This window comes from Mycobacterium sp. 94-17, from assembly GCF_035617725.1.
In the GTDB taxonomy this organism is placed as follows: domain Bacteria; phylum Actinomycetota; class Actinomycetes; order Mycobacteriales; family Mycobacteriaceae; genus Mycobacterium.
This window is the reverse complement of sequence record NZ_JAPIYN010000007.1, coordinates 115,344-171,605: the sequence shown is the minus strand read 5'-3', so window position 1 is coordinate 171,605 and position 56,262 is coordinate 115,344. Positions and strand designations below refer to the sequence as shown.

At 64.5% G+C, this 56,262-nt stretch carries 56 protein-coding genes and 4 pseudogenes (2 of these 60 running past the window's edge); 31 read left to right on the top strand and 29 right to left on the bottom strand.

The genetic code is table 11. The features are described 5' to 3' along the window. A protein-coding gene (locus tag OQ789_RS11010) for a nitrite/sulfite reductase (protein WP_324685678.1) crosses the window boundary here: on the bottom strand, positions 1–436 show its beginning. Its footprint begins 1,232 nt before the window's first position; 436 of the gene's 1,668 nt are visible here — the first part of the coding sequence; its start codon is at positions 434–436; the stop codon falls past the left edge of the window. 110 nt (positions 437–546) lie between these two features. After that, positions 547–603, bottom strand: coding sequence for an Ms4527A family Cys-rich leader peptide (locus OQ789_RS25980; protein WP_350494663.1), 57 nt, complete (start codon positions 601–603; stop codon positions 547–549). Between the two features lie 239 nt (positions 604–842). On the opposite strand from OQ789_RS25980, the gene hemW reads away from it, so the two are divergent. Further along, on the top strand, positions 843–2,015 hold the full coding sequence (hemW, locus tag OQ789_RS11005) for a radical SAM family heme chaperone HemW (protein ID WP_324685677.1): 1,173 nt from the start codon (positions 843–845) through the stop codon (positions 2,013–2,015). Positions 2,016–2,030: 15 nt separating this feature from the next. Here hemW and OQ789_RS11000 read toward each other — a convergent pair whose 3' ends face one another. Next, complete coding sequence (locus OQ789_RS11000; RefSeq protein WP_324685674.1) at positions 2,031–3,266, bottom strand: sodium-dependent bicarbonate transport family permease; 1,236 nt, start codon at positions 3,264–3,266, stop codon at positions 2,031–2,033. Between the two features lie 640 nt (positions 3,267–3,906). Here OQ789_RS11000 and OQ789_RS10995 point away from each other — a divergent pair. Further along, entirely contained in the window at positions 3,907–5,259 is a 1,353-nt protein-coding gene (locus tag OQ789_RS10995; RefSeq protein WP_324685673.1) for a salicylate synthase, read from the top strand. 184 nt (positions 5,260–5,443) lie between these two features. Next, the gene (locus tag OQ789_RS10990) at positions 5,444–6,460 is read left to right on the top strand and encodes an acyl-ACP desaturase (RefSeq protein WP_324685672.1); all 1,017 of its coding nucleotides are present in this window, start codon (positions 5,444–5,446) and stop codon (positions 6,458–6,460) included. 23 nt (positions 6,461–6,483) lie between these two features. On the opposite strand, the gene OQ789_RS10985 is transcribed toward OQ789_RS10990, so the two are convergent. The 7 genes from OQ789_RS10985 to OQ789_RS10955 form a co-directional block, all read right to left on the bottom strand. Further along, on the bottom strand, positions 6,484–7,398 hold the full coding sequence (locus OQ789_RS10985; RefSeq protein ID WP_324685670.1) for a MerR family transcriptional regulator: 915 nt from the start codon (positions 7,396–7,398) through the stop codon (positions 6,484–6,486). Between the two features lie 14 nt (positions 7,399–7,412). Next, positions 7,413–8,909: a flavin-containing monooxygenase gene (locus tag OQ789_RS10980; RefSeq protein ID WP_420716090.1), complete on the bottom strand. Its 1,497-nt coding sequence runs from the start codon at positions 8,907–8,909 to the stop codon at positions 7,413–7,415. 2 nt (positions 8,910–8,911) lie between these two features. Beyond that, positions 8,912–9,832, bottom strand: coding sequence for a ferritin-like domain-containing protein (locus OQ789_RS10975; RefSeq protein WP_324685785.1), 921 nt, complete (start codon positions 9,830–9,832; stop codon positions 8,912–8,914). A gap of 24 nt (positions 9,833–9,856) precedes the next feature. After that, positions 9,857–10,705 carry an SDR family NAD(P)-dependent oxidoreductase gene (locus OQ789_RS10970; protein WP_324685666.1) on the bottom strand — a complete coding sequence of 283 codons (849 nt, stop codon included), beginning with the start codon at positions 10,703–10,705 and terminating at the stop codon, positions 9,857–9,859. A 1-nt stretch (position 10,706) separates the two neighbouring features. After that, the gene (locus tag OQ789_RS10965) at positions 10,707–11,717 is read right to left on the bottom strand and encodes an alpha/beta hydrolase (protein ID WP_324685664.1); all 1,011 of its coding nucleotides are present in this window, start codon (positions 11,715–11,717) and stop codon (positions 10,707–10,709) included. Positions 11,718–11,877: 160 nt separating this feature from the next. Further along, entirely contained in the window at positions 11,878–12,765 is an 888-nt protein-coding gene (locus OQ789_RS10960) for a helix-turn-helix domain-containing protein (protein ID WP_324685663.1), read from the bottom strand. 86 nt (positions 12,766–12,851) lie between these two features. Beyond that, a complete protein-coding gene (locus tag OQ789_RS10955; protein ID WP_324685784.1) occupies positions 12,852–13,172 on the bottom strand; it encodes a hypothetical protein in 321 nt (106 codons plus the stop codon). A 220-nt stretch (positions 13,173–13,392) separates the two neighbouring features. On the opposite strand from OQ789_RS10955, the gene OQ789_RS10950 reads away from it, so the two are divergent. The 11 genes from OQ789_RS10950 to OQ789_RS10900 all read left to right on the top strand — a co-directional run bounded on the left by OQ789_RS10950 (position 13,393) and on the right by OQ789_RS10900 (position 25,070). Further along, positions 13,393–14,862 carry an aldehyde dehydrogenase family protein gene (locus OQ789_RS10950; RefSeq protein ID WP_324685661.1) on the top strand — a complete coding sequence of 490 codons (1,470 nt, stop codon included), beginning with the start codon at positions 13,393–13,395 and terminating at the stop codon, positions 14,860–14,862. 33 nt (positions 14,863–14,895) lie between these two features. Beyond that, positions 14,896–15,321 carry a nitroreductase family deazaflavin-dependent oxidoreductase gene (locus OQ789_RS10945; protein ID WP_420716089.1) on the top strand — a complete coding sequence of 142 codons (426 nt, stop codon included), beginning with the start codon at positions 14,896–14,898 and terminating at the stop codon, positions 15,319–15,321. 14 nt (positions 15,322–15,335) lie between these two features. Then, positions 15,336–16,589: a cytochrome P450 gene (locus tag OQ789_RS10940; protein ID WP_324685656.1), complete on the top strand. Its 1,254-nt coding sequence runs from the start codon at positions 15,336–15,338 to the stop codon at positions 16,587–16,589. Positions 16,590–16,603: 14 nt separating this feature from the next. Then, a complete protein-coding gene (locus OQ789_RS10935) occupies positions 16,604–17,020 on the top strand; it encodes a carboxymuconolactone decarboxylase family protein (RefSeq protein ID WP_324685655.1) in 417 nt (138 codons plus the stop codon). Positions 17,021–17,083: 63 nt separating this feature from the next. Beyond that, positions 17,084–18,526 carry an MmgE/PrpD family protein gene (locus OQ789_RS10930; protein WP_324685654.1) on the top strand — a complete coding sequence of 481 codons (1,443 nt, stop codon included), beginning with the start codon at positions 17,084–17,086 and terminating at the stop codon, positions 18,524–18,526. A 6-nt stretch (positions 18,527–18,532) separates the two neighbouring features. Continuing rightward, a complete protein-coding gene (locus OQ789_RS10925) occupies positions 18,533–19,309 on the top strand; it encodes an SDR family oxidoreductase (RefSeq protein WP_324685652.1) in 777 nt (258 codons plus the stop codon). Positions 19,310–19,340: 31 nt separating this feature from the next. After that, positions 19,341–20,006 (top strand): MlaD family protein, encoded by a 666-nt coding sequence (locus OQ789_RS10920; RefSeq protein ID WP_324685650.1) that lies wholly within the window; start codon positions 19,341–19,343, stop codon positions 20,004–20,006. Beyond that, positions 20,003–21,301: an MCE family protein gene (locus OQ789_RS10915; RefSeq protein ID WP_324685648.1), complete on the top strand. Its 1,299-nt coding sequence runs from the start codon at positions 20,003–20,005 to the stop codon at positions 21,299–21,301. Before OQ789_RS10920 ends, OQ789_RS10915 begins: the two co-directional genes overlap by 4 nt. Beyond that, the gene (locus OQ789_RS10910) at positions 21,298–22,461 is read left to right on the top strand and encodes an MCE family protein (protein WP_324685646.1); all 1,164 of its coding nucleotides are present in this window, start codon (positions 21,298–21,300) and stop codon (positions 22,459–22,461) included. The genes OQ789_RS10915 and OQ789_RS10910 overlap by 4 nt, the downstream gene beginning before the upstream one ends. Further along, on the top strand, positions 22,458–24,101 hold the full coding sequence (locus OQ789_RS10905) for an MCE family protein (protein ID WP_324685644.1): 1,644 nt from the start codon (positions 22,458–22,460) through the stop codon (positions 24,099–24,101). The genes OQ789_RS10910 and OQ789_RS10905 overlap by 4 nt, the downstream gene beginning before the upstream one ends. 18 nt (positions 24,102–24,119) lie before the next feature. Next, a complete protein-coding gene (locus tag OQ789_RS10900; RefSeq protein WP_324685642.1) occupies positions 24,120–25,070 on the top strand; it encodes an alpha/beta hydrolase in 951 nt (316 codons plus the stop codon). Here OQ789_RS10900 and OQ789_RS10895 read toward each other — a convergent pair. Next, positions 25,050–26,225: an aromatic ring-hydroxylating oxygenase subunit alpha gene (locus OQ789_RS10895; protein WP_324685641.1), complete on the bottom strand. Its 1,176-nt coding sequence runs from the start codon at positions 26,223–26,225 to the stop codon at positions 25,050–25,052. The two genes, OQ789_RS10900 and OQ789_RS10895, sit on opposite strands and share 21 nt — an antisense overlap. An 82-nt stretch (positions 26,226–26,307) precedes the next feature. After that, the gene (locus tag OQ789_RS10890; RefSeq protein ID WP_324685638.1) at positions 26,308–26,913 is read right to left on the bottom strand and encodes a TetR/AcrR family transcriptional regulator; all 606 of its coding nucleotides are present in this window, start codon (positions 26,911–26,913) and stop codon (positions 26,308–26,310) included. Positions 26,914–27,046: 133 nt separating this feature from the next. On the opposite strand from OQ789_RS10890, the gene OQ789_RS10885 reads away from it, so the two are divergent. After that, entirely contained in the window at positions 27,047–28,183 is a 1,137-nt protein-coding gene (locus OQ789_RS10885) for a hypothetical protein (protein WP_324685636.1), read from the top strand. Between the two features lie 24 nt (positions 28,184–28,207). Here the strand turns inward: OQ789_RS10885 and OQ789_RS10880 are convergent, their stop codons facing one another. Both OQ789_RS10880 and OQ789_RS10875 read right to left on the bottom strand, forming a co-directional pair. Further along, positions 28,208–29,884 carry an acyl-CoA synthetase gene (locus OQ789_RS10880; RefSeq protein ID WP_324685634.1) on the bottom strand — a complete coding sequence of 559 codons (1,677 nt, stop codon included), beginning with the start codon at positions 29,882–29,884 and terminating at the stop codon, positions 28,208–28,210. Positions 29,885–29,947: 63 nt separating this feature from the next. Next, the gene (locus OQ789_RS10875) at positions 29,948–31,150 is read right to left on the bottom strand and encodes a cytochrome P450 (protein ID WP_324685632.1); all 1,203 of its coding nucleotides are present in this window, start codon (positions 31,148–31,150) and stop codon (positions 29,948–29,950) included. 258 nt (positions 31,151–31,408) lie between these two features. Here OQ789_RS10875 and OQ789_RS10870 point away from each other — a divergent pair, with 258 nt between their 5' ends. The 4 genes from OQ789_RS10870 (at position 31,409) to OQ789_RS10855 (ending at position 35,088) form a co-directional block, all read left to right on the top strand. Further along, the gene (locus OQ789_RS10870; RefSeq protein WP_324685630.1) at positions 31,409–31,699 is read left to right on the top strand and encodes a hypothetical protein; all 291 of its coding nucleotides are present in this window, start codon (positions 31,409–31,411) and stop codon (positions 31,697–31,699) included. A gap of 32 nt (positions 31,700–31,731) precedes the next feature. Next, complete coding sequence (locus tag OQ789_RS10865) at positions 31,732–32,646, top strand: alpha/beta hydrolase fold domain-containing protein (protein ID WP_420716097.1); 915 nt, start codon at positions 31,732–31,734, stop codon at positions 32,644–32,646. Between the two features lie 38 nt (positions 32,647–32,684). Next, complete coding sequence (locus OQ789_RS10860) at positions 32,685–33,542, top strand: mycofactocin-coupled SDR family oxidoreductase (protein ID WP_324685626.1); 858 nt, start codon at positions 32,685–32,687, stop codon at positions 33,540–33,542. Positions 33,543–33,603: 61 nt separating this feature from the next. Then, a complete protein-coding gene (locus tag OQ789_RS10855; RefSeq protein WP_324685623.1) occupies positions 33,604–35,088 on the top strand; it encodes an NAD(P)/FAD-dependent oxidoreductase in 1,485 nt (494 codons plus the stop codon). 3 nt (positions 35,089–35,091) lie between these two features. On the opposite strand, the gene OQ789_RS10850 is transcribed toward OQ789_RS10855, so the two are convergent. After that, complete coding sequence (locus tag OQ789_RS10850; protein WP_324685620.1) at positions 35,092–35,334, bottom strand: alpha/beta hydrolase; 243 nt, start codon at positions 35,332–35,334, stop codon at positions 35,092–35,094. A 223-nt stretch (positions 35,335–35,557) separates the two neighbouring features. On the opposite strand from OQ789_RS10850, the gene OQ789_RS10845 reads away from it, so the two are divergent. From OQ789_RS10845 to OQ789_RS25975, 3 genes and pseudogenes are all read left to right on the top strand, one after another. Next, positions 35,558–36,487, top strand: coding sequence for a class I SAM-dependent methyltransferase (locus tag OQ789_RS10845; protein ID WP_324685617.1), 930 nt, complete (start codon positions 35,558–35,560; stop codon positions 36,485–36,487). Then, positions 36,487–36,651 (top strand): annotated as a pseudogene (locus OQ789_RS10840) (NAD(P)-binding protein); the annotation flags it as partial. The gene OQ789_RS10845 and the pseudogene OQ789_RS10840, both read left to right, overlap by 1 nt. A gap of 11 nt (positions 36,652–36,662) precedes the next feature. Continuing rightward, positions 36,663–37,003 (top strand): annotated as a pseudogene (locus tag OQ789_RS25975) (SDR family oxidoreductase); the annotation flags it as partial. On the opposite strand, the gene OQ789_RS10830 reads toward OQ789_RS25975, so the two are convergent. Together OQ789_RS10830 and OQ789_RS10825 are read right to left on the bottom strand one after the other, a co-directional pair. Continuing rightward, on the bottom strand, positions 37,000–37,653 hold the full coding sequence (locus tag OQ789_RS10830; protein WP_324685611.1) for a TetR/AcrR family transcriptional regulator: 654 nt from the start codon (positions 37,651–37,653) through the stop codon (positions 37,000–37,002). The pseudogene OQ789_RS25975 and the gene OQ789_RS10830 overlap by 4 nt on opposite strands. A gap of 58 nt (positions 37,654–37,711) precedes the next feature. Next, complete coding sequence (locus OQ789_RS10825; RefSeq protein ID WP_324685608.1) at positions 37,712–38,407, bottom strand: TetR/AcrR family transcriptional regulator; 696 nt, start codon at positions 38,405–38,407, stop codon at positions 37,712–37,714. 95 nt (positions 38,408–38,502) lie between these two features. On the opposite strand from OQ789_RS10825, the gene OQ789_RS10820 reads away from it, so the two are divergent. The 3 genes from OQ789_RS10820 to OQ789_RS10810 all read left to right on the top strand — a co-directional run bounded on the left by OQ789_RS10820 (position 38,503) and on the right by OQ789_RS10810 (position 41,217). After that, positions 38,503–40,038 (top strand): hypothetical protein, encoded by a 1,536-nt coding sequence (locus OQ789_RS10820; RefSeq protein ID WP_324685607.1) that lies wholly within the window; start codon positions 38,503–38,505, stop codon positions 40,036–40,038. A 1-nt stretch (position 40,039) separates the two neighbouring features. Beyond that, complete coding sequence (locus OQ789_RS10815) at positions 40,040–40,345, top strand: hypothetical protein (protein WP_324685606.1); 306 nt, start codon at positions 40,040–40,042, stop codon at positions 40,343–40,345. Positions 40,346–40,446: 101 nt separating this feature from the next. Beyond that, a complete protein-coding gene (locus OQ789_RS10810; protein WP_324685605.1) occupies positions 40,447–41,217 on the top strand; it encodes a hypothetical protein in 771 nt (256 codons plus the stop codon). Here the strand turns inward: OQ789_RS10810 and OQ789_RS10805 are convergent. From OQ789_RS10805 to OQ789_RS10785, 5 genes are all read right to left on the bottom strand, one after another. After that, a complete protein-coding gene (locus OQ789_RS10805; protein WP_324685604.1) occupies positions 41,143–41,802 on the bottom strand; it encodes a TetR/AcrR family transcriptional regulator in 660 nt (219 codons plus the stop codon). The two genes, OQ789_RS10810 and OQ789_RS10805, sit on opposite strands and share 75 nt — an antisense overlap. A 9-nt stretch (positions 41,803–41,811) precedes the next feature. Further along, positions 41,812–43,296: an FAD-dependent oxidoreductase gene (locus OQ789_RS10800; RefSeq protein WP_324685603.1), complete on the bottom strand. Its 1,485-nt coding sequence runs from the start codon at positions 43,294–43,296 to the stop codon at positions 41,812–41,814. Further along, positions 43,293–44,351, bottom strand: a complete 1,059-nt coding sequence (locus OQ789_RS10795; protein ID WP_324685601.1) for a hypothetical protein — start codon at positions 44,349–44,351, stop codon at positions 43,293–43,295. The genes OQ789_RS10800 and OQ789_RS10795 overlap by 4 nt, the downstream gene beginning before the upstream one ends. A 144-nt stretch (positions 44,352–44,495) precedes the next feature. Continuing rightward, positions 44,496–45,350 (bottom strand): SDR family NAD(P)-dependent oxidoreductase, encoded by an 855-nt coding sequence (locus tag OQ789_RS10790; RefSeq protein WP_324685599.1) that lies wholly within the window; start codon positions 45,348–45,350, stop codon positions 44,496–44,498. Between the two features lie 143 nt (positions 45,351–45,493). Beyond that, positions 45,494–45,943 (bottom strand): alpha/beta hydrolase fold domain-containing protein, encoded by a 450-nt coding sequence (locus OQ789_RS10785; RefSeq protein WP_324685597.1) that lies wholly within the window; start codon positions 45,941–45,943, stop codon positions 45,494–45,496. Between the two features lie 264 nt (positions 45,944–46,207). On the opposite strand from OQ789_RS10785, the gene OQ789_RS10780 reads away from it, so the two are divergent. Genes OQ789_RS10780 through OQ789_RS10770 form a run of 3 tightly spaced genes read left to right on the top strand, consistent with a single transcriptional unit; the run spans position 46,208 to position 47,126 of the window. Beyond that, complete coding sequence (locus OQ789_RS10780) at positions 46,208–46,381, top strand: hypothetical protein (protein WP_324685596.1); 174 nt, start codon at positions 46,208–46,210, stop codon at positions 46,379–46,381. Positions 46,382–46,405: 24 nt separating this feature from the next. Then, on the top strand, positions 46,406–46,681 hold the full coding sequence (locus OQ789_RS10775; protein WP_324685595.1) for a hypothetical protein: 276 nt from the start codon (positions 46,406–46,408) through the stop codon (positions 46,679–46,681). After that, positions 46,608–47,126 (top strand): hypothetical protein, encoded by a 519-nt coding sequence (locus tag OQ789_RS10770; protein ID WP_324685594.1) that lies wholly within the window; start codon positions 46,608–46,610, stop codon positions 47,124–47,126. The genes OQ789_RS10775 and OQ789_RS10770 overlap by 74 nt, the downstream gene beginning before the upstream one ends. Positions 47,127–47,262: 136 nt before the next feature. Here the strand turns inward: OQ789_RS10770 and OQ789_RS10765 are convergent, their stop codons facing one another. From OQ789_RS10765 to OQ789_RS10755, 3 genes are read right to left on the bottom strand one after another with little or no spacing between them, the layout of a single operon-like run. Further along, the gene (locus tag OQ789_RS10765; RefSeq protein ID WP_324685592.1) at positions 47,263–47,757 is read right to left on the bottom strand and encodes a hypothetical protein; all 495 of its coding nucleotides are present in this window, start codon (positions 47,755–47,757) and stop codon (positions 47,263–47,265) included. Beyond that, entirely contained in the window at positions 47,754–48,803 is a 1,050-nt protein-coding gene (locus OQ789_RS10760) for an alcohol dehydrogenase catalytic domain-containing protein (protein WP_324685590.1), read from the bottom strand. The genes OQ789_RS10765 and OQ789_RS10760 overlap by 4 nt, the downstream gene beginning before the upstream one ends. 12 nt (positions 48,804–48,815) lie before the next feature. Continuing rightward, complete coding sequence (locus OQ789_RS10755; protein ID WP_324685589.1) at positions 48,816–49,964, bottom strand: hypothetical protein; 1,149 nt, start codon at positions 49,962–49,964, stop codon at positions 48,816–48,818. A gap of 129 nt (positions 49,965–50,093) precedes the next feature. Between OQ789_RS10755 and OQ789_RS10750 the strand changes: the two genes are divergently transcribed. Then, on the top strand, positions 50,094–50,897 hold the full coding sequence (locus OQ789_RS10750; RefSeq protein ID WP_324685588.1) for a crotonase/enoyl-CoA hydratase family protein: 804 nt from the start codon (positions 50,094–50,096) through the stop codon (positions 50,895–50,897). 21 nt (positions 50,898–50,918) lie between these two features. Here the strand turns inward: OQ789_RS10750 and OQ789_RS10745 are convergent, their stop codons facing one another. The 4 genes and pseudogenes from OQ789_RS10745 to OQ789_RS10730 form a co-directional block, all read right to left on the bottom strand. Then, a complete protein-coding gene (locus OQ789_RS10745) occupies positions 50,919–51,830 on the bottom strand; it encodes a hypothetical protein (RefSeq protein WP_324685586.1) in 912 nt (303 codons plus the stop codon). Between the two features lie 15 nt (positions 51,831–51,845). Beyond that, complete coding sequence (locus OQ789_RS10740; protein ID WP_324685585.1) at positions 51,846–52,814, bottom strand: hypothetical protein; 969 nt, start codon at positions 52,812–52,814, stop codon at positions 51,846–51,848. Between the two features lie 68 nt (positions 52,815–52,882). Next, a complete protein-coding gene (locus OQ789_RS10735; RefSeq protein ID WP_324685584.1) occupies positions 52,883–54,109 on the bottom strand; it encodes a cytochrome P450 in 1,227 nt (408 codons plus the stop codon). Positions 54,110–54,291: 182 nt separating this feature from the next. Then, a pseudogene (locus tag OQ789_RS10730) lies at positions 54,292–54,959 on the bottom strand (TetR/AcrR family transcriptional regulator). Between the two features lie 339 nt (positions 54,960–55,298). Here OQ789_RS10730 and OQ789_RS10725 point away from each other — a divergent pair. Continuing rightward, positions 55,299–55,562 (top strand): annotated as a pseudogene (locus OQ789_RS10725) (metal-dependent hydrolase); the annotation flags it as partial. A 128-nt stretch (positions 55,563–55,690) separates the two neighbouring features. Continuing rightward, a protein-coding gene (locus OQ789_RS10720; protein ID WP_420716088.1) for a metal-dependent hydrolase crosses the window boundary here: on the top strand, positions 55,691–56,262 show its 5' portion. It continues 16 nt past the right edge of the window; the window shows 572 of its 588 coding nt (coding positions 1–572); the start codon lies at positions 55,691–55,693; its stop codon lies beyond the right edge, outside the window.

Below are 56,262 nucleotides of genomic sequence, written 5' to 3'. Positions count from 1 at the left end.
TCTCGGGGACCTGCTCCACCTCGATCCAGTGGTACTGCACATTCTCGCGGTCGGTGATGTCGGCGGTGTCGCGGGCGAATTCGGTGGAAATCTGACCCACCGTGCGCAGCGCGGCCGCCGACAGCCCACCGCCGTCGCACCGCACCCGCATCATGAAGTACTTGGCTTCCAGCAGCTCCGCGTTGTCGTCGCCGGTGAACGTGCCGTCGTAGCCCTGTTCGCGCTGGGTGTAGAGCCCCCACCAGCGGAAACGTCCACGCAGATCGCTCTTGTCGATGCTGTCGAAGCCGTTTTTCGCGTAGACGGTCTCGATGCGCTCCCGCACGTCGAGCGGGGCGCCCGCGCGCTTCATTTCTTCGTTGGGGTTCAGCGGCTCACGATTTCCCAGTGCCCATTGGCCCTCGTTACGGGGCTTCGCGGAGCGGGCGGTGGTCATCGTGAATTCTCTCCTTCAAAAAGATCGCCAGCGCGGCCAGCACAGTTCACCGGCATTTCGGGGCGGCGCGGAACCGTCGGCCAGCTGGAGACGCAGGGCCTGGGTCTACGTCAAGGCAGACAGATACAGCTGCAAACGCGCTTGAGATCGATGTGCCGCCGCGCCACGAGCACACTGTGCGGGCTGGGCTGATCAACGGTCACCCGACCATTGTGCCATGGATGGCGACGGGCCGTGCGAGCAGGTCAAATCTGGACTCACGCTGATTAAAACTACCGCCGGAGTCTGAGAGACTCCCTTGCCAAAGCCGTGCAAGTCCACGCGACCGTTCGGTTGCGGAGCCCGGTTGTGACGCGTAGACGATCGATGACTCGGGGTCGACCCGCCGATCGTGGGATCATGCGGCATGGCCGTTCGCGAGCAATCCGTCGAACTGCCCGACGTAGCAGTGGTCGCCGGGCGGCCGTTCGGCATCTATGTGCATGTGCCGTTCTGCGTAACACGTTGCGGCTACTGCGATTTCAACACTTACACCCCGGCCGAGCTGGGTGGCGTCAACCCGGACGCCTGGCTCGGCGCGCTGGGGACGGAACTGGAACTGGCCGCCGCAAGGTTGCAGGCTCCTCCGGTGAACACCGTGTTCGTCGGGGGCGGGACACCCTCACTGCTGGGGGGCCGGCGGATGGTCACGCTGCTGGACATGGTGCGCCGGCACTTCACGCTGGCCGCCGATGCGGAGGTCAGCACGGAGGCCAACCCCGAGTCGGCGTGGCCGGATTTCTTCGACGCTATTCGCGCGGCCGGCTACACCCGGGTATCGCTGGGCATGCAGTCGGTGGCGCCGAGGGTATTGGGCGTCCTCGACCGCATTCACACACCGAATCGGTCCGCCGCCGCCGCCCGCGAGGCGCTGGCCGCGGGCTTCGAGCACGTCAGCCTCGACTTGATCTACGGGACCCCGGGGGAGTCCGACGACGACCTGGTGCGGTCGGTCGACACCGCGATCGAGACCGGCGTGGATCACGTGTCCTCCTATGCGCTGGTGGTCGAGGAAGGCACCGCGCTGGCCCGCCGGGTCCGGCGCGGCGAACTGGCTGCACCCGACGACGACGTGCTGGCCCACCGCTACGAGTTGGTCGATGCGCGGCTGTCGCAGGCGGGAATGTCGTGGTACGAGGTGTCCAACTGGTCGCGGCCCGGCGGTGAGTGCCGCCACAATCTCGGCTACTGGGACGGCGGTCAATGGTGGGGCGCGGGGCCCGGCGCGCACGGTTACGTCGGCACGACGCGCTGGTGGAATATCAAGCATCCCAACGCGTATGCCGAGCGGTTGAGCGCGACGACGCTGCCGGTGGCCGGATTCGAGCAGCTCGATGCCGACGCGTTGCACACCGAGGACGTGCTGTTGAGAACCCGGCTGCGCCAAGGTCTTCCGGTTGACCTGCTCAGCGCTGCCGAGCGCGACCGCGCCCAGGGCGTCGTCGCCGACGGGTTGTTGGTGTCCGACGGTGACCGGCTGGTGCTCACTGCGCGCGGACGGCTGCTGGCCGACGCGGTGGTGCGAACGCTATTGGGGTAAGGGCGATGTCCGCGCTCAGACGCCGAACCAATGCTCGAACGCGCGGGCGATCTCGATGTAGAGCGGGATCCCCACGGTGACGTTGTAGGAGAACGTCAGGCCCAGGGAGGCGGCCAGCGGCAGCGTCGGGCTCGCTTCGGGAATCGCCAGGCGCTGCACCGCCGGGACGGCGATGTAGGACGCCGCCCCGCACAGGACCGCGAACAAGACGTAGGTTCCGCTCTTGAAGTCGGTGTGGGTCAGCGACGCGTAGCTGCAGGCGACGATAATGCCCAGCGTCGCAAAGACATTCGGGGCCACCAGACCGAACACGATGAAACCGGGACCCGCGGTGCGAAGGTCTTTGAGCTTGCGCGACGCCGTCATCCCCATCTCGAGCAGGAACAGGCACAGCACGCCCTGGAACGCCATCACGAAGAACTTGTCGTCGTCGGCGACGACCTTCTGTCCCTGAAGCCCACTGACGAGGCCGATGATGATGCCGCCCATCAACAGCACCAGGCCGGGATTGAGGAATACCTCCTGGAAAAGCTCCCGGGAGAAGATCGGCGCCCGCGTGCTCCGGGGGCGCGCCTGGTCGGCCGGCAGATCCGGGTGCTCCAGCTTTTCCAGCGAGAGCTCCAACTCCTGTTCGACGGCGGCTTCCTCCTGAATTTCCAGGCTCTGGCCGCGCGCAGGACGCGCGGCGGTGCCCGGTCCGACGCCGACCTTGACGGGTGCGGTGTAGCCGGGTTCGTCGGGCATGTAGCCGGCGGAGTCCATGCCCCGATGGCGCAGGCGGGCGACGAAATACAGCGCCACCAAGCAGCCCGGGATCTCCATCACGGCCAGCATCACCGGCATGTACGCGTTGAACGCGACGTTCACTGCGGTCAGGACGGCCACGCAGGTGGCGAAGGTTCCCGCCGAGTCCGACCCGTAGTAGCCGGCGACGGTTGCGCGGTCGACTTTCCGGAGTGATTTCAGGCGGCTGAGGCCCAGATAGGCCAGACCGCCGATCAGGCAGTTCAGCACGAAGCCCAGGACCATGAAGCCGACGATGGCGCCGACGCTCGACGCGCTGACCTGTGCGAGTTCTTCCCCGCCGTGCCAGCCGATGGCCAGCAACAGGTACATGGTCAATCCCTGGTAGATGACGTAGGGGAATTCGAATCGCACTTTGAGGATGGGAATCAAGAACCCGAAGTAAAAGAACAGCAGAAGTGGCTTGAACAAATTGTGGGTGAAGTTGTGCCAGAACTCTTGCAGCATCAATGCCTCCGTTGGTAGGCCCGCTGATCTGGGGAAGCACCGTCCGCAAGGTGGACAACCACGAGACATCCCGACGACCGACAAGAATTTATCCCCGCCGTTGACCGGCCGCCACTCGAAAACTCACAGGGACCGCGGCGGCATCCAGGAGGCTGGAGGCTGACAAAATCCCTGGTCAGAGCGATATTTATACAGCGAATTTTCGTCCGAGGGCGGGATGGCGGGGCCGGTAGTTTGGTGTGAATGCGCTGTGTATTTACTGTGCAGTTAATTATAGGATGCCGGACGGCTGGGATCGGCGAGGGCCTGACGCCGGCTCCCGTTTCGCACCGCCTTAGCGATGTCCCGGGAAATGGAGAGCATCCCGGCGCCTTCTCGATTTCGAACTCGTTCGCCTGCGCCTATACAGAGTTCCTGGCCGCCGGAAAGCCGGATGGTGGACACGGTGTTCCTCCATTCCGGCGGACTCAAACCTGGCGGTGATCGCTAGGAAAGAGTTTGGCCGCCGAGCCGCCGGTTTGTGCGGCCGCAATGTAAACGGTCGGGAAATTTTGGAGTGGTGATCCTCACAGCCCCGGAAGGCCGCAGTTCGCGGGTACGGTTGCGCAACGCTAGATAGGTTAGGCTACATTTACTAACCGTGACCGAGGTCAGCGTCGAGACAAGTTCCGCCGGCTCTGGTCCGTCGTCCATCCCGCTTCCCCCCAGCGTCGATCCGGCGGACCTGGCGGCCGAACTGGTCGTGGTGCTGTCGGAGCGGGCGGGCGAAGAGTATCTGCTCTACGAGCGCGACGGCGAATGGGTGCTCGCCACCGGTGTGCGCGCGATGATCGAGCTCGACAGCGACGAGCTGCGGGTGATGCGCGACGGCGTCACCCAGAGCCAGCAGTGGTCGGGCAGGCCCGGGCCGGTCCTGGGCGAAGCCATCGACCGGCTGTTGCTGGAAACCGACCACCTCTTCGGCTGGATCGCCTTCGAATTCGGCGTGTACCGCTACGGGCTGCAGCAGCGTCTGGCGCCCGGAACCGCACTGGCCCGGGTGTTTTGGCCGCAGGGCCGCATCGTGGTGACCCGGGAGGAGGTCCGGCTGTTCGGGGCGTCGGCCAGCCATCGGGACGCGGTCCTGGACGTGCTGCGTGACGGCGTGCCCGGGGTGCGCGATGCCCGCGCGGTCGACGTGGCCGCCGGCGCATCCGCCTATCGCGAGCGCGTCGCGTCGGCCGTCGGCGAGATCGCGGCGGGTCGCTACAGCAAGGTGATCCTTTCCCGGTCTCTCGAAGTGCCGTTCGCGCTTGACTTCCCGTCGACTTACCGGTTGGCCCGCAGGCACAACACCCCGGTGAGGTCGTTCCTGCTGCGCCTGGGGGGAATTCGTGCGGTGGGCTACAGCCCGGAACTGGTCGCGGCCGTCCATCACGACGGCCTGGTGGTGACCGAACCCCTGGCGGGCACCCGCGCGCTCGGCCGTGGCGAGGTGCGTGACCGTGCGGCCCGCACCGAGCTGGAGTCAAATTCCAAAGAGATTGTCGAGCACACCATTTCGGTGCGAAGCTCGCTGCAGGACATGGCCGAGATCGCCGAGCCGGGCACCGCCGTGATCACCGACTTCATGACGGTGCGGGAACGGGGGAGTGTGCAACACCTCGGCTCCACGGTCACCGGCCGGCTGGGTACGGCGAATGACCGGATGGACGCATTCGAGGCACTGTTCCCGGCGGTCACCGCGTCCGGCATTCCGAAAGCCGATGGCGTCGAAGCGATCATGCGCCTCGACGAGGGGCCGCGCGGACTGTATTCGGGCGCGGTGGTGATGATTTCGGCCGACGGCGCTCTTGACGCGGCGCTGACGCTGCGGGCGGCCTACGAGTGTGACGGTAAGACGTGGCTGCGGGCCGGAGCGGGCATCATCGAAGAGTCCACGCCCGACCGCGAATTCGAAGAGACCTGCGAAAAGCTGGCCACCGTTGCGCCCTATCTGGTTGCGCGCCAATAGCTTTCTGATCGCTACGCCCGCTTGCCGGTGATCGCCGGCGGGCTTGGTGTGCCCTGTGTCACGGTGGGTGGCGCAGGGACTTTCGGCCCTATTTGCCCGGCGTGCCCGCGCGTCATTCTTTATGTAACCGCATGACACAGATACATGCGCGTCACTGATCGCGGCAGATAACTGGGAGGGTTTGGTGTCCAAGGGCCTGACGAACCTGCAGCTACTTCACGAGCTCGAGCCGGTGGTCGAGCGCCTGCTCGATCGGCATCTCTCGATGTTCAAAGAGTGGAGTCCGCACGACTACGTTCCCTGGTCGGACGGCAAGAACTTCTACGGGCCAGACGGTCAGGATTGGGAGCCCGGGCAGACCAGCCTGCCCGACATTGCGCAGGTAGCGATGGTCCAAAACCTGCTGACCGAAGACAATCTCCCGTCGTATCACCGCGAGATCGCGATGAACTTCAGCATGGACGGTCCGTGGGGCCAGTGGGTGAATCGGTGGACCGCCGAGGAGGCCAGGCACAGCACGGCGCTGCGCGACTATCTCGTGGTCACCCGCGCCGTAGACCCGGTAGAACTGGAGAAGCTGCGGCTCGAGCAAATGACGAGGGGCTTCAGCCCCGGCCAGAACCAACAGGGCGACATGTTTGCCGAGAGCCTGTTCGACTCAGTGATGTACGTGTCATTCCAGGAACTCGCCACCCGCGTCTCGCACCGCAACACGGGCAAGGTCAGCAATGACCCGGTCGCCGAGCGGCTGATGGCCAGGGTGTCGCACGACGAAAACCTGCACATGCTCTTCTACCGGGACATCAGCGCCGCGGGGCTGGACATCGCACCCGATCAGGCCATGAGATCGGTGCACCGGATTCTGCGCAATTTCAAGATGCCCGGATTCACCGTCCCGGAATTTCGCCGCAAGGCGGTGATCATCGCCGTCGGTGGTGTCTACGACCCGCGCATCCATCTCGACGAAGTGGTCATGCCGGTGCTGAAGAAGTGGCGAATCTTCGAACGCGAAGACTTCACCGGCGAGGCAGCCGGGATGCGCGATGACCTCGCGCTGCTGGTCAAGGAACTCGAGGACGCCTCGGAGAAATTCGACGAATCCAAGCATCGGTACATGGAGCGCGCGGCGCGCAGGACCGAGAGGATCACCGCCAACACGGTGCTGCAAACGAAGGGTACGTTAACGCTGAGCCAGCACTGACGCCGATCGCGCGCCAAGCGGACTCAGACCGCAGAGCTCGACTCGAGATAGTCGGCCAAGATGCGGCCGACCAGAAATTCGATATTCGATTCGATCGACGAGGCGAGCGTGGCGGTGACGGTCGCCACCGCCTGGGTCCGGAAGCGCACCAACATGGTGATCAGCTCGGCGATCTCGGCGTCGGGCGGCAGCGGTTCGCCGGGCTTGATGTGATCCAGCACGTGTTCGGCTCCGGCGCGCACCAGCATGTCGCTGATCTTGTCGATCTCGGGGACGATCTGCTCGTGCAGGTCGATAAGCTTGTCGAATTTGACACCGTAGCCCCGGATTTCGTTGAACGCCTCGATGAGTTTGGGGCGGGTGACGGTGGCTTGCGTCCCGTCGACGCGGATCACCTGCAGCGCCACCAGGCGCTCGAACGCGTCGGCGTCGTCAACCAGTCGCCGGGCCTCGGCGAGCGTCATCGTTTCCGGCTTCTCGGTGGTCCAGGTGCCGACGATGGCGGTTTCGAGGCCGAGCACATCGCCGAGGTTCTTGCCTTCCTCCCACGCGCTGAGCATTTCCCGCACGTGCGCGATGTTGTATCCGCGGTCGAGCATCGACGTGATGAGCCGCAGCCGGGTCAGATGAGTGTCGTTGAACAGCGCGATGCGGCCCACCCGCAGTGGGGGCGGCAGCAGTCCGCGGTCGCGGTAGACGCGGATGTTGCGGGTGGTAGTGCCGGCCAGCCGGGCCAGGTCGTCGATCCGGTACTCGCCGGAGTTCGCGGCGCCGTGCGGGTGCCGTGCGGCGGCGTCGAAGAGCTGCGACACCGCGCCCTCGATGAGTTGGCGGTACTCGCGCGACTGCCGCCGAACCCGTTTGGGTGCGCGCCGCACGTTGTGCAGCACGCTGGCGATGGTGCCGGGCTCGGGACGCGACGCGCGCTCGGTTGCCATGTCAGTGCGCCGTTTCAGGCCGACGCGGTGACTCGCGTTTTGGCGTCATGTGCCACCGCCTGGTAGTCCTCGTACCGGAAATCCCTCATCTGGCGAAGATACTGCGTGGCGAAACCGGGGTACATCGACCCGTTGAATCCGTCTTTGGTGAGATACCAACTGCGGCAACCCGACATCCAGGTGGTCTTGGTGAGCCTGCGTTGCAGGCCCTCGTTGTGGCGACGTTGGACCTCTGCGCGCACATCGAGGTAGCGCAGGTCGTTGCCGAGCACGGCGGTGATCCCGCGGACCGCGTAATCGAGTTGGCCCTCGATGTAGACCAGAAGGGAATTGTGTCCGGGCCCGGAGTTGGGGCCGGTCATGACGAACAGGTTCGGATAACCGTGCACGTTGATGCTCTTGTAAGCCTGTGCGCCATCGGCCCATTCCGCGGCCAGCGACCGGCCGCCGAGTCCGGTCACCGGGAAAGGCGGACCGGTGAGGTGCACGTCGTAGCCGGTGGCGAACACGATGCAATCGAGCTGGTGTTCGATGCCGTCGCTGGTGCGGATGCCGGCCGGGCTCAGCGTGGCGATGGGCCAGTCGATCAGCTTGCAGTTGTCGCGTTGCAGGGCGGGATAGTAGTCGCTGGAGACCAGCATGCGCTTACAGCCCGGCCGGAAGTCCGGCGTCAGCTGACGCCGCAGCCATGGATCCTTCACCTCGGCACGAAGGTGCGCGCGGCCGAGCCGGGCGACCAACGATGTCAACGGGGTGTCCCACACCAGCGCGGTCGCACTCGCCTCGTGGCCCCAGTACAGCGCTTGGCGCGCAAGCTGTTGGGCGGCAGGGACTTTGGCGAACAAGGATTGTACGGCCGGCGGGGTGGCGACGTCCAGGCGCGGCAGCACCCAGCACGGCGTGCGCTGGAACACCTTGACGAACCCGGCCCGCTTTACCAGTTCGGGGATTATCTGGATGGCGCTGGCTCCGGTACCGATGACCGCGACGCGCTTGCCGGTGAAGTCGTAGTCGTGATCCCAGCGCGCGCTGTGGATTTTGCGCCCGCGGTAGCTGTCCAGGCCCCGCATGTCGGGAAAGCTGACATCGGACAGCGGCCCGGACGCCAGCACGACGGTGCGGGCGCGAAACTTCTTGCGGTTCTTGGTGGCCGCCGTCCAGACGCCGGCCTCCTCGTCGAACGTCAAGTCCTTGACCTCGTGGCCGAACTTGATGCGGCCGCGGATGTCGAACCTGTTCGCCATGTCCTCGAGATGCCGGTAGATCTCGGGCGCCGGCGAATACGTGCGCGACCACGTCGGATTCTTGACGAAGGAGTACGAGTACAGCAGCGACGGGACGTCGCAGCTGGCGCCCGGATACGTGGTGTCACGCCAGGTCCCGCCGACGCGGTCGGCGCGTTCCAGGATCACGATGTCGTCGACCCCGGCTTCGGCCAGGCGGATGGCGGCCCCGAGGCCGGTGAAGCCGGCTCCGATGATGAGCGCCGCGTTGGCGCGGTTGTTCGCCATCGTCACGCCGCCGGCTCGTGGGTGAGTTCTGCAACCCACGTCGGTACCGACGGAAGCAGGGGCCGCGGATATCGGTCGGAAAGCCACACCATCGAATTCGCCAGCAGGTGGTACGGGTGGCGTGGATTCGTGACCACTGCGGCATAGCGCCTCAGGAACCGATAGGTCGGTACCCGCCTGGTGCTTTCGCCTCGGTCGCCCAGCTCTTTGAATCGCTTTACGGCCCGGTAAAGCCGCTCGGGCTCCATGCCCATGGCGGTGATCTCGTTGCGGATCCTGTTGATTAGCGGTGCGCCCATGATCGCACCAATGATCAGACCTGGCGTGGCATTGTGACCGACGAAGTCGATCAGCAACCGCCGGATCTTCGCGTGCCCGATCATGTCGAGGACTTCGAAATCGACTACCAGATGGCGTGATTCGTCGTTATTGATCTTCTCGAAAACTTGGTGACAAACAGGGTCGTGCACCTCGTCGAGAAGGAATTTCAACAGGGCGCCGTCCAGTGCGACTTCGAGCATCGGAATGACGGTGCCGAGCAGGGACAGCGGCATGTCGTCGGCCCAGCGGTCCAGCCAGTCGATCGCCAGGCGAATGTTCACGTTCGGCTCGGGAATCTCGCCGTCCTCGAGCATGCCCCAGCGCTTCATCAGCGCCAGTTCGGCGTTGGCGTGGCGCTGCTCCTCGGCGTGGAAGTAGCGGTAGATCTCGGCGATGGTCGGTGTGGGTGCCTTCTTCGCCAGTGCCGCGAACCCTCTGGCGCCGATGTTCTCGATCCAGCACAGGTCGGCCATGAACGCCTTGAGCTGTGGCCGCTGTTCATCACTGATCGTTTCAGCGCCGGGTGCGTTCCAGTCGATGTCGGCGAGCGCCCACTGGCGATCCTTGATTTTGGCGAGCATGGCTTGCATATCGATGGCCACCACGAGCTCCTTTTCGTTGGGGATTCAGGGCAGGTTGATGCGTGATATCAGGCCGGCCGCACGTGTATAGGTCTGTGGCGCCAGGCGTTTGATGTTCCAGCCGATCTTGGCGTCATACTGCGGCATGCAGTACAGGTCGCCGCGGTCGTGCGCGTCCAGGCAGACGCGGGCCACCTTCTCCGCGGATAATCCGGTCCAGCGCATGAGTTTTCCGGCCAGCTCGCTGGATTGCTCGCTGATGCGGCCGGATTCGAGGATGTTGGTCTTGACGAAGGTGGGGCACAAGACGGTGACGCGCACCGGCGCGCCGGCCAACTCGGCGGCGAGGGTCTCCGAGAGCGAGAGCACACCGGCCTTGCTGACGTTGTAGGCGGCCATGCCCGGAGCCGCGCCGAACGCCGCCGCCGAGGCCACGTTGATGATGCCCCGGGGCGGGTGTGACGGCGCGGCGTCGCGCAGGATCGGGGTGAACACGTGGCAGCCGTGGATGGGACCCCACAGGTTGATGCCCAGGGTCCACAGCCAGTCGTCCAACGGGGCATCGCCGATGCCGGCCCCGCCCGCGCCGACGCCGGCGTTGTTGATCACCAGTGTCGGTGGGGCCCCGAACCAGGACTGCGCCTGTTCGGCCAACGCCCGCACGTCTTCGAATCGCGAGACGTCACAACCGATTGCGACCGCTTTGGCGCCGTGGCCGGTGATCGTGTCGGCCGTCCGCTGCGCGGCTGCCTCGTCGATGTCGCTGCACACGACCGCGCCGCCGCGCTTGCCCAGTTCGATCGCGAAAGCGGCGCCGATGCCGCTTCCGGCACCGGTCACCACCGCCGAGGCGCCGCGGCTGGTCTTGGCGCGGTTGAGCAGTCTGTCCAACACGTCAGTGCACCTCCTCGGTGATGGCGCGCGCGTCCTGCAGGGCGTGCGCGATGAAGCGCGCGACATAGGCCATGGCCTTCGCGGCTTCGGGCGTCATGCGGGGCAACGCCTGGAAGACGTGCACCTGGTGGGGCCAGATCTGCAGCTCGCATCGGCCGCCGGCGCCGCGGATGTCGGCGGCGAGTTGGCGTGCATCCTCTTGCAGCATCTCGGCTCCGCCGGCCTGGATCAGGGTGGGGGGAAGCGCGGGGCCGCCGGCGACGTCGAGCGTCAACCGCCGGTGGGTGAGGTCGACGCCGCTGTGGTAGAGGCCGACCAGACGGACCGCGCTGGCCGCCCTGGTGGCCGGGTCGCGACGAATCCGTTCGCGCGCCGACGACAGCTCGAACGTCAGGTCGTAGAGGGGAGAAAGTAGCACCAGCGCGGCGGGCGGGCCGGCGTTGACGTCGGGTTGCAGCAGCAAGTCGACCGAAAGGTGACCGCCCGCCGAATCACCGGCAACCACAATCTGATTCGGCGCCACGCCACAGGTGTTGACCAGCCAGTCCCAGCCCGCGCGGACGTCGTCGGCAGCGGTGGGGAAACGGTGGCGTGGTGCCAGTCGGTAGTCCACCGAGAACACCGGAAGGCCGGTCAGCGCCGACAGCCAGGATGTCAAGCGGCGGTGCGTCTTTGGCGAACACACGGCGTATCCGCTGCCGTGCACATAGTAGATCGCGCCGGCGCCGGTGTCGGCGCGCTCGGTCTGGCTGGTCGGAGTGCGAGGTCCGTAGACCCATTCACCCTTGACGCGGCGCCCGTGGGGCAGCCTGACGTCTACCGCTTCGACGCGGGTGCCCGCGAGCGACGGGCCGAACGTGCCCATGATCCGGGCGACGATCTGGCGCGATAACCACAATCCCCAGGCCCGTTCGGGTGGAATCGCGCTGGTGATCGGCCGAAGGGTGTAGGTGCTTACAGCTGCAGCGCCGCGGGATCGCAACGACCCGCGAGCCGGAACGCCGTCCGTCATGGGACGAAGTCAACACCAAATGGTGACATTGGTCAATGTCATCTTCATAAATGTTGGGGAGCCGTTTCGGCTTCCAGATCCGGTGTCACGTTCTCAGCCGACCACGCCTGCGTGCATCAAATGACTTCTTTGGTTGGACCGCTAGCCTTGGCGCCCAAGGTCACATCCCGGCGGCGGGCTCGCCAAGGCGCAGTTGTCGCGCCAGGGTGGTGGCGCGATCAGCAGCCTGCACCACGCGTCGCCCCAGAGCCTCGATCTCCTCGCCACGCAGCGGGCGCAGCGAACCGAGGACCATCAGGGAGGCGGTGACGAATCCATCAGCGTCGAACACGGGGGCCGAGAGTTGGAGAAGTTCGGTCTCCTTGGCGTAGTCGATCTCTGACGCCAGGTAGCCACTGTGGCGTAGTTGGTCGATGAGATCGTCCCTGGACCGCCGATAGAGTACAGAATCGGGCGTATCAACCAATTCTTCGAGCACATGCCCGAATTGGATGCCCGGCGGTGCGAAAACCGAGAAACTGTAGCCGTTTCGGCGCGCGAACTGCAGCGACTCGCGCCAACGCGCCAGGTCGGGAGGGCTTGGGTGCGTGCCGCCGCGTTGCAGCCAGCGTTCGCTGGCCGCCGGGTCCCACGCCACGAAGACCACCCCGAAGGGTGGAGCCAACGGGATGGCATGGCCGACGCGCGCCCGGACCATGGTCGCGGGTCCGCGGTCGAAGATGGCCACCGCTCGCGCCTCGCCCGCGATGACCGTTGATACGACGACGCAGGACTGCAAGTCTCGCGCGAGTTGGTCCGCCTGCCGATTTGCCATGTTCAGTACGGGGTTGGCGACTTGTGCAGCACTCGCCAGGGCAAGGCAGGACGCGCCCAGTTCGTAGCTCATGTCGCGGTCTCGGCGGCTCGCGAAGCCTTGCTGGGTCAGCGCCTGCAGGATCGAATCGCAGGTAGCTCGGGGAATGTTCAGGATCCGTGACAAGTGTGAAACGGTGTGCGCCTCGGAAGGGTGCTCGGCCAGGTACCAGAGCACCTGACCGGCACGCTGCACCGCGGGCGACGGATTGATGGGCACGAGTTACCCCTCTGCGATGTCTAAAAACCTAGCGGCCCTGCTGAAATACCAGCTAACCACACTTAGGGCTCCCGACGGCCCAGGAGCTTTTCGAGGGCGCTCTGGGTCAAGTCCATGCAGCGCTGCAGCGCATGCGCCGGATTCAGTTCGAGAGCCTTGGTGGGCTCGGGATAGATCAGCACGTGGCCGGCGGGGAAGAAGTATGCCTCGCCGGCGACGGCTACCTCATCGGGTTCGTCGCTGTCGGGATATACCGCGCGGATCGAACCTTCGAAGATGTAGCCGTAATGCGGACATTGGCAGACCTTGCCCGGAAAGCCGCCCAGCTGATAAAGCGGCGTCGCGTCAGCCGGCTCGTAGCAGACGGTGTACCCGACCTCCATGTCACCCCATTGGATCGAGCGAAACCGGTCTTTGGTCATCGGCCACCGGCCGCCCCCGGCGTTGGGTAAGTCCTGCGGCTTCATATGAGGCATGGCGGCGGCCCTCTCTTGTCTTGTCGTGGAAATCTCGGGGATCTTGCGGCCACGATGCTAGATCGTTTAGTCTCATGAAATGTCATCTAATACGCTGAAATACTAGCACCAGGTGGGTGAGGAATAAATGGTGGAGTATTTCCGCCCCGATCGGCTACTGATCGACGGCGACGCTGTGCTCGGCGCGGGGGACCCTTTGCCGGTGGAGAACCCGGCGACCGAGGAGGTCTTCACTACGGCGCCAACCTGTGATGCCGGGCAGGTGGAGACGGTTATTGCCAGTGCCCGCCGCTCATTCGACAGCGGAGTGTGGGCCAACCAGTCGCTGGCCGAGCGCCGCCAGGTCCTGGCGCGCATGGCGCAGTGGCTGCAGGCGCGACGCGACGAACTGGTGGAGACGGCCGTCCGCGAGGTGGGCGCCCCCCTCGGCATCGCCCGGCTGGCCCAGGTCGACATGGCACTCGACCAGGCACGCCAACTGCCGGAGCTGCTCGGCACGCTGCCCGAGTGGGAGCACAACGAGGTGCCGCTGGGCGATCTGGTGACCGCCAAGGACGTCTTGCTCAGCATCCGCAAGTACGAGCCGGTCGGCGTGGTCACCGCGATCACGCCATACAACTTCCCGCTGCAGACCAACATCTGGAAGGTGTTCTCGGCGTTGGCGGCCGGCTGCTCGGTGATCCTGCGCCCGAGTCCGCTCACCCCACTGACCGCATTGGCGCTGGGGGAGGCCGCACTCCAAGCCGACCTGCCGCCGGGCGTTTTCAACGTGGTGGTCGAGCAGGGCACCGCGGGGGCGGAACGCCTGACGGGCGACCGGCGCGTGGATTGTGTCTCCTTCACCGGCTCGACCACCGTCGGTCGCCAGATCGCCGCGCAGGCTGCACCGACCGTCAAGCGGACGGTGCTGGAGCTCGGTGGCAAGTCCGTCCAGCTGTACTTGCCTGACGCGCTGGACCGGGTGGGGACCGGGGTGCTGACGGTCTTCGCCTCGCATGCCGGACAGGCCTGCACCGCCCAGACCCGAGTCTTGGTGCCGCAGGAATCGGTCGACGCCGCGCTGGAGAAAATCACTTCGGTCATTCCGTTCCTCAAGGTTGGTGACCCCAGCGACGAATCGACGATGATCGGTCCCGTCATCTCGGCACAGCAGCGCGAACGCATCGAGGATCTGATCGCCGCCGGCATCAAGGCCGGGGCCGAGGTTGCCGCCGGCGGCAAACGCCCCGCAGGCCTGGACCGCGGCTACTTCGTCGAACCGACCGTCCTGCGGATCGAGGACAACGCCAATCCCGTTGCCCAGCAGGAGGTGTTCGGACCGGTCGTCACGGTTCAGGGCTACCGCGACATCGACGAGGCGGTGGCCATCGCCAACGACTCCGAGTACGGGCTGGGCGGCGGTGTCTACAGCGCCGACCTGCCCGCCGGGTTGGCCGTCGCGCACCGGATTCGCAGCGGGACAGTGCAAGTCAACCGCGCCGCTGCGTCGGCGTACACGCCGACCGGCGGATTCAAGCAGAGCGGAATCGGTCGCGAACGCGGGGTGCCCGGCCTGCGCGAGTATCAGGAAGTCAAGCACCTTGTTGTCGGCCCGTAAACCAGATCGCCTGTCGCTGAAAGGAATATGGAAGTGACCACTCCCAATCTCGATCTCTCGCTGTTCGGGGCGGACCACGTGCGCCGCTACCGCGAGACCGATGGTGAGGTCGGTTACCTGTGGAACGGTGTGCCCACGCTCATCCTGACCACTACCGGACGAAAGACCGGGCAGCAGCGCGATACCCCGCTGATCTGCGCGGCGGACGGGGCGAACTATGTCATCATCGCCTCGCTGGCGGGGGCCCCACAGCATCCCAAGTGGTACCTCAACCTGCGCGACAACCCGCAGGTCCGGGTTCAGGTGAAGGGCGACACGTTCGATGCCACCGCACGCACCGCCGAGGGGTCGGAACGCGAACGGTTGTGGCGCCTGGCGGCCGACGCGTGGCCGAGCTATGACACCTACCAGCAGCGCACCGACCGGGTGATCCCCGTCGTCGTGCTGGAGAGAGCCTGAAGATGTTGCTCGACATGGCATCGGCCCTCGATCCCCAGCGGCTGAAGGAACTTTTCGACCTGCGCAGCGACGTCTACGAGATGCGCGGGGGCTCGTTCGAAGGCGATCCGTACCCCGCGTTTCATCAGTTGCGCGAGACCGGGCCGGTGCACGAGGGCACCCCGGGCGAGCTCGTCGGCTACGACGGGCCGGCGTTCTTTTCCGGTCTGCCCTTCGCGGATCGGCCACACTTCACCACGTTCGACTACGCGACATGCAGCCGGATGATCCAGGAACCGGAGATCTTCGCCGCCTCACAGCACGAGCCCGGCTCCGAGGAGTACGAGGGCCAGGCGATGCTGCTGTTCATGGACGGCAGCCGCCATCGGCGCCTGCGGTCGCTGGTGCGCAACGCTTTCACACCCAAGCGTGCCGGCTGGTGGCTGGACAACTGGATCGAAGACATCGTCGATGCGTTGTTCAATCTTATTGCACACAAAGGGAAGTCGGATCTCAACGTCGAATTCTTCGCACCGATTCCCTTGCTGACGATCTGCAGTAGCTTTGGCGTGGGCGTTGAGGAGGCCCTGGAAGTGCGCGCCGCCATCGTCGCCGACGCGGCGGGTATCACGTCGATCTCCGAGATCGTCGGTCCCATCGTTGCGGCCCGGCGCCAGGATCCCCGCGACGATCTGGTCAGCATGCTGGTTAGCGAGCAGTTCGAGGACGAGGAGGGCAACACGCACCAGCTTTCGGACGCCGAAGTCCAACTCTTCTCGCTGCTGCTGCTGGCGGCCGGATCCGGCACTACCTGGAAACAGCTGGGCATCACGATGCTGACGCTGCTGGAGCGCCCCGAGTGGCAGGCCCGAGTGACGGCCGACCCGGACCTGGTGCGGCCGTTCGTCGAGGAGACCCTGCGGTGGCTGCCTACGGATCCGGCCTTCGCGCGATTCGCGACCCGCGACACGGAACTCGGCGGGGTTCACATCCCCAAGGGGGCCGTCGTGCACGCGTGCTTCGCCGCGGCGAACCGGGATCCGCTGCGCTGGGATAACCCCGACGAATTCCTGCCCGACCGGCCGATCCAGCCGAACCTCGCGTTCGGCCGCGGCACCCACGTCTGCCTGGGGCAGCACGTCGCGCGAGCCGAGATCTGCACCGCGATAAAGGTATTGACCGGGCGTTTGCCCGGGCTGCGGCTGGACCCCGACGCTGAGACCCCCCGCATCATCGGGATGTACGAGCGGGGACCCACCAGCGTGCCAGTCGTCTGGGAAACACGATGAACAGGAGATGATCAGTGAGCACCGAAAGCGCCGTACAGGAATCGTCGCGCTACGACATCGCGGCCGGGGTACTCGATAAGATCTTCGGCCCATCGTGGCGGGACAAGACGAGGGTCACCGGCATGAAGTCGGTTGATGACTTCCAGCGCATCACCGTCGAGCACTGCTACGCCGATGCATGGGCCCGGGACACGCTGGACTACAAGACCCGCAGCGTTTCCTGCCTGTCGGTGACCGCGACGCTGGGCACCATGGAGGAGTTCAAGCTGCACGTCGAGGCAGCTCTGGCCAACGGCTGGTCGCACGAGGAAATCTTCGAGATCCTGCTGCACTTGGTGCCCTATATCGGTGTGCCGAAGGCGGTTCAGGCGCTGCGCGCCGCCGGCGACGTGTTCACGGAGATGTTCACCAAGGCCGCCGCGGATCAATAGGCCGAGCACGCCTGACCAGTAAAACCACTATTCGCCAACAAGATTCGAAGAGAGAGAACCGTCATGACCGACACACTGGAAGAATCGAAGAAAGAATACCTCGAGGCCAAGAACGCCAAGGCGCAGAAGAAGCGCCGGGCTCAGAATGTCGCCGAATGGGTCGAACGGGTCGACTACAAGGATTTCGATGCGCAGACCGTCGAGTTCACCAAGGCGTTGTTGCTCAAGACTGTCGCCGGCATGCTGGCCGGCTGTCGTGAGCCCGCGGCCCGGATCCTGACCACCTACTACGCCGAGCAGGGCGGCGCCCCCGACGCCGGTGTGGTGGGTGCCGGATACCGGACAACGGTGGAGAACGCCGCATTCGCCAACGCCACCTTCGCGCACTCCTCGGAACTCGAGGACAACGAGATGCCCAACTTCACCAGCGCCTACTGGGTGCTGCCGGGCCTGTTCCCGCTGGCGCAGAAGCAAACCGCCAGCGGCAAAGACCTCATCACCGCGGCGATCTCCGCGTGGGAAGTGGCCTCGCGCTACAACTCCGCCGGTCCGGGCCAGGCGCTGATGTCGGTGCACATCTGCCCCCCGACCTGGTTCGGTCCCCTCGGGGTCGCCGCCGGTGCGGCCAAGCTGCTCAAGCTCGACGCCGGGCGCATCGAGCATGCGATCACGATGGCGGGCTCCTGGGCGTGCGGCCTGGGGCAGGCCGGCTGCGACACCCACTTCATCGAATCCGGTCACACCGCCAAGATGGGCGTGCAGTCGGCTCTGCTCGCCCGGCTCGGCGCCACCGCCGAACTGGGCGTGATCGATGGCGCATTCGGCCTCTACGCGCCGTTGATGGCCAACAACCAGATCGACCTGTCGATCATCGACACCGATCTCGGGGTGGCGCCGTACCGAATCAACCGGGCGTGCATCAAGAAGTACTCGGCCTGCACCTACGCGCACACCTCGATCGACGCGCTGGGCCTGATCATGGCCGAGCACAACCTGGGCTACGACGACATCGAGACGGTCAAGACCCGTCAGGGCCTGATCGGTAACGCCGCCGTCGGCATCACCCCGAACCCGGTCGACCTGCAGGGCTCGCGGTTCAGCGTGCACTACCTGCTGGCCGAGGTGATGCTCAAGGGCAAGATCACCGACCAGACCTTCGAAGACCTTTCCTCACTTGAGGATCCGCGTTACCGCCAGGCGATGGGCAAGATCGTCGCCACCGGAGATCATGAAGATTTCGGTGTGCACGACCCGGGTGCGGAGGTCTTCGTGACCACCACCTCCGGCCAGACCTACTCCAAGCGTCTGGACGGCTGGCTGGGCTCACCGGAAGCTCCGCTGAGCACCGAGGAGATCCGCAAGGTCTGCCGGCCCTACCTGGAACTGATGCTGGAAACCGAGACGGCCGACCGGGTCGAGGACCTCGTGCTCAACCTCGACCGGCAGCGCGACATCCTCGAGCTGATGGACGTCCTGACCTTCCACCGTGTCGGAACTCGGCGCTGAAACACCATGCGCCTCAAAGACAAAGTTGCCATCATCACCGGGGCGGGTTCCGGTGTCGGGCGTGCCACGACCCTTCGCTTCCTCCAAGAGGGGGCGAAGGTCGTGTGCGCCGACGTACGCAAGGATTGGATCGACCAGACCCTCGAACTCACCGGTGCGACCCAGGATTCGGTGATCGGTGTGCCGTGCGACGTCTCCGTCGAAGGTGATGTCGAGGCACTGGTGGCCGCGGCCGTGGACCACTTCGGCCGGCTGGACATCATGCACAACAACGCTGGGATCACCGGACTGAAACCGGGGGCCACGACGGAGGACTACACCGACGCGGAATGGCAGCGGCTGCTTCAGATCAACGTCAGCGGAGTCTTCTACGGCAGCAAGTACGCGATCCGGCAGTTCAAGGAGCAGGGCAACGGCGGGGCGATCCTCAACACCGGCTCGGTCGCAGGCATGGTCGGGTTCGGCAGTGTGCTCTATGGGGCGACCAAGGGCGCAGTCAACCAGATAACCAGGGGATTGGCAATAGAGTTCGCCGCCAACGACATTCGGGTGAACGCCATCTGCCCGGCCGCGATGCCGCTGACCAACTTCTCGGCGACCGACGACAAGAAATTCGCTCCCGCCGACAAGAACATCGTGGATTTCGTCGCCACCCTGCACCCCCTGGGCCGCTTCATCACGGCCGAGGATTGCGCCGAGGCGGCGGTGTTCCTCTGCTCGGACGAGGCCAAGAACATCACGGGTGTGTTGCTGCCCATCGACGGCGGCTACGTCGCCAAGTAGCCGGGCGGCAAACGGGGGATAGCTCACCGCGATGCTTACTCGATGGCCTCGGCGGCTGCGCTCGCGACTCGCCGCCGCAGTGTTGATCACACTGTTGTTCGGTTCGGCCGCGCTGACGTACGCCGGCTACAGCGGGCGGTTTCTTGACACCGCGCCGGTCACGGTGAGCGCTCCGCGCGCCGGCCTGGTGATGGACCGCGACGCCAAGGTGAAGTATCTGGGTGTCCGGGTCGGGTCGGTGCAGTCAATCGCCTATGCGGGCGGCGAGGCCCATCTCGAGCTCGCGATCGACCGAAAGCAGTTACGGCGCATACCGGGAAACGCCACGGTACGCATCGCGTCCACCACTATCTTCGGCGCGAAGTCGGTTGAGTTAATCGCGCCCGCCGACCCGTCGAGGGCGCCGCTTCGGCCGGGTGCGCAACTGCGGTCGTCGGGCGAGCAGCTCGAGGTGAACACGCTGTTCCAGACGTTGGTGGATGTTCTGCACAAGGTGCCCGCATACAGCACCACCCTCGGGGAAGTCGTGGCATCCGCGCCGGGCTTCCAAGTCAACCTGTACGGTGCCCCGCCGCCCACCGCGACCGCGATGCTGTTCGACACCGTCTTTCAGCCCAACAAGCTGCCCAGCAGCCTCGCGGACTTCCTGCGCGGCTTCATTCAGCAACGCATCGTCGTCAAGCCGAGGTCGCCATGAGCCGGCTGCGTCGGGTCCCTGCCGCGGTGCTGCGGTGGATTGTTACAGCGCTGCTGCTGATCGCCGTAGCCGGCGGAAGCTATCTGCTGCGGCCCGGCGGAAAACACTACGAGCTCATCGGCATGTTCAGCTCGGCGGTGGGAATCTACCCCGGCGATGACGTTCGAGTGGCCGGAGTCCGGGTCGGCTCGATCACGGGGATCCGGCCGCAGCGCAAGCTGGTACGGATCACCATGTCGGTGCGCCCCGATGTCCAGGTGCCGGCCAACGCCAAGGCCATCATCGTGTCGCCAAACCTGGTGTCGGCCCGCTTCATTCAGCTCGGCCCCACTTACGAAGAAGGGCCGGTTTTGCCCCCCGAGTATACCCTCGGCCCGGACCGAACCGGCGTGCCGGTGGAGTGGGACGAAATCAAAACGGAGCTGACCGATCTCACCGCCAAGCTCGGCCCGGCCTCGGGAGACAGACAAGGGCCGGTATCGGCGCTGATCAATCAGGCCGCCGACACCTTTGACGGAAACGGTGAATCGTTTCGCCAAGCCCTCACTCAACTTTCGCGGGTCGCGGGCCGGTTGAGCGACTCGCGCACGGATCTGTTCGGGACGGTCAAAAACCTGCAGTTGCTGGTTAAGGCGCTGTCCAACAGCAATGAGCAGATCGTGCAGTTCAGTAACCGGCTCGCCTCCGTGTCACAAGTGCTCGCCGACAGCTCCACCGATCTCGACAAGTCGCTTGGCACGCTGAATCAGGCTCTCGGGGACGTCCGCAAATTGCTGAAAGACAACAACTCCGCGGTGATAGCCCAGGTGCAGAAGCTCTCGGAGCTCACCAAAATGGTCTCCGATCAAAGCGAGGACCTCGAGCAGGTCCTGCACGTCGCGCCCAACGCGTCGGCGAATTTCATGAACATGTACAGCCCGGCTCAGGGCAGCATGGCCGGGATCATCTCATTGCCGTTCTTCGCCAACCCGGTCCAATTCATCTGCGGCTCACTGGAATCCAGTGGCACAACGGACTATTTCCGCCGTGCCGAGATCTGCCGCGAACGCATGGGTCCGGTATTGAAGCGGATCGCGGTGAATTACCCGCCATTCATTTTTCACCCGATCAATACGATCACCGCTTACAAGGGACAAGTCATCTATGACACACCCGAAACCGAGGCCAAAGCGCGGACCCCTATTCCTCAGCTGAAGTGGGTGCCGGCCCCCGGCGCAACACCGCCACAGGTTCCGGCTGACGCCGATATCAGTTCGATGATGCTGCCGCCGGCACCGGGGCCGGGACCGCGATGAAATCATGGGGCGTGCGGGCCACAGCCATCCTCGGATCGGCCGTGACGATCGCGGGCTGCCAGTTCGGCGGGTTGAACTCGTTGACCCTGCCCGGCACCGAGGGCCATGGCACCGGCGCCTACGTGGTCACCGTCGAAATTCCGGATATCGCGGCGCTGCCGCAGAATTCACCGGTCAAGGTCGGTGATGTCACCGTCGGGAGCGTGTCGGGAATCCGGGTAGTGCAGCGGGCTGATCACAGCTCGGTCGCCGCGGTGCAGCTGTCCATCAATCGCCAAGTTGTATTGCCGGCCAATGCCGTGGCGATGGTGGCACAGACGTCGCTGCTGGGTTCCCAGCACGTCGAGCTTTCCACACCGACCGATACGGCGCCGGTCGGCAAGCTGGCCGAGGGCGCGACCATCGACACCTCGGCGGGGCGATACGCCACCACCGAAGAGGTGCTGTCGGCGTTGGGCGCGGTGGTCAACTCCGGCGGGCTGAGCAACCTGCAGGACATCACCAATGAGGCCTACGCGGCGGTCGCGGACCGCTCGGCCGGCCTGGTCACCCTGATACCCCGACTGGCACAGCTGACGGCGTCATTCAGTCAGCAGACAGATCAGATCGCAGCGCTGCTGGATCGATTGGACCGGATCGGCGTCGTGCTGGCCGCACATTCCGATTCACTAAGTAAGGCACTCGCCCGGCTGCCGGCGGCACTGCGGGTCCTCAACGATGCGAGACCCAACATCGTGGGGGCGTTTGCGGCGCTGCAAAAATTGGCCGTGGTCGCCGAACACATGCTGAGTGAATCCAAGGACGACTTTGCCGCCGACCTCAAAGACCTCTACCCGGTGGTCAAGGTGCTCAACGACCACCGCAGTGACCTGGTGAAAGGCTTCCCCATCCTGCCGACCTTCCCGTTCCCCCAGCCGGGAATCGAGCGGGCGGTTCGCGGCGACTTCCTCAACGGCTATGCGACATTCGATCTCACGCTGCGCCGGATCGGCGAGAACTTCTTCACCACCTCGGCGCTGGACCCGAACATGAAACACCTCGGCGATGTGGTGAACCCGCCGGATTGGCTGCTCGGCGAGACCGCAAATCTGTCCGGCCAAGCCGCCGATCCCTTCTCGATTCCCGCCGCCCCCGCAGCGGGCGGGACGGCCGGCCAATGACCACCCGCCTGGTGCGCATCCAGCTGACGATCTTCGGGATCATCACGGTCCCGGCCGTCAGCGCGATGGCGATCTACGATCTGCGCGTACCGGCGGCGCTTGGCATCGGAACCTATGATGTGACCGCCGATTTCGCATCCGGCGGCGGCATCTACCCCAATGCCAACGTCACCTACCTCGGGGTGGCCGTCGGTCGGGTTACAGCCGTGGACATCGCTGACGGCCACGTCGGGGTCACCGTCGCGATGCGGCTCAACAAGGGAACTCCGCTACCCGCCGACGTCACGGCGACGGTGAACAGCGTCTCGGCGATCGGTGAGCAGTACGTGGATCTGGTTCCCGGCTCCGATGCGAACGTCAAGGTATTGCGCGACGGCGCACGGATTCCGCGCAGCCACACTGCCGGTGGTGATATCGCCACCCTGTTGCGACAGGCCGATGCGTTGGTGGCGAGTGTGGGCGACACGCGTCTGCAGAGCCTGCTCGCGGAGGCGTTCAAGGCATTCGACGGGTCGGGCCCCGATCTGGCGAGGCTCATTCAAGCGGCGCAACGGTTGATCCAAGAGGCCAACGCGAACTGGTCACAGACCGCCGACTTGCTCGACAGGCTGGGGCCGTTTTTGGACGCCCAGATTCGCAGCGGCCCGAGTATCAGCAGTCTGGCCAACGGGTTGGCGCGCTTTACCACCGAACTCCACACGGCCGACACGCAATTGCGAGCCGTGCTACATAGCGCGCCGGCTACCGCCGACACGGCGACGGCGACATTCGACGGCATTCGCCCGACGTTTCCGGTGCTCGCCGCCAGCCTGGCCAACATCGGGAGAGTGGGGGTGATCTACCACAAGTCTGTCGAGCAGGTGCTCGTCATCATGCCTGCCACGCTTGCGGCCATGCTCACGGTCGGCGGTGGCGAGCCCCCGGAGGAGGGCGGCAAGGTCGACTTCAAGCTCTCTCTTGATCCACCGCCCTGCCTGACCGGTTTCCTGCCCCCACCGCTGACACGGTCACCGGCCGAAGTCAAACCACAAGAGATTCCCCGAGACTTGTATTGCAAAGTGCCGCAGAATGATCCCAGCGCGGTGCGCGGCGCCCGCAACTATCCGTGCCAGGAATACCCCGGCAAACGGGCCCCGACGGTAGCGTTGTGCAGGGATCCGCGGGGTTATGTTCCACTGGGAAACAATCCGTGGCGAGGTCCGCCGGTGCCACCCGGCACGCCGGTGACCAATCCCCGAAACATCGTTCCGCCCAACAACTATCCGATGATCCCGCCCCAGTCCGACCCCGATCCCGGTCGGCCCTACCCGCCGGGCGCCGTCCCGCCGGGACAGGTGCCCGGCCCGCCGCCGGACTGGCACCATCCGCTTCCCCAACAGCCGCCGCCCGTCGACGGGCCGCCCCCACCACCGTTTACCGCCTGGATTCCACCGGGTCCCTTCACGCCGCCGGACCAACCCGATTCGTCGGCGCCGCCGCCGCGTCCACCGCCCGCCGCGCTCGGCGGATTCACCACGTATGACCCGCGTACCGGATCGTTCGTCACGCCGCAAGGCGAGGCGGGCACGTTGGCGGTCACGCCTAACCTGCCGCCCGCCGAGACGTGGGTGGACCTGATGCTCGACCCTCGCCCCGAGTAGTCAAAAGAGGAGCAACTCATGCCGGTTGGCACTGCCGGCGGTCGCCGCAGCGACGTCTGCTCGACCGACGGCACTCGGCTGTCCGTATACACATTCGGCCCCGACGATGGTCCGCCGATGATCCTGGTGCACGGTTTCGGTGCCGGCTCGGGCATCTGGCGTGAGCAGATCCGCGACCTGGGTCGCGAGTTTCGCGTGATCACGTACGACCAGCGCGGTCACGGCGCAAGCGATGTGCCACAGCGGCATAACTACGGCCTGGCGGCGGGGGCCGATGATCTGAATGCGGTGCTGCACGCGACACTGCGACCTGGGGAAAGGGCGGTGATCGCGGGGCATTCCTTGGGCGGCAGCACGGTCATGGCCTGGGCAGGCCGCCACCGCGAAAGCGCGGAGACCTCCGCGGCGGCGCTGGTGCTGATCAACACCTGTGCGGGCAGGTTCATGAAGACGTTCAAAGTTGCCTGGGTTCAACGACTGTGGTCGGCCGTGATGCCCGCCTTCGCGGATGCGACCATGCGGCCACTTACCGCGGCCTCGGTCGCCCAGCTGACCGGATGGATTTTCAACAGCCGCCCGCTGATGCGGCTGATCAACTTGATCGCCGATCCTGCTCTGGTCGCGGCCGGCGAAGTCTACGCGGCCGCACCGCCTCGAGGCATGGCCCGACAGGCGCGCGCGATCATCAGCGAAATCGGCTGGCAGCGAATCGGACTCGAGGACATATCGGTGCCCGTACTGGTCGTGGCCGGCCGTCGAGACCGAATTTTGGCTCGTGATCACGCGGACTGGATCGCGAGGGTGGCTCCCAACAACATCGGCTTGGTGCAGGTTGACAGCGGCCACCTGTCCATATTGTCGCGGCCCGCGGAGGTCAATGCGCAACTGCGTGCGCTGTGCGAGGCCGAGCAGCTGCGGCGCCGCTGCTGCGTCGGCGAGGTCGAGGCCTCAGTCGAGCGCGATTCCTAGTTGGCCGGCCAACGTGCGTACCATGTGTTGCACCCCGATTTCGTTGCGGCCGATGAGCATATGGTTGTGCTGCCCGTGCCGCACGCCTTCCCCGCACTGCGGGAGCATGGCGAAGTCCTCGTCCCGAACGGCCGCGTGGACCTGGTTGTACACGTCGTCGTAGAACGACCGCATGTTGTCGTCGGTTGCCGGGTAGCGGGCCATCCAGCTGTGGCGGACGGTGCACCGCGTCGGTGAGCCGGCGGGCAGCATGTCGATGATCTCGACGCCGACCTGGCTGTTGGCCAGGATGAGATTGGGATAGATCCAGTAGATGAGCCCCATCTGATCCTTCGGATCCCAGCTACCTTCGGGATTACCGACCAATTGGTCGATCCAGTTGAAGGGAAAGCCGATTCGATGGTGCGGCCCGAATTCGTCATAGACGTGCGTGTTGGCGACGGTGTTCTGGCCGATGAGGCTCTGCCCGTGCACGAATGGGAAGTGGTACCCCTCGGCGAAAGCCTCCAGGGCGCCTTTCCAGCTGACCTCGGACTCGAACTCGCGCTCGTCGTGATAGCCGTATTCGCGGTAGTTCCATTGTTCGAGTTCGGGGGCGAAATCGCCGAGATGCGCGTCGACGTCGATGGGGTAGCCGGCCGTCAACACCGCCCAGACAAAGCCGTACCGTTCCTCGTTGGGTAACTCGACCAGGCCGTACTCGCCGTTCTCGATGCCGGTGAAGCCGTCCCGGCCGGGAACGCGCACCAATTCACCTGCGCTGCTGTAGTTCCAGGCGTGATAGGGGCAAACGAAACGGCGGGCGTTCCCGGACCCGCAGGCAGGCTTTGCCCCGCGGTGTCGGCAGTAGTTGAGAAAAACATGGGCGCGCCCGTCGCCGTCGCGGGTGACCAGCAGCGAGTCGCCGAGCACTGAACGCACCACGAAATCGTGATTGCCGGCGATTTGCGCGCTGGGCACGATTGCCAGTGGAGTACGACGAAGAATCGCCGACTCCTCGATCTCGGTGAGCTTCGGATCGCTGTAGTAGTTCAGCGGCACACGCAGCACGTCGTCGGCCATATCGGTGGTCTTGTCGAGCACCAGACGCAAGGCGCGTTCGGTGAGTGCCCGGGTCAGGGAGCCTTGATCTAGCGCCTGCGGATCAGCGGTCATCGTAAATTCCTTTCAGCCGAATTCCGCACGGACCAGGCTGATCATACACACATCGATATGTGTACGACCAGCAGCCGACCGGCTAGCGGCAGCCGCGATGCTCGACCGCCGCCCCCACCTGGCGGCGGAGATAGCCTCGCAACTTTTTGCCCTTGCGGGGCGGCCGACCGGGGTCGACGACGAAGGACTGCAGGATACGCAGCATGTGTTCGCCGAGCTCGTCGAGATCGTTTTGGGAGAACCCGTGCTGTTCCCAGTCCACGTCGAATCTGTTCATCATCGAATGAGCAAGGGCGATCGACTTATCCGAGGTCACCGACGCGGTGAACGAACCGGTGCGATCGGCCGTGAGCAGTAGCCGAACGTATCTGTCCTCGGGCAGCCATTCAAGCGTCGTCGCCATCGCCTCGACCACCGCATCGGCGGGATCACCGATACCCAAGAGGTGTTTGGCGAGTCGATCCAGGAATCCCGATGCCGAGTCCATCGCCGCCGCGAACAGCAGGTCTTCGGTACTGGGGAAATATCGGTACACCGTTTGGCGAGTCACACCTACAGCCCGGGCAATTTCCGCAATGCCGATGTCCGCTCCCCGGATGTCGATCGCGGTTTTTGCCGCGCTCAGGATCCGGCCCTTCGCCTCTTCGTCGCTTGCGGGCGTGGCGCCACCCCATCCACGGGTGCGCATCAACGTCCGGCTTGGCCGCCGGCGGCGTTTGCTATCACGTAAGGCAGGATACTGGCCTGCCCGGCCCCTTGTTCCTCGGATTGTCCGGCGCTACATTCCGATATATGTGTATGGTCTCGGCGGGTCGCCGAACATGAAGGTGTGCACCGATGAGTTCGCCCGTCTCAGCCGCTACATTCCGGTCAACTGCGACGGCAACCCCGTTGTCACAATCACGAACCCGCTGCATCTATCGAATTGGACGCTGCCTGTGGTCGAGTGGTTTTGGATCATCAGCGCCGCGGTGTGTCTGGCGCACGCGATCCGCTGGTACCGCCGCCGTCGTGATGCGTCGAACGTGGTCGTTTGGTGCACCGGCATCACGGCGCTGCTGCTGATCGAGCCGACCTCCTATTTTCCGCAGTGGTTCGGACTGGAGCAGAAGCTCGGTTTGACGTTCGTGCACAACCAGTTCACGATCAACTTCCTCTACAACCGCATTCCGCTCTACATCATCGCGTGTTACCCGCTATTCCTGTACATCTCCTACGTTCTGGTGCAGCGCACCGGAATTTTCCAGCGCTACACCCCTTTCGTCGGCGCGCTGTCGGTGGCGATGGTCTACCACTTCTTGTGGGAGATCGTGGATCCGCTTGGTGCTCAGTGGCTTTGGTGGGTGTGGAACACCAAGCTGTCGACCTCGCAGCCGGCGTTGGGCGTGGTTCCGCTGCTCAACATTCAGGTGTTCACCATCACCATGCCGTTCGGCGTCACGCTCGCCGCGCTGCTGCTGTGCAGGGTGCCGCACCGTGGCGGCTGGTACATCGTTCGTGACGTCGCCGTCAACAGCGTCGCGGTGTGGCCGATCATCTTCATTTCCGCGGTGCCCTCGACAGTCGCCGACCTCATGGGTGCACCGCTTGGCGTCGCTCGCGCGGTGCAGTGCTGGGGATGGGTGGCATTGGCTGTCGTCGTCGGCGCGTGGGCCTATGTCGGCGCGTTGCGCGCGCGCCGCAGCGACGCCTCGCTGGTGCCTGACGACGTTCGCTCCGACCGGTTGGCGCTGCGGTGGGTGGTCGTCTATTTCGCTATCACGCTGGCTTTTTGGATGGCCGCTATGCCCGGCTACTTCTCGGCGACCAATGGGGTGGCGGCCAACGGCGGCCAACTCGGTTCGCTTCCGTACGCGATCTTCGCCTACCTGGGTTCAATCATCCTGGTGTGGGCAAGCTATGCCGCGACGATCAAACGCCCCGAACCGACGCAAAATCCGGTGCTGGCTCCTGCATGAGGCGAACCGCTGCAGCAACGCATATTACGTTGTGCTGTCAGCGCTTTCGGCGGCAACTCGCTTGGCCCAGCGGTAGTCGGCCTTTCCGGACGGCGATCGTTCGATCTTGGAGGCCCGCAGGATCGCCTTCGGCAATTTATACCGGGCGACGTGACGAGCACACGCTTCGATGAGATCGTCGTCGCACGGCTGCGTTCCGTCGACGAGTTGGACGATGGCAACGACCTCGTTGCCCCAGCGGACGGATGGACGCCCGACAACCACGACGTCGTAGACATCCGGATGGGTGGCGAGCGCGCGCTCGACCTCTTCGGCGAAGATCTTCTCGCCGCCGGAGTTGATCGTGATCGCGTCGCGGCCCAGCAACTCGATTCGGCCGTCAGCGAGCAGGCGCGCCCGATCACCGGGGACGGACCAGCGCACCCCGTCGATGACGGGGAAGGTCCGCGCGGTTTTTTCGGCGTCGCCGAAGTATCCCAACGGGATCCGGTCGCGGCGCGCGAGCCATCCGTCACCCTCGCCGGGGCCAAGTATATGGGTGAAATCTGCTGAGATAACGGCGGTCTCGGAGCCAGGATTGAAGGTTGCAACCTCGACCTGGGCGCCCTTGGTTGACATCGAGTTCATTTGCAGGCCCGATTCGGAGGCGCCCGCAGTGTCGATAATGAGCAGGTTGGGCAGGATCGCCATGAAGCGCGATCGCACGCCTTCGGTCAGGACCGCGCCGCCGTTGCTGATCGAAACCAGACCGGACAGGTCGTAGTCGCCGCGCTCGAGTTCGTCGATGAGTGGACGAGCGATCGCATCGCCGACGACGGGAATGCTCACCACGCGCTCGCGCTCGGCGAGTCGCAGTATTTGATCGGGACGCATGCTCTCGACGTCGTCGGGTAGCGCCACCCAACCGCCCATTGTCCATATCGTGAACGCGCCCCATTGCGCGGCGCCGTGCATCAGCGGGGGAATGAGCAGCACCGACGTCGTGCCGGCCGCCTGTGCGGCCCGGTCGACCAGCTCATGGTAGGACCCGTACGGTTCGTCGGAGCCGAAGGGGCGCCCTCCCATGGAAGAGACGAAAACATCGTGCTGGCGCCACTGCACGCCTTTAGGCATACCGGTGGTGCCGCCGGTGTACAGCAGGAACACATCGTCGCCGCGGGGCTCGGGCATTCCGGCGGCCGGTGGGGCGGTGTCGATGATCGACTCGTAGTCGACGGCGCCCGGCAGCAGCGGGTTATCGGTGTGATCGGCGACCTGGATCAGGGTTTCGAGCGCGGGCAGCGCGTCGCGGAGCGCGGCCACCCGTGGCGCGAACTCCGCGTGGTACACCAGGCCCGTTGCCCGCGAATTCTCCAGTAGATACAGAAGCTCCGATTCGACATAGCGGTAGTTGACGTTGAACGGCGCCACCCGTGCCCGGTAGGCGCCGATCATCGACTCCAGGTACTCGTTGCCGTTGCGCAGATAGAGACCGAGATGATCCTGTCCGGATTCGTGCGGGGCCAACCGATTCCGTTCGGTGTGGCACCCCAGACCACGCGACGCCAGGTAGTGGGCGACGCCGTCGATACGCCTGTCGAACTCGGCGAAGGTGAAATGGCGGTCGCGCCAGATCAAAGCGCGCTGGTCGGGAATGGCCTGTGCGATCGTGTGAAACACCGTCGAGAGATTGAACTCGGTGGCATCTCCGCTTTCGGTCACGCTTTGCCTCCCGGTGTTAGGCCGACGCTAGGGCATACAGAGTGTAGCAACTGTATGGCGAGGTCAGCGTACGGCCTGCCCGGCTCGGGTCGGCGTGTAGACCACCGGCATCGCTTCGAGTCCGACGACGTTATTGGACGGCCGCAGCGACAAATCGGCGCCATCGGCGAGCCGCAGATCAGGTAGCCGCCGCAGCACACGGCTGATCATCGCGGACAGTTCCGCGCGGGCGAGCTGATTGCCGAGACAGAAGTGCGGCCCGAATCCAAATGCCAAGTGATTGTTCGGCTGCCGGTCGATCCGGAAACTATCCGGATCGTCGAAGACGGATTCATCGAAGTTTGCCGATTCGTACAGCAGGATGATCTTTTCGCCCCGCCGCAGTGGCGTTCCGTGTACCTCGGCGTCGGCGGTCAGTGTGCGGCACATGGTCTTGGCGGGAGAGGTCCAGCGCAGCATCTCCTCGACCGCTGTGCTGAGCAGCTCCGGGGCTTTCCGCAGGGCGTGCCACTGCTCGGGATGACGCACCAGTTCGGCCACGCCGCCGCTGAGAGTGTGCCGGGTGGTCTCGTCGCCGCCGATCAGGATCAGCAGTGTCTCCATGACGATCTCCTCGTCTTCGAGACGCTGCCCGTCGATCTCTGCATGCACCAGGTTGCTGATCAGATCGTCGCCGGGAACCCTGCGACGTTGAGCGATCGCCTCGGTGCAATAGTCGCTGAACGATGCGAAATCTGTTATCAGCGACTTGATTTCGGCCTCGGTCAAATGGGAACCCACCGACATGAAGCCGTCCGACCAGCGCAGCAGCATCTCGCGATCGTCGGGCAGAACGCCGAGTATGTCGCCAATCACGATCATCGGCAGCGGTGCGGCGATGTCACGGACGAAGTCGCACTGGCCCAGCTCGCACACGGAATCGATGAGCTGGTCGCAGATATCGCCAATCGGCGTCGTGAGCCCGTGTACACCCCGGCGGGTAAAGGCCTTGTTGACCAGCTTGCGCCGCAGCAGGTGGTCGGGATCGTCCATATCGACCAGATAGGACATCGGCGGATAGTCCGGTCTGGCTCCGCCGGCGTTGGAAAACAAGGCGGGATCTCGACCGGCACTCAAGATCGCCTGATAGGTCGAGAATGCGGCCATGCCGTTGCGATCCCGAAACACGGGCTGGTTGTGCCGCATCCACCGATAAACGCGACGCGATTCGGGGCTGGCGTAGAAGGTGCCGTCGGTCAGGTCGACATCGGGAACTTCGGTGATCATTCAGTCCTCCGGTTCAGCGGTGGTCATGCGGCTCCGACGCAGCGCCGCGCTCATGTAGGCCGCGCCGCGGCACCGTCGGGCACATGGCCGCAGGAGAAGGTGTCGGCCCGCCCGAAATAGTAGTCGGTGAGCGGAGAGCGGCGGGCGAATCGGCGTGCGTCCGTCATCGTCTGGGGCCGGTAGAACAGTGCCTCGCCCTACCAAGGCAACGAACCTCGCCCTTGACAAAACATAATTCATAAATTGTATGGTGTGAAGATGAGTTTGGCGGACGGTCACACCGAGTCCAACAGCAGGATCGACGCTGTCCCGATCGTCGGTGCCGGCCTCGCCACCATGGGACTGGCGCACCTCGTTCGGCCGGCGATGTTCGATTCGATAGTGGCGCCGGCGTTCCCACGCAATACCCGCCGACACATCTACGTCAACGGCAGCATCGAGACGCTGCTGGGGGCCGGCCTCGTCCCGCGGGCCAGCCGCCGTATAGCGACTGTCGGACTGGCGGGCTACGTGGCCTATGTGGCAGCCAACGCGGTACGGAACCGATGACCCCGGAGCCGCCCGATCCTCCGACGGGCACACTGACCAAGTCGGATGTCGACCCGGCGCTGCGCCGTCCGCTGCTGCCGCATAGCTATCACCTCGACCGTGGGCTGCGCCCGCAGCGGGCGTTGATGAAACTTGCCGGGCTGGCCCGGCGGCCACAGGGTGTAGAAGTGGCCACCGTGAATCCTTATGTCACCGTGCGCATACACCGACCTGCGACGCTCCGGGAGGATGCACCCGCGATGCTGTGGGTGCACGGCGGGGGGTATGTGGTGGGTACCGCACGGTTGGACGAACTGTTTTGCCGCCGCCTGGCGCACCACGTCGACGCGGTCGTCGTTGCCGTCGAGTACCGACTTGCGCCCGACTATCCCTACCCCGTCCCTTTGGAGGACTGCTACGCCGCACTGACCTGGCTAGCACGTCAGCCGTGGGTCGATCCCAGCCGGATTGCCCTCGGCGGGGCGAGCGCCGGGGGAGGGCTCGCGGCGGCGCTGGCCATTCTCGCCAGGGACCGCGGGGAGGTGGCACCCGTGCTGCAGATGCTGGTCTATCCCATGCTGGACGACCGGACGGGATCGCGGCCGGACCGGCTGAACGGCCGTCTCATCTGGAACGGCGCGGACAACCAACGGGCGTGGGGTTGGTACCTCGGTGACGCCGACCGAAGCGTCGCGGTGCCCGCGCGGGCAACCGACCTGTCCGGGCTGGCGCCGGCGTGGCTGGGTGCCGCGACGCTGGATCTGTTCTATGAGGAGAACGTCGCCTATGGTCGAGCGCTTCACGAGGCAGGCACACCCTGCCATCTGGAAGTGGTCGAACGCGCCTACCACGGATTCGACATGGCGGCGCCCGATGCGCCGGTGTCGATCGCATTCTTCGCCAGTGAATGCCGGCACTTGCGTGCCGCGCTGGGGACCGAACGGCGAGCCGCCGCCCAGGCGATCTGAGCACGTCACTCGACGTCCGTCAGGCAAGGAGAACGGGAATGAATCGTGTCAATGGCAAGGTCGCTCTGGTCACCGGCGCCGCTCGGGGGCAGGGGCGCAGTCATGCCGTCCATCTGGCCGACGAGGGCGCCGACATCATCGCGCTGGACATCTGCGCGGACATCGCCACCAACAACTACCCGTTGGGCACCACCGCCGACTTGAACGAGACCGTCGAGCTCGTCGAGAAATCCGGACAACGCTGCCTGTCCGGCGTCATCGACGTGCGCGACCGCGTCGGGCTGAAAGAATTTGTGGCCCGCTCGGTTTCCGATCTCGGCAGGCTCGACATCGTCGCCGCCAATGCCGGGATCGCGCCGCTCGGAGCCGACGTTCCGATGGAGGGCTTCATCGACGTCTTCGACGTAAATTTTGTCGGCGTGGTCAACACGGTGCACGTGGCTGTGCCCCACCTGGTCGACGGCGGGTCGGTGATCATCACGGGCTCGGTCGCCGGGCTGGTTCCGCAGAACGGGCTGGCGATGGGCGGCGGCCTGCCGGGTCCCGGCGGCGCAGGATATGGGTTGTCCAAGAAGATGATTCGTGAGTACACGGCCTCATTGGCACTCGCGTTGGGGCCTCAGCGGATACGCGTCAACGCGATTCATCCCACCAATGTCGACACCGACATGCTGCACAACGACGCCATCTATCGGACATATCGTCCGGACCTGCCCAACCCGACTCGGGCGGATGCCGAAGAAGCGTTCCCGTTCCTGCAAGCGATCCCGACGCCCTATGTCCACGCCGCCGACATTTCGCACGCGGTCGTCTACCTGGCCTCGGACGAGTCGCGATTCGTGACGGGCCAGCAGCTATTCGTCGACGGCGGCGCCGCGCTGAAGCTGGGTCTGTAGATCGAAAATCTTTAAGCAAATTAAGCGACAATACATAAACGAAAGCGCGTATGGTCGACCTATGAAACACGAGCCCCTTGACGCCGTTGTTGTGGGAGCCGGATTTTCGGGCATCGGTGCGGCGATCGAACTGAAAAGCCTCGGCTACCGCAACATCGTTGTCGTCGAACGTGAGGACGATCTCGGCGGGACCTGGCATGTCAACCGCTACCCGGGTGCCGCCGTCGACATCATGTCCACGGCCTACCAGTATCACTTCGAGCCCAACCCGCGGTGGTCGCGGCTGTACGCGAACGGCCCCGAGCTCAAGCAGTATGCCGACCACGTCGCGGACAAGTACGACATCCGCCGTCACGTCCGCCTCAACACCTCCGTACAGGGTGCGGTGTGGGATGAAGATGACCAGGTTTGGCGCGTCTCGCTGTCGGATGACGAAACCCTTATCACCCGATTCCTGATCAACGCCAGCGGGTTCCTTTCGCAGCGGCACTATCCAGATATCCCGGGCCTGGACTCATTCGAGGGCGAGATCGTCCACACCACCTGGTGGGATAAGGCCAACGATTTCACCGGCCGTCGGATCGGGGTGATCGGCACCGGCGCCACCGCCGTCCAGCTATTGCCCGAGTTGGCCAAAGTGGTCGACCACATGACGGTCTACCAGCGCACCCCGATCTGGGTCACGCCGAAGATGGATGCGGCGCTGCCCGATTCGGTGCAACGCCTTTTCGCCAGAATGCCGGCGACGCACCGGTTTTTGTCATTGCTCACCACCCTGCTCTACGACTTCTGTCTAAACACCGGCATCTTGAACTATCGGCGGTATAGAACGCTCACGAGGTTCGTCGAGATCCAGTGTCGGGGCATGATGTTGCTTACGGTGCGGGATCGCGCGACGCGGCGGAAGCTCACGCCCGACTACTCACTCGGATGCAAGCGTCCTGCCGTGTCGAATGTCTACTACAAGACGTTCGGCCGGTCCAACGTCGCCCTCGAGACCAGCGGCATCGAGCGGATCGAACCCGACGGCATCGTGTCCCGCGACGGGAAGAAGACGCCGATCGACACGCTGGTGCTCGCGACGGGTTTCAACGTCTGGGACCACAACTTTCCGGCATTCGAGACGATCGGCCGGGACGGCGTCGACTTGGGCAAGTGGTGGATCGACCAGAGATACGCATCCTACCAAGGCATTACGGTGCCGAACTTCCCCAACTACATCGCGATGACGAGTCCGTGGGCGTTCACCGGCCTGTCCTTCTTCAACACCATCACCGTCCAGATGGCACACATCGGGAGGGTGCTCGGTGAGGTCCGCAAGCGTGGTGCGTCGACGTTCGAGGTCACCGACGAGGCATGCCAGGGCTTCGCGAATCGGATGCGTGCCAGGATGGGCGACACGGTGCTGTACTCGGGGCGCTGCGACACGGCGAACAGCTACTACTTCAACAACGACGGCGAGGCCGCGTGGTTCCGCCCGACGTCGCGCCAAAACGCCATTCGGGAGCAGAAGACCTTCCCGATCAGTGACTACAAGATCGCCTGATCCTCAGCCGCTATCGTGGTTGAGGTAGTCCAGGATCGCGTCGCACACAGCGGCGGGTTGATCGAGCTCCGAGAAGTGGCCGGCGCCGGGAATGATGGCCACCCGGCTACCGGGTGGCAGCGCGTTGGCCACTGTCTCGGCGTTCTCGACCTGCAGGGCTCCGTCGACGTCGCCATGGATCACCAGCATGGGGTGGCAGGGCAGGCTGAAGCGGAGCCGGTGCAGGCCCTCATAGCGTTGACGCAAGCGGCCCTACCGAACCGGGCACATCGCCTCGCCGCAACCTCGTCGGCGAGATGCATGGCGGCCGCGCCCGCGCAACTGGACCGCCCGGCGGACGTCGGCCGGCTCACTCTGGCCTACCTTGACGACCTTCCTGAGCGGACGCGTGACATATTAGAAAAGATGCATGCTCTAGCTAGCGCGAGGGCATGTTGGGCTGCGACGTGTGGATAGGATGCCGCGAACTATGAGGACAGACGACGACAGCTGGGATATCACCGAAAGCGTTGGTGGTACGGCAATTCAGGTGGCAATGGGCCGGATGGCCGAATCCGCCTCGGCGAATCCGCTGTTTCATGATCCGCATGCCCAGTACTTCGTGGAACAGGCGCTCGAGCGGGGGTGGCTGCCGCCGTTCAGCGAAGAGGTACTTGCGCAATTGGAGTCGAATGACCCACTAGCGCTCGAGCGGCTGCGCGCGATGGGCGATTACACCGCGGTGCGCACCCGATACTTCGATGATTTCTTCACCTCGGCCAGTTCTGACGGGATTGATCAGGCGGTGATTCTGGCCGCCGGCCTTGATGCCCGTGCCTGGCGCCTTGACTGGGCGCACGGTTCTACGGTGTACGAGATTGATCAGCCGGGGGTGCTCGCGTTCAAGACCCATGCCCTGCAGGCGCGAGATGTCCAACCCGCGAGCCGGTACGTTCCGGTGGGCGTCGATTTGAGACGAGACTGGCCAAGTGCATTGCGGGCGAATGGTTTTGATCTGTCCCGCCCGACCGCGTGGTTGGCGGAGGGACTGCTCCCGTACTTACCCGCCGCAGCCCAGGACCGGCTTTTCCATGATGTGACGGGACTCAGCGCCGCCGGCAGCCGGATCGCCGTGGAAGCCTTTGGCAACGATTTCTACAAACAGGAGTCGGTTGAGAAGCGGACGGCCGAACTCGGCGGTTTTGGCTGCGCCGGGCCAGCGGTCGGTTCCCATGTCACTCAGACTCAAGAGTTGTTCTATCTCGAAGAGCATGCCGATGTCGCCGAATGGCTCGACGACTGTGGTTGGCAGACAACGACTGTCGATGCCCTCACGATGATGGCGCGCTATGGCCGCCTACCGAGCGATGAAGTCAAGGACGCGGTGATCAAGAGCGTCTTCGTGGAAGCGCAACGCTAATGCCGAGGCCGGATCACGAGGTGGTGATCATCGGTCTCGGAAGCGGTAGCATCGCCGCAGCCCGAGAACTCCTGCGGCGCGGCATCAGCGATTTCGTCATTCTGGAGCGTGGCTCGGATTTCGGTGGCACGTGGCGCGATAACCACTACCCGGGGCTGGCTGTCGTTCCTAGCCCGGCTACACCGCCGCCAAATGGGGAGTCCGCGGCCTGGCGAAGACCGCGGCGGTGGAAGTCGCGTCCCGCGGCATCCGGGTGAATTCCATTCACCCCGGCCATATTCGGACGCCGATGACCGACTGGCTGCCGGACGACATGTTCAATATCCCGCTGGGCCGCGCCGCCGATCCGCGGGAGGTGTCGGAGTTCGTGGTGTTCCTCGCGGGCGACAAATTTAGCTATGCCACCGAACCGAGCTCATTGTCGACGGCGGGGTGACGGCAGCGGTGCCGCACAGCGATAATCTGCTGGGGATGGACGTCCAGACTCCCGAGGGATCACCCGAGATCCCGTGTTAGGAACCCGCGCCGCCGACCTGCAGCTCGCGGAGCGCGGCCAGTGCCCGGACCATTTTTGGATACTCGATCACCGGCCCCATCCAGCGCTGCAGATAGCGGCGCAGTTCCGTGCCGTTGCGCGGTGGCTCACCGGGGTCGGCCAGTAGCGACTGCATTGTGCGGAGCAGGAACTCCGCCAGCTCACCGAGGTCGGCCTCGCTGTACGCGTGCGCCGGCCAGTCCACGTGGAGCCGGTGCAGCATGGACCGTGCGAACGCCTTCGATGTCTCCGAGATAAAGACGCCAGACTTGCTGAAATCGGACCGATTCTGTAGCTGTGAGCCCAACTGCGGATCGTCGGCCAGCGTCTCCACGGCGAACGCCACCCCCTCGACCAACGCGTGAACCGGATCAGTAGTGCTGCTCAAGTGCGAGACCATATTGTCGAGCAGGCCGTCGGCCGATCGAATCGCGCATGCGACGAGCAGGTTCTCGCTGCTGGAGAAGTAGCGATACACCGTCGGGCGGGTCACCCCGAGTTGGCGGGCCACATCGGCGATCCGCGGCGCGGATCCCTTTTGAGTTGCCAGCTTTTCGGCGGCATCGAGAATCCGCTCGATGGCCTCCTCATCGGAGGCGGGCGCATTGCCGGACCACCCGTGGCTACGCATGCGGCGCGCGCTCGGTCATCCGCCGAGCATATCGTCGCCGGGCGCCGCCACCGGGCATCTACTCGCTTCGCGGAGGCGCCGTGCCGAACAGGGCGCCACTGAGCGCCGCGGTCAGCAACTCGAAGGCCGGGTCGATGCGCGGTTCGGACAGTCCGAAACTCATCAGCCCAACGCCGATGACGGCGCCCATGAGTGCGACGGTCAGGTCCCGCTCGCGCACCTCGGCGTCGATCTCGCCCGCTGCCCGGGCGTCGCCGAACATGCCCTGCAGCACGGCGGTGAATTCGGTGCTGCGCTCGGCGAGGAGCGGCACGAGATCGGGATGGCGGCGCATCTCCACGGGAAGCGACGCGAGAAACGGCACCAACGCGGGGCTGCGCGCGTACACGCGGGCCGAGGCGGCGAACACCGCGCGCAGACGGTCCGCGAACGAGTCGGCGCTGCCGATGGCCGTGGTGAATTCGACGAGCAGCTCGTCCTGGGCAGAGGCGTAGGCGGCTTGGTACAGCTGCTGCTTGGACGAGAAGTATTGGTAGACGGCCGACGGTGCGATGGTGGCCGCCGCGGCGACGTCGGCAATTCGGGCGCCGTCGTAACCGCGAAGGCCGAACTCCGATTGGGCGGCGGCGACGATCCGCGCAGCTGTCTGCGGGCCGAAACGGCCCGGCGTGCGCCCGCCGGTGCCGCCTGCGGAACGGCGCCGCCGCGGGCGGCGCACGGCGTCGTCTTCTCGGGCAAGCCCTTCGGCGCTCACATCGCTCAACCTAGTCCCTTGCCAGGTAGAAGCACCGCTGATATAAACAACAGAATAGCCTGTTGATTATTGGGAACGCAGTCGAGGAGTTGTAGATGCCTGAAGGCGGCCACGTCGTGGTGATCGGCGGCAGCATCGGCGGTCTGTGTGCGGCGCGGGCATTGCAGAGCCGCTTCGAGCGCATCACGATCCTCGAGCAGGACGTCATCCCCACCGAACCGGCCGGGCGCCGCGGCACCCCGCAGGCCTGGCACAACCACTTTCTGCTCGCCGCCGGACGAGAGGCCATCGAGAAGCTGTTCCCCGGCTACCTCGACCGCCTGCTGGCCAACGGTGGCGCGGTGCTCGACCCTGCGTATGACGCGGTCAACTGCTTGATCGACGGCTGGGCGCCGCGCTCGCGCGGCAACTCCACCATGACGTTCGCGTCGCGGCTGGCGATCGAATCGACAATCCGGGAGTTCGTCGCCGACGATCCGGGAATCACGTTCATCGAGCAGGCCCGCGTGCAGAATCTGACTACGCGCCCCGGCACGGACGGGCGGCCGGTGATCACCGGGGTCGAGTACCGCGACGAGCAGGGCCAGATCCATTCGCTCGAGGCCGAATTCGTCGTCGACACCGCGGGCCGCGGCAGCAAAGCCGGCTCCTGGATGAGCGAATGGGGTCAGGAACCCGAGCTTCAGACACTCGACGCGAAGGTCAGCTACTCCTCGCGCTGGTACCGCTGGCCCGAAGGTGACGACAATCCGTGGTGGCGGTGGTTGACGACATTCCCGGATCCCAATCCGCACGCCCCCGAACAGCATCAGTACCTGTGCTCGATCAACACGATCGAAAACGACTGCTTCATCGCGGTGATGGGTTCGTGGGGTCTGGACATGCCCACCGATGTGGAGTCCTACGAGGCCGCGGCGCGGCAGACCCGCACCCGCGAATTCGCCCGCATGCTCGACGCATCCAAACCCATCACTGACGTCCACCACACCCGCTCGACCCGCAACGTCTGGCGCCGTTTCGACCAACTGTCCCGTCCGCCGCGCGGCTTCATCGCCCTGGGCGACAGCGTGTGCGCCTTCAATCCGATTTACGCCCAAGGGATGTCGTGCGCGGCCGTCGGCGCCGTAATTCTGCGTGAACTGTCCACGCAGACCGACCCGCTGGCCGAGGGTTTCCCGAAGGCCTTCTACGCCGAACAGGCCAAGTTCCTCAAAGGCGCCTGGGCGCTGGCGCTGACCCGCGACGGGGCGTACGCCCACGCGACCGGCACTGAAGCGCTGCCCGACGGCATCCGCCGCAGACTGCTGCGCAAGGCCACCTGGCCGGTGTTCCAGTTCGTCGCGCTGGCAAGCTTCGAAGACCAGGTCATCGGCGACCACTTCAACCGGGTCTTCAACCTGCAGGAGACCGTCCAGGACCTGGCGAAGAACCCGCGGGTGCTGGCCGGCTTGGCCTTCTACGGCGTCAAGTTGGCGTTGGGCCTGAGTAAGGTGCCGCCGCGGACCGACCCGCAACTGCCGCCCAGCGGTGCCGACCGCACGGGGGCACGCGACCTACCGCTTCGCGAGGTGCTGGCAGAACGTCGAGCGGCGGCAAGACAGAAGACCGGCGTCGTCACCGCGAGCGTGTGACATGTCCGTGTGCCTGCCCGCGTTTCGAGAGCTCGCGGCAGCGTTGACCAACGTCCACTGCGACAGCCGGCATCCGATCGTCACTTTCAACAACCCCGCGGCACTGCAGAATTGGACGATGCCGGTACTCGAGGAGGCGGTGCTGATCGGTACCTTGGTGCTGCTGTTCCACGCCATCGGCCGGTTCCGGCGCCACGGCGACAACTCCAACCTCGTCGTGTTGGTGGTCGGTCTATTCATTCCGATGGTGGTGGAGAAGGTGACCTATTTCCCCAGTGGTTCGGCCTCGAGCACTACATGGGGCTGACCTTCGTCCACAACCAGTTCACCGTTCAGCTGCTCTACGACCGGTTGCCGCTCTACATCATGGCCGTGTACTGCGATGCGATGTACATCGGATAGGCCGTCGTGCAGCGGGCGGGAATCTTCAACAAATACAGCGTCGTCGTCGGTGCGGCGTGCACCCCGTTCGCCACCAACTGCCTGTATGCGCCGTTCGATCACGTTGCGACACAGTTCTATTGGTGGGTCTGGAACAACCGGGTGCCCAGCGGGCACCCGACCATCGGCGTCGTGCCCATGCTGAGCACGCAGGTGTTCAACGTGGCGATGCCGTTCGCCTTCGCATTGTTCGCGAGGCTACTCTGCCGGCCGCCGGACCACAGACCGCTGATCATCGCGCGCAACGTCATCGTCATCGCGGTGCTCACCTGGCCGGTGACCCTGCTGGTGGTGGCCCCGAGCGTGCTGCTGTCGATGGCCGGGGTGCCGCTGGACACGGCACGTGCGGTCACCCTGTGGAGTGAACTGACCCTGCTCGCCGTGATCTCGATGGTCGCCTTCGTCGGCGCGCTGCGCGCCCGGCGGGCCGGCCCGGGCACCCTCGACATCCTCGACGCGGGCGTCGCCGACGAGCGCGCACCGCTGTGGTGCGCGGCGGCCTCGCTGGTTCTGGTCGCCGTGTTCTGGTCGGCCGCGCTGCCGGATTACCTCGCGGCGCAACATGGTCACACCGCGTCGGGGGCGCCGGTGTCGTCGCTGACCTACGCGATCGTCACCTACGCGCTTGGCGCGGCGATCGTCGTCATGACCTACGGTTGGCCGTTACGAACGGAACAGCGTGCCGTCCAGTCCGGCGATCAGGACCTCCACGGCCGCGGCCATGTCGCCGTCGGGTAGCGCGTAGCTCAGCAGTCCGATACCCATTGCGGCGCCGACAAATCCGATGAGCAGCTCGCGGTCGGGGATGTCGGGGGCGATCTCGCCGGTCTCGCGCGCGTGGGCGAACATTGCCGCCAGCGAGGTGACCAGGTTCTCGCCCGACTCTTGCAGCGCGGGCATCAGGTCGGGGTGACGGCGCAGCTCGACGGGCAGCGAGGCCAAGAACGGCGTGATCGCCGGAGCGCGTTCGTGGGCGCGTGCCGAGGCCCGCATGATCGCACTGATCCGGCCACGCAGGGTGTCCTGTGTCGCGGTCGCGTCCAGATACTCCGGTAGTAGCTGCGCCAATGCCGCTTCGAAGGCGGCCTGGTAGAGCTCACGCTTGGAGGCGAAGTATTGATAGATCGACGAGTGGGTGATCCCGGCCTCCGAGGCGATCTCGGTCATTCTCGCGCCGGAGTATCCGTGCATGCCGAACTGCTCCTGGGCCGCCTCGATGATGCGTTTGACGGTGTCCTCGGCCGTGGCGCCGGGCGGGCGGCCCCGCTGTTTGGCGCTGCCGGAACGGCGCAGTGAGGTGTTCCGCGGCGCCGGAGAGGTCATGCACAGAATTTACCTGGCGAACTCGAGTGCCCGTGTTGCGCCACGGCGGCCCATGGCGCGGTCGCGGTCCGCGGTGAAATCGCGGTCGGATGGTGGAAGGTCGGGGGACAGGGGCTTGGGCATGCTGTTGCGGCCCAGTGCCCGTCGCACGCCGAAGCGCGCCAGGCCGAGGATGACCCGGGGTTTGCGCAGTACGTCGGTGACCATCTCCTGCAGATTGAACACCCGGTTCATGTGCAGGTCGATGGCCTCGTCCTGCCAGCAGGCGTCTGCGATGAACTGGAAGACCGGCCAGGTCGTCTTGCGGATCAACCGTTTGCGCCAGCCTTCGGGTAGCGCCTCGGTGCCGGTGGCTTGCGGGTAACCGCCGTCGCGGCTGAGCGCGAGCGTCCAGGCGCCCTTCAGGAACTTGGCCTGCTCGGCGTAGAACTGGGTGGCGAACTCGGTGGCGGTAGGGTCGACGGTGTCGGCGAGGCGGCGCAGGATAATCGCCGCGGTGGCGGCGCACGTCATGCCTTGCCCGTAGATCGGGTTGAATGCGCAGACGGCGTCGCCGACCGCGAGGAACTGCCGCGGCGGCGCGGCGATCCGATCGAAGCGGCGCCACACGTTGCGCGTCGCGCGGGTGTGGTGCACGTCGGTCAGCGGCTCGGAAGCCTGCAGGATTCGGGAGAATTCGCGGGTGCGGGTCTTGCGGGCGGCGGCCTCGTAGGACGCGACATCGGTGGGCATGTCCAGGCCCCACGATCCCATCACGGCGATGAAGGAGTTGTCCTCAATGGGGAAAAACGAGCAGATGTACTGGTGTTCGTTGGGCGCGTGGGGATCTGGATCGGGAAATGTGGTCAGCCACTTGTACCAAGGCGCATCAGCCGGCCAGCGATACCATCGCGACGAGTAGCTCACCTTGGCATCGAGTGTCAATTCCTCGACCTCGCAACCAAATTCCTTCATCCACGTCGCCGCTCGGCTGCCCCGGCCCGAGGCGTCGACGACGAAGTCAGCGTGCGCGTACTGGGTCTGGCCGTCGGCGTCGCGATAGGTGACGCCGGTGACGCGGTCGCCGTCGGCGGTCAGCGATTGCACCCGAACACCGTCGACGACGGTCAGAGCGGCGTCCTCGCCGACGAATTGCCGGAGCGTGAGTTCGATCATCGGCCGCGATGCCGAGAACATCCGGAACTGGGTGCGCGATCGCGGCGCCCACCCATACAGCAGGCAGTTGGCCGCTTCGAAACCCGGGTCTATGTTGTTGCCGCCGTTGGCGACTAGGCGGTCGGTGAAGCCGGGGAAGAGGCTCTCGACGGCCTCACGGCCCGCGGTCAACAGTGAGTGGTTATGCCAGGCTTGCGGGGTGCCACGGCGCCCCTCGACCCGGTCCGGCAGGATGTCCGCCTCCAGGATCGTGACGCTGGCGAATCGAGCCTGCAACGCCCGTGCGGCGCACAGGCCTCCGATGCTGCCGCCGATGACAACGGCGCGACCACTCGTCACGGTACCTCCGTCAATTGTTGAATCGGCTGGGGCACGTGCGAGGCGCGAACACGTTGGTGGGCAACGTGACCCGGGTAGGCGGCCAGGATGACGATGGCGCTCAGTGTGACGAAGGCGATCGTGATCTGACCGGTGGGCACCGGGCGGAAGGCAAAGGTGGACAGCGTGACCATCGTGTAGCCGACGACGTGGATGCCGAGCAGCGTCCAGCCGGCCCGGTCGAGACCGATCGGGTCCTTCTTGGTGTAGAGGAACAGCGCCGCGATCGCGATGAGGTAGGCGGTACCGAGCACGAAGTGCGGGATGCCCAACCCGATCGAGATGCCGGTCGGGAAGCTGAACAGGATGCCCAAGACGTTCATCAGGAGACCGAGCGCGAGTGGTGTGATCAGCAGTGTCTTCCACGGCGTCGCCTTGACCGCGGCGATCGCCGCCGGGTCAAAGTCGTTGGCGCCCTCGCCTGATGAGCGGTTCAGGGAGCGGCGCTTCTCCCAATGCCAGACCATGAACATCATCAGCCCGGGCCACGTCAGCTGCCACCAGGCTTCCGACCACGGCCATCCGTAGAAGAACTGGAACAATGCTCGGCCCGAGATCCGCCAGTCCAGCCACACCCACCAGTCGATGCCCTTCTGCGGTCCGTTGACCTCGTAGGGAGCGTCGGTCACCACCATGATGAGCCCGACGGACAGTGCGCGCGCGAGAATCGAACGGATGCCGAAGGACTCGATGAGCTTGAAGCCGAGGAAGATCGTCACGGGATAGAACGCGACCACCACGTACAGCGGCATATCTGTGGGGTAGCCGAGCAGTTCCTTGGTCTGCACCATCACCGCGAACTCACCCTGGATGTAGCTGCGCGAGATCATCATTCCCGTGGTGAATTCCATGATCAGGCCGTAGGCCAGACAGGCCAGGTACAACACCAGGTACGTCGGACGTCCGTTGCGGTACTGCCGGATCGAATAGACAAGGATGAAAATCGTGCTGCTCAGCATGATGGCATCGAGCGCGTTCAGCTGCCAGCCGATCTCGAACGGATTGTTGAACCGCATGTGATGACGATAACACTAAAAACAACAGAACAGTCTGTTCCTTGCAAAACGGGGCCCTGCGCGGCCAGGTTCGAGACGGCGTCTGCAGCGGCGCCGGACCGCCCACCAGCGCCGATCTGTCCCTGCGCGGATTCGCCGGACGGTTCAAGGAGCGGACGCCGAGACGCTGGCCAGCACCTGATCTCGCCACTCGAGACCCTGCCGGATGCCGCCCAGGCGAGCCTCGATACCAAGATCGAAATCAGATGTGGGAAAGATAAAGAACTGGTCTTCGAGAACTGCCCGGTGGACGAACCCGGCTACCAGATTAGGTGAGACACCGTTGGTAGCGAGCAGGTCGCGGTAGAGCTTGGTCGTCACGTTGTCTACCGACGGATCGTCCATGCCGGTCGGCCGATTGCGCTCACTTTCGAAGATTCGGGTCTCGATCAGACCGGGGCACAGCACCGAGATTCCAACTCCGCTGCCGAAGATTTCGCCGCGCAGCGCAGAAGCAATCCCGACCACCGCGTGCTTGCTGGCACCGTATGCGGTGACGGTCGGGGTGTCGGTCACGCCGGCGGCGCTGGCGGTGCAGACAATGTGGCCACGGCCGCGTTCGGTCAGGGTCGGCAGGAATGCATTGACGCCGTTGACAACGCCACGGACGTTGACGTCGAAGACCCAGTCCCACACTGCAAGCGGTGTTTCCAGGACCGGGCCTGTGGGCGCCACCCCGGCGTTCAGACACACGATGTGTATGTCGCCGAATCGGTTCAGTGCCTCGTCCCGAAGCCGGGCCATGTCCGCGGGGGCTCGCACATCGCAGGCCACACCGTGGACTTTGTTGGGATCGCCCGGCCAAGCCGCCAGAGCGGATTTCAGCGCGGCCGACTCGATATCGGCCAGCACGACCGACATCCCGGAGGCCGAGAAACGGTGTGCCATGGCCAAACCGATGCCGCTGGCGCCTCCGGTAATGACGCATGCTTCATCGCGAAGTGGATCGTCGGTAGTCATCGCTTATGCTCTCCTATCGCTCAGTTGAGGGGCTCGGCGCCGGAGACGGCGGAAAGTGCCTCGACTGCCAGGCCGAGGTGCAGGTCTACGATCGGAATGTCGGACACGGGTCTCCTCGGCTTGAGGGAATATGAATCGGCTTGTCAGCCCGCGACGATGGACCGCAGGTAGTCGCACTGACTGGCGAAGAAGTCCAACGCCACCGATGAGCTCGGGGCGAACTGATCGAAACCGTGAAACGCGCCTTCGGCCACCTTCAGGCACACAGGCACTTCCGCCGCTTGCAGGCGTTCGGCATAGGTGTTGCACTCGGCAAGAAATAGATCCAGAGTTCCGACTCCGATCCACGCCGGAGCAAGACCGCGAAGGTTGAGATTCCTTGCCGGAACGGTGACTTCAGGGTCAGCCTCGCCGAGGTACCATCGCCAAGCGATCTGGTTGTCTGTTTGCGACCACATGATTCGCCTGCGCCCTGTGCGGTTGGCGCCCGAGCGGTCGTCCAATCGCGGCTGACCGAGAATCTGTGCGGCGCAGGTAAACTCGCGGGGCGAGACTCGGGCGACGGTGCGCAACCCCGGGTCGAGCTCGTCCATCCTCACGCCACGTCACCTTTTGTCCCGACTGCTGCGCCGTCGCCGACGCAGAGATAGACCTCACGCAGACTAGCCATCGGGAGCTAAGCGTATGGTCGAGACTCCTCGCACGTCAACTATCGTTCGGTATACCGCATGTAATCGACGTTGTTGGTTGCGATCTCGCCCGCGGAAAGCACTAACACCTCGTGATTGGCGCGAACGAGGACAATACAGAATCGACGAAAATGTATTGTCAGTTTACGCACCCGGGATGAGGACGTGATGATGTCGGCCAGCTTGATCGTGTTCAACAATCCACTTGAACTGGGCTGGCAGAACAACGCGGTCGAGCTATTGAAGTTAGGTCTGTTTGCGGTTTTCGCCTGGTATTCGATCGCTCAGTACGGCCGCGGAGCCCGCATCTATACGTTCCTGATGCTGAGCGCGCTGATCTAGGGAGTCGCGCCGGAGTTGATCGGGATGGCGACGGTGAACCTGTATGTCCAGGGGCCGTTCACGATCATGCTGAACTTCCCGGCCGTACCGCTGTTCGAGGAGACCACCGCGATGCCGCTCTACGGCAGCATCTACCACCCGGTGATCTTCATGATCGGCTTCAAGGTAATTGAGGGGCTGGGTATCGGTAAAGCGCTGGCAGGCGGCCATCACCGGCGGGCTGTCCATGTTCTGTCTGGAGGCGCCGTTCGTCATCGAGGGCGGGTTGGCCGACATGCGTTGGTTCACCTGGCGCGATGAACCCCTGCTCCAGTTCTTCGCGGGTTGGCCGTTTGTCGACATGTACTGGCAGATGACCTGGGGTGCGGTGTTCTTCGGTGTCGTACTGCGGGCGCGTGCCCACATCGACGGGGAGGCGGCACGGCGGTGGTCGACGGGGAAGGTGTTGGGGCTGTATCCGCCGCTTGTCGCCGCCTTCGTCATTGTCGTAGGGTCCGTTCTTTTCGCGCCGATTTATCTTGCGACGATCACGATCGGGCGGCACTGGCCGGCGCTGGTGGTGACAGTGGCCGGCTTTCTTGTCGTGGCGGTGACCGCGCTGCGCGCTGCGCGGCCCCCGTCACGGCACATCCAACCCGTGACCGTCGGTGTCACCGTCGCCTACCTCGGGCCGTTCTGGCGATGGTCGTCGAAAATGTCGTGCGTGAGGGCGGGATCGCCGACTGCATCATCGTGCAGATGGTAGGGCCGATCGGCGTCACCGCTCTGGCCACCCACCAAGTGTGGTCGCGACGCGTCTCAGTAGGCGGCGATGCCGCGGCGGCTTAAGGCACCACGGGCAGCCCGCCCGAAGCCAGAGCACGCACGTTTGACGCTCGCGATCAGGTCTCGGTGCCTCGAATCCTGAACCATTGGATGTCGATGGTTCCCTGAGCTACCAGAACCGATGAGCCACGGGTGGTACCGCCGGCACCCGTGACGGCGACGGTGGCGCGCACCGCGTCGACCTCGTCGATCTCAACCGTTCTGGCACCCGAAGCCGTACCCACGAGGTAGCGGCTACGCCGTTCCAATCCGGCAGCCCACAAGTAGTGGGCGAAGAGGTGAATTCCGGTGTCGCCGCCATCGGGCAAGCCGTTCGGGTCGTGGCGATCCATATACCAGTCGTCGGCGGTGAGGCCGTCGGGTAGGAGATCGAAAACCCCTGCCTCGCGGGCTGATCCGGCGACCGTCACTCGCAGGACTGCCGCTGCACCGATACCCCTCCGCCGATCACACAACGCACGCACCGCCCATTTCTGCATGGACAGTGCGGCCGGCAGATCGAGCAATAACACGAAGTCGTCATGAGCCTCATGGCCTTTGGCGAAATTCATCCGAACTCCTGCGACGCGGTGTCACCGGGTTCCACCTCCAGCCACGGGTCGACCAGTACTTTGCAATGTTCCGTGGCTCCCCGTAAGCGGGCGAACATCGCCGGCAGTTCGCTGATTCCGATGGTCCTGGTCACCATCGTGGGCGGTTCTGCCGCGCCGTCGTCGAGCAGGCGTATCGCGTGCTCGAAATCCCCAACGTTGTAGGTCATAGAGAACTGAAGCCGGACTTCCTTCATCAAATAAATCGCAGGGGTATAGCTGTCGGGTACCCCGCACCAGCCCAGCACGACCACCGTTCCACGCGGCGCAACGGTCCGCAGCGCCTGTTCGATGACGCCAGGTGCGCCGACCGCTTCGACAACGACGTCAGGGGCTTTGCCGAAGCAGTGCAACACCTCGCCGAGAGCATCGCCGCCCATCGTGACGAATGCGTCAGCGCCCATCGCCATGGCCAGTGCTTCTAGTCGCCGGGATGTCGCCTGTATCAGTACTTTTCGTGCACCCGCCCGTTTGGCCCACAGTGCCGCCGATAATCCGATCGGGCCTGCCCCCAACACAAGCACGTCGGTGTCAGCCTGGATGTGGGCGAGGCGGATGCCGTGCAGGGCGACAGCGAGTGGCTCCACGAGTGCTGCGTCGGCGAGTGAAACCGAGCGGGGTAGCTTGACCGCTTGGTGTTCGGCCACCGGCGCGTACTGGGCGTAGCCGCCGGTTGCGGGAAATTTCTTGTCGGCGCCGGTACACCACTGCAGATCGCCCGCTACGCAGCTCGGACAGCTGCCACAGGCGGCGATCGCGGCCAGCGAGGTGATATGGTCGCCTGTGCCGAATCGGGTGACCTGCGAGCCTATTTCGACCACGGTGCCCGCGAACTCGTGACCGAGCACTACCCCGGGCGGTGCCTGCATGAATCCCTCCATGTCGGTCATGTGCAGATCGGTTTTGCAGATACCGCATCGGTGCACCTCGATGACAAGCTCGTGCGGCAGCGGCACCGGGTCGGGTCGCTCCCCGATCACCAGACCGCCGTCGGTACCTCCGACCACTGCCGCTCGCATTCAGCCGCCGAGTCCGGAGGGCGCGACGCGATTCACCATCGGAGAACTTGCGCTGGCGGTGCCGCGATAGGCGATCGCCGTCAACGCCACCGTCAATAACGCCGCGGCTACGCCGAATGCCAGCGATCCGGTTGGGTTACCCGATGGCGCCACGCCGTCGACGGCGTCGAAATAGCCGGGCAGCGCCGCCGCCCAGAAGATCACGCCGAAGATCAGGTAGACCGCGACGCAGATCGCCGCGAATCGGTCACCACGCGCACCTACCGGAACGATCGTCGGATCGGCCATCCGTGCCCGGAGGGACCCGTAGAACGCCCAAGCCGTGATCGTGAATCCGCCGATGATCAGTGTCCACACGGTGATCCCACGCGCGGTCATGGTCGAGAAGCCGGCCAATTCGAGAATCGTGGCGGGCAGGTTCATCAATAGAAACAGCGGCCACACCCCGACGCTGACGATCACGATATTGCGGATCAATCGCCACCCTCCTTGGGCGGGTTTGCCGCTCACCCACCGAGTCAGCAGAGCGATCGCGAACGGCATCACCAGAGAGAAGCCCTGCAGGCTGAGGTAGGGGATGGGGCCCATCGAGGGCTTGGATGTCGGCAGCTGCTGGTTCCACACCCACCAGCCCCACTGCGGTCCGACGGTGTCGACCACCTCGAACAGACACATGAACAGGAAGGCGACACACACTGAGCTGACGAAGCTGTCGTAGCGCTTGAGGATTCCGGTGCGCTGGACCAATACATAGGCAAGGTAGCCGTACACCGGGTACATGGCGACGATGTACAGCGGAAGCCGGTCGTAGAGGAACTGAATCGAGAATTGGCCGTGGATGAACGTCAACCCCATCGTGTTCTGGAGGCCGAACCATTGCGGAAAGTACGTGATTGGCTCGATCAAGAGCAGCGCCACGATCAGCGAGGCCCACACCACCAGATTGGAAGCGTCACGGTATCTGCGATACCAGCAAATCCCGTGGAACAGGCATGCGGTGGCACCTGCGGTCAACAGCAGCTCGACGACGGGGAAGGTCCAGTTCTGCAGCCCGAACGGGTTGTGCAGAGTCAGGAACGGGTTGGCGTCACAGCGCAGCAACGGTGCGTGGATGGCCAGTCGGGCGAACTCCGCGGTGCATGTCTCCATCGGTGACGAGTCCTCCGTTCGTGTCGCTATCGCATAACACCATACATACCTACACGATCGTATGATCGTGACGATCCCGCCGTAAGCAAGCGGCCGTGTCAACCGAGATCGAAGGAGATGGACCAGCAGATGACCGAATCAACCACAGATAGCCAGTCGCATGCGCTGATCGAACAACGAGGTCACACGCTGATCGTGACGATGAACCGGCCCCACCGACTCAACGCGCTCACTGGCGAGATGATGCTCATCATGGTCGATGCGTGGGACCGCGTCGATCAGGATCCAGACATCAGATCCTGCATTCTCACCGGGGCGGGTGGCGCGTTCTGCGCAGGGATGGATCTCAACAACGCGAACGCCCAACCGATCGGTGACACGTTCTCCAGTGGATTCGATCCCACCCGCATCGACGGCCTGCTCAAGGGGCGCAGGCTGACAAAGCCGTTGATCGCCGCGGTCGAGGGCGCTGCCGTCGCCGGTGGCACGGAGATCCTGCAGGGTACCGATATTCGGGTCGCGGGCCAGAGCGCGAAATTCGGTGTCGCGGAGGCACGTTGGAGCCTCTACCCGATGGGCGGTTCGGCGGTGCGACTGGTACGCCAGATTCCTTACACGATCGCCTGTGAGATGCTCCTGACGGGCCGGCACATCACCGCAGCCGAGGCCAAAGACTTCGGGCTGGTAGGACATGTGGTGCCCGACGGGCAGGCGCTGGCCAAAGCGCTGGAGATCGCCGACGTGATCAACAACAACGGTCCGCTGGCGGTTCAGGCGATTCTGAAGACCATCCGCGACACCGAATGTCTGCCAGAGAACGACGCATTCGTCCCGGACACGCAGAACGGTATCCCGGTGTTCATGTCGGAGGACTCCAAGGAGGGGCCGCGCGCGTTCGTCGAAAAGCGCAAACCCAACTTCCAGATGAGGTAATCGCCCGGCGGCGCGGGCGGATTACACCGAGGTGGTCGTCGTCGAGGGGATCGTCGCGGTCCGCCGGCCGCGCATGAGGTCGACGAACCGATAGGCAACGAACAGCGCGAAGAAACCCATTGTCCATAACGCGACGTTGCCCACCGTTTTGTTGGTGGGATTGACATAGACCATCAAGGCCATCGCGCCGAAGAGCACGATGGGCGCGCCGTCCGACCAGCGCAACACCTGGGTGCCGCCCCGCCGTACCGCTGCCTTGCCGACGGAGGGGACCATCACAAAAGTGAAGGCGACCATCGTGACGAATACGTAGATCGCCCACCCACGCGGTGCCGCCGGATCGCCGAGAAACATATCGGCGGACGAATTTTTCAGGCTGCGTCCGACCCAGCGGTACAGGCCGAACTTCTCGCAATCGCCGTTGAAGATCAGCATCAACCAGGAGTGCACCAACCCGTAGAGGCCGCACCGCCATAGGTTCTGCCACCAGGTCACCGATCTCGGGTCGACCACGACGCGGCCGTTCAGGGCGAGATTGACCGTGGCATAGGTCGGCCACAGCAACGCCGCCATGAGCACGGGCACCGCCAGCGGGACGTCGCCAAGGTGCACGTTGAAGACGCCGATGTCGCCGTACCGGATGTCACCCCAGATGAATCCGCCGAAGCTGATGTTGGTCTGCTCGAAGACCCACTCGACCGCCGATCCGGTGAGGAAGAACGCCGCCATCAAGGCCGAGCCCAGGTGCTTCCACATGTGGCCGAGCAGCAGGGCGAGGAGCGAGGCAGTGAGCAGCGCCTGCGCGACTATCGGCAGGCCCATGCCGCCGGGGCCGAGCGCCGCCCACCCGGTGAGCACCGCGAACACAGCGCACGCGGAGACGACAATCTTGTCGAGCGCTGCTCGCTGCGACCGTGACGATTGCAGCGTCATTGTCCAGCCTTCCCGTTACGGCGTTGTCTCGATGGGCTTTTCGTTGATATCCGCGCGCTCCGCCGATCCCGAGTTGCCGGACACCCTGCGCGCCCAGCTGGGGAACGTGGCGAGAGCCGCTACACCTAACAGGCCGATCGCCTGCACCGTGGCGTAGAGCGTCAGTCGGCCGTCGCGGACGATGTTGGCGATGATCATCGCGGTGAACGAGACGACGTACAGCGCGATCCACGCGGACAACAGCGCGTCCGGCCGAGCCGCGGCCGGTGTCGCCGAACGCAGTGCGGCAACCGTCACCACACAGAACGCGGCGACCATAACGATCATGAAAGGCCATTGCGGCCCGACGACGAAGGTCCAGATCGTCAGTGGTGACAGCAGCAGGAAGCCGACGAGCAGCACGGCAACGGCCCGCAGCGGTGCCTGCACACCAAGGGCGCGGCCCGTTGTCCAGCGTTGTTCGCCGGTTCCGTCGAGGTAGCGTCGCGCGCCGAGCATCAGGTAATAGAAGACTGACCCCCACACCGCCTGCCAGGCCATGTCGACCAGCGGCCAGCCGAGCCAGTATTGGAACATCGAGAAGTCGCTTCGCCAGGTCCACCAGACGACGTGTCGGAGATTTCCTTCGATAATGTACGGCGCGTCCAGAAAGACCATGAACAGGCCACCGGCGACGGCTGCTTTCCATCTACTCGCAATGCCAAGCGCTTCAACAACTTTGAATCCGATAGAGAAGATTACGGGGTAGAACAAGGTGACATACAACGGCATAGCGGTTGTACCCTTGAACAGCGGCAGGATCGGAAAATTCAGCATCACCAGAAAGTTGCCCTGTTGGTACATGTTCAGGGTCGCCATCCCTGCCAGTTCCAGGACAACCCCGTAAACCAGCGCGGCCACCAGAACGAACGCGTACATGCGGGTGCCGCGACGAAACTGCACGACGGCGTTGACCACCGCGGAGACGCAGATCGTCGCGACCAAAACGTCGTAGAGGATCGTCTGCCACGGTAGCTGAGCCGGGTCGTTGATGAGCAGGAAGTCCATGAGGTTCACCGCTTCCTCTCGACGGGAGTAAACGCCACCGGCATCGACTCGATCCCGACGGCGAAATTGGCGGGCCGCAGCGGCAGTGCGCCGTCGGTGTCCAGTCTCAAGTCGGGTAGCCGAGTCAGCAACTTCTGTGACATCTCTCGTAACTCCAAGCGCGCCAGTTGGTTTCCGATGCAGAAGTGCGCACCGAACCCGAATGCCAGATGGTTGTTGGGGGAGCGGTCGATTAGGAATTCCTCGGGGCTGTCGAACACCGAATCGTCGAAGTTCGCGGACTCGAACATCAACAGAGCCTTGTCACCTTTGTTGAACTGATATCCATAGAACTCGGCGTCTGTGGTGAGGTGACGGCACATGTTCTTCACCGGCGACGAATACCGCAGCATTTCCTCGATGGCGGGCCCGATGAGCGTCTCGGTGTCGTCACGCAGCTGCGCATGCAGGTCTGGGTGCCGCAACAGCTCGGCCCAACCGCCGGACAACGTGTGCCGGGTGGTCTCGTCGCCCGCGACCAGAAGCATCAGGATCTCCTGGAATACCTGTTCTTCCGACAGTCTTTCGCCGTCGACCTCGGCGTAGACCAAGGCGCTGACCATATCGGTGGTGGCCTCGACCTTACGTACCGACACCATCTGGTTGATGTATTCCGACAGTTGCGCGAACGACTCCATCGCGGTAGCCAGGATTTCCGGGGTGGCAGTCGAACTGAGCGTCAACAGGAAGTCGTCAGTCCACTTGAGGAACTTCGGGCGGTCGGCTTTGTCGACGCCCATCATGTTGCCGATGACGGCCATCGGTAACGGACCGGCGAGACTGTCGACGAAGTCACATTCACCACGCTCGGCGATGTCGTCGATCAGGTCGTCGCACAGTTCGTCGATCGACCCGACCTGATCGAGCACGCGTCGCTTGGTGAAGCCGGCACTCACCAGCTTGCGGCGCTTGAAGTGCTCTGGATCGTCGAGGTCGATCATCATCGGCAACGGCGGCATGTCCGGACGGATGCCGCCGGCGTTGGAGAACAGCGCCGGCTGGCGCTCGGCGTCCATGATGGCCGAATACGTGGTGATCGCCACCAGCCCGTTGCGGTCGCGGAAAATCGGCTCGTTCTCGCGCATCCAGCGGTAGGCAGCACGCGGATGACCGAGCAGGTGCGCGTAGAACTGACCATCGGTCAAGTCGATGTCGGGCCGAGTCTGGACCGGCACGCTGGTTGACACTGGCATTTGAGCACCCGTCCATCTCGTCGTTGGCCGCGGCGGACACCGCGTCCCACAGTGACCATACACAATCACGCATGTGTCTGGATAGGCTGCACGGCTGGATATGCTCGGTGGCCTTGGCCTGCGGGTCTATCGCGCCCATCACTAGCCCGAAAGGCTTGTGATGGTGCAGAATCCGGCGACTCCTACGACGCCGAAGATCGGCGGTTGCGCCGTTGGGGAGGCGGGGTCAGCGCGCTCATCACACCGGCGAGGCGCGGGTAGATGATCGCCGGACCAAGCCAGCGCGTCAGAAATTCACGGAGAGCACCGGGGCTGCGTGGCGCGTCACCGGGCTCGATGAGGAACGAGTGCAAAACGCGGAGGCTGAATTCCGCCAATTCGTCGAGAGCCGCCTCGTCGAATCCGTTCGCCTGCCAATCGACTTCGGACCGGTGAAACATCGATCGGCCGAAGGCCATCGCGGTATCCGACGTGATCGACATCGCCATCCCGCCGAGTTGTCGGGTGGTCAGCATCGACACGATCCGATCGTCATCGGCCAGGTGTTCGACAGCGAACGCGATGCCCTCGACGATGGCGGTTGTCGGGTCGGCGAGGCCCTCCAGGTGTTTGGCCAGCTGTTCTAAGAATCCGTCTCCCGACCGCATCGCGGTGGCGATCAACAGCGCCTCGGTGCTGGGAAATAGCGATACACGGTTTGCCTTGTGACGCCGACGTCGCGGGCCACGTCGGCTATCCGCGCGCTCCTTCCGCGCTCGGCGATGATCGCGTCGGCGGCATCCATGATGCGGTTGATCGCTTCCTCGTCGGACGCCGGCGTGTTGCCCGACCAGCCATGACTACGAACCACGACTCACCTCACCGCACCTGCACGCATCGGCGCATCATCTCGTCCGCGCTCCTGGATACCTCGTCGCCGACGAAACGACCCGCTGCCGGGTTTTCCTGACCATGCGGCTGCCGAAGAATGTATGGTGAAGCGCATGGGTCCATTCACTCGACGGGATCGTGCTGGAAATGTGCCCGTCTCAGTGAACTGGGAGACCGCATGCGGGGGTTCCGCACGTGATCGACTGGGCCGGCGAAGTCGGCGCGCTCCCCTTCTGCCATGGTCGACGCCCTCCTGCAGCGGCAAATATTACCGGCATAATCCTTTGGCGCCTCCATCTGGCCATACGCAAAGCAAGTAATGTATGGTCTAATCGATAGCGTTGGACCCCACGCAGGAGGACACAGTCCCATGACCGATCTGAAGGTCCGCCGAGTGCGCTTCGACCTCGGCGGTGACGACATCCCCTTCAACTGGAACCTCGACAAGCCTGCATTCGCCATGCAATGCAATGTCATCTCGTTCTTCGCGCCCGAGTTCGAGAAGTTCGTGGTTGACGCGACCCGCGAGGCGATTCCGCTGATGACCGATCCTGAGGCCATCTCAGAGGCGAACGCCTACCTGCGGCAAGAGGCACAGCACTCGGCCGCTCACGTGCGTCACATCAACGCGCTCTGCAAGCGCTGGCCCGGGCTGAGCGAAGTGAACGAGAAGATCAGGCCTCCTATGAGCGCCTCACGGCCACCAAGCCGTTGGCGTGGCGGCTGGCGTATACGGCAGTCGTCGAGAACACCTTTACTCCGTACTTCAAGGTCTTTCTCGACCACGACGACACGCTGTTCGCGCCCGGCGACGAGCGGGTGGCTTCCCTGTTCTTGTGGCATTTCTGCGAGGGGATCGAGCATCGCAGCTCCGCGATGATCGTCTACAAGGCCGCCGTCGAAGACCGCTATATGTTCCGGCTGCGCACCATCGTCGATGTGATCAGACATCTCGGCGAGATCATGTCGATCATGCATGAGGGTTTCCGCGAACATGTACCCGCGGCGGACGGTGGCGAGCTTGCGCGACTGATGCCCAACGGCTTCTCACGTCGGGCGTTCGTCGATTCTGTCCGGGCCGCCAAGGAACTCATGGGTCCGGAGCAGACCACCTACCATGAGGCCTCCCGGCGGGAGATGGTTGAAATGCTTTGGGGTCTGATCCGATCGCAGGGGCCGAATCATGATCCCAAGTTTGAAAAACTCCCGACTTTGGCGAGACGCTGGTTCCTGCGCTTCGACGAGGAACCCGCCAGTGCCGCGAAATGGTATTCGGTGGGTGT

What these genes read in the sequence shown, in the direction of transcription:
- hemW (WP_324685677.1), top strand. Translation starts at nt 843, where the DNA reads ATGGCCGTTCGCGAGCAATCCGTCGAACTGCCCGACGTAGCAGTGGTC.
- OQ789_RS11000 (WP_324685674.1), bottom strand. Translation starts at nt 3,266, where the DNA reads ATGCTGCAAGAGTTCTGGCACAACTTCACCCACAATTTGTTCAAGCCA.
- OQ789_RS10985 (WP_324685670.1), bottom strand. Translation starts at nt 7,398, where the DNA reads ATGGCAACCGAGCGCGCGTCGCGTCCCGAGCCCGGCACCATCGCCAGC.
- OQ789_RS10980 (WP_420716090.1), bottom strand. Translation starts at nt 8,909, where the DNA reads ATGGCGAACAACCGCGCCAACGCGGCGCTCATCATCGGAGCCGGCTTC.
- OQ789_RS10965 (WP_324685664.1), bottom strand. Translation starts at nt 11,717, where the DNA reads ATGACGGACGGCGTTCCGGCTCGCGGGTCGTTGCGATCCCGCGGCGCT.
- OQ789_RS10955 (WP_324685784.1), bottom strand. Translation starts at nt 13,172, where the DNA reads ATGGAGGTCGGGTACACCGTCTGCTACGAGCCGGCTGACGCGACGCCG.
- OQ789_RS10950 (WP_324685661.1), top strand. Translation starts at nt 13,393, where the DNA reads ATGGTGGAGTATTTCCGCCCCGATCGGCTACTGATCGACGGCGACGCT.
- OQ789_RS10940 (WP_324685656.1), top strand. Translation starts at nt 15,336, where the DNA reads ATGGCATCGGCCCTCGATCCCCAGCGGCTGAAGGAACTTTTCGACCTG.
- OQ789_RS10930 (WP_324685654.1), top strand. Translation starts at nt 17,084, where the DNA reads ATGACCGACACACTGGAAGAATCGAAGAAAGAATACCTCGAGGCCAAG.
- OQ789_RS10925 (WP_324685652.1), top strand. Translation starts at nt 18,533, where the DNA reads ATGCGCCTCAAAGACAAAGTTGCCATCATCACCGGGGCGGGTTCCGGT.
- OQ789_RS10920 (WP_324685650.1), top strand. Translation starts at nt 19,341, where the DNA reads ATGCTTACTCGATGGCCTCGGCGGCTGCGCTCGCGACTCGCCGCCGCA.
- OQ789_RS10915 (WP_324685648.1), top strand. Translation starts at nt 20,003, where the DNA reads ATGAGCCGGCTGCGTCGGGTCCCTGCCGCGGTGCTGCGGTGGATTGTT.
- OQ789_RS10910 (WP_324685646.1), top strand. Translation starts at nt 21,298, where the DNA reads ATGAAATCATGGGGCGTGCGGGCCACAGCCATCCTCGGATCGGCCGTG.
- OQ789_RS10905 (WP_324685644.1), top strand. Translation starts at nt 22,458, where the DNA reads ATGACCACCCGCCTGGTGCGCATCCAGCTGACGATCTTCGGGATCATC.
- OQ789_RS10900 (WP_324685642.1), top strand. Translation starts at nt 24,120, where the DNA reads ATGCCGGTTGGCACTGCCGGCGGTCGCCGCAGCGACGTCTGCTCGACC.
- OQ789_RS10895 (WP_324685641.1), bottom strand. Translation starts at nt 26,225, where the DNA reads ATGACCGCTGATCCGCAGGCGCTAGATCAAGGCTCCCTGACCCGGGCA.
- OQ789_RS10890 (WP_324685638.1), bottom strand. Translation starts at nt 26,913, where the DNA reads ATGCGCACCCGTGGATGGGGTGGCGCCACGCCCGCAAGCGACGAAGAG.
- OQ789_RS10885 (WP_324685636.1), top strand. Translation starts at nt 27,047, where the DNA reads ATGAAGGTGTGCACCGATGAGTTCGCCCGTCTCAGCCGCTACATTCCG.
- OQ789_RS10875 (WP_324685632.1), bottom strand. Translation starts at nt 31,150, where the DNA reads ATGATCACCGAAGTTCCCGATGTCGACCTGACCGACGGCACCTTCTAC.
- OQ789_RS10870 (WP_324685630.1), top strand. Translation starts at nt 31,409, where the DNA reads ATGAGTTTGGCGGACGGTCACACCGAGTCCAACAGCAGGATCGACGCT.
- OQ789_RS10860 (WP_324685626.1), top strand. Translation starts at nt 32,685, where the DNA reads ATGAATCGTGTCAATGGCAAGGTCGCTCTGGTCACCGGCGCCGCTCGG.
- OQ789_RS10855 (WP_324685623.1), top strand. Translation starts at nt 33,604, where the DNA reads ATGAAACACGAGCCCCTTGACGCCGTTGTTGTGGGAGCCGGATTTTCG.
- OQ789_RS10845 (WP_324685617.1), top strand. Translation starts at nt 35,558, where the DNA reads ATGAGGACAGACGACGACAGCTGGGATATCACCGAAAGCGTTGGTGGT.
- OQ789_RS10830 (WP_324685611.1), bottom strand. Translation starts at nt 37,653, where the DNA reads ATGCGTAGCCACGGGTGGTCCGGCAATGCGCCCGCCTCCGATGAGGAG.
- OQ789_RS10820 (WP_324685607.1), top strand. Translation starts at nt 38,503, where the DNA reads ATGCCTGAAGGCGGCCACGTCGTGGTGATCGGCGGCAGCATCGGCGGT.
- OQ789_RS10815 (WP_324685606.1), top strand. Translation starts at nt 40,040, where the DNA reads ATGTCCGTGTGCCTGCCCGCGTTTCGAGAGCTCGCGGCAGCGTTGACC.
- OQ789_RS10805 (WP_324685604.1), bottom strand. Translation starts at nt 41,802, where the DNA reads ATGACCTCTCCGGCGCCGCGGAACACCTCACTGCGCCGTTCCGGCAGC.
- OQ789_RS10795 (WP_324685601.1), bottom strand. Translation starts at nt 44,351, where the DNA reads ATGCGGTTCAACAATCCGTTCGAGATCGGCTGGCAGCTGAACGCGCTC.
- OQ789_RS10790 (WP_324685599.1), bottom strand. Translation starts at nt 45,350, where the DNA reads ATGACTACCGACGATCCACTTCGCGATGAAGCATGCGTCATTACCGGA.
- OQ789_RS10785 (WP_324685597.1), bottom strand. Translation starts at nt 45,943, where the DNA reads ATGGACGAGCTCGACCCGGGGTTGCGCACCGTCGCCCGAGTCTCGCCC.
- OQ789_RS10780 (WP_324685596.1), top strand. Translation starts at nt 46,208, where the DNA reads ATGATGTCGGCCAGCTTGATCGTGTTCAACAATCCACTTGAACTGGGC.
- OQ789_RS10775 (WP_324685595.1), top strand. Translation starts at nt 46,406, where the DNA reads ATGGCGACGGTGAACCTGTATGTCCAGGGGCCGTTCACGATCATGCTG.
- OQ789_RS10770 (WP_324685594.1), top strand. Translation starts at nt 46,608, where the DNA reads ATGTTCTGTCTGGAGGCGCCGTTCGTCATCGAGGGCGGGTTGGCCGAC.
- OQ789_RS10765 (WP_324685592.1), bottom strand. Translation starts at nt 47,757, where the DNA reads ATGAATTTCGCCAAAGGCCATGAGGCTCATGACGACTTCGTGTTATTG.
- OQ789_RS10755 (WP_324685589.1), bottom strand. Translation starts at nt 49,964, where the DNA reads ATGGAGACATGCACCGCGGAGTTCGCCCGACTGGCCATCCACGCACCG.
- OQ789_RS10750 (WP_324685588.1), top strand. Translation starts at nt 50,094, where the DNA reads ATGACCGAATCAACCACAGATAGCCAGTCGCATGCGCTGATCGAACAA.
- OQ789_RS10745 (WP_324685586.1), bottom strand. Translation starts at nt 51,830, where the DNA reads ATGACGCTGCAATCGTCACGGTCGCAGCGAGCAGCGCTCGACAAGATT.
- OQ789_RS10735 (WP_324685584.1), bottom strand. Translation starts at nt 54,109, where the DNA reads ATGCCAGTGTCAACCAGCGTGCCGGTCCAGACTCGGCCCGACATCGAC.